The organism is Camelimonas fluminis, from assembly GCF_014656355.1.
Classification (GTDB): Bacteria; Pseudomonadota; Alphaproteobacteria; order Rhizobiales; family Beijerinckiaceae; genus Camelimonas; species Camelimonas fluminis.
The window spans coordinates 97180-153271 of record NZ_BNCG01000006.1 but is presented as its reverse complement, the minus strand read 5'-3'; the positions used below and the strand labels follow the sequence as shown (position 1 = coordinate 153271).

Annotated in this window: 55 protein-coding genes, 1 other RNA gene and 1 pseudogene (1 of these 57 cut by a window edge); 24 read left to right on the top strand and 33 right to left on the bottom strand. The window is 67.2% G+C overall.

What is annotated here, in order from left to right; genetic code table 11:
• From glmM to IE243_RS09775, 11 genes are all read right to left on the bottom strand, one after another.
• A protein-coding gene (gene glmM / locus IE243_RS09825) for a phosphoglucosamine mutase (protein WP_191319164.1) crosses the window boundary here: on the bottom strand, nt 1–298 show its start. The gene continues 1055 nt to the left of window position 1, outside the view; only the first 298 of its 1353 coding nucleotides appear in the window; it begins with the start codon at nt 296–298; its stop codon lies off the left edge, out of view.
• Nucleotides 299–685: 387 nt separating this feature from the next.
• Nucleotides 686–2608 carry an ATP-dependent zinc metalloprotease FtsH gene (gene ftsH, locus IE243_RS09820; RefSeq protein ID WP_191319163.1) on the bottom strand — a complete coding sequence of 641 codons (1923 nt, stop codon included), beginning with the start codon at nt 2606–2608 and terminating at the stop codon, nt 686–688.
• 275 nt (nt 2609–2883) lie between these two features.
• Nucleotides 2884–3972 (bottom strand): tRNA lysidine(34) synthetase TilS, encoded by a 1089-nt coding sequence (gene tilS / locus IE243_RS09815; RefSeq protein WP_191319162.1) that lies wholly within the window; start codon nt 3970–3972, stop codon nt 2884–2886.
• A gap of 43 nt (nt 3973–4015) precedes the next feature.
• Nucleotides 4016–4822 carry a tol-pal system protein YbgF gene (gene ybgF / locus IE243_RS09810; protein WP_244643029.1) on the bottom strand — a complete coding sequence of 269 codons (807 nt, stop codon included), beginning with the start codon at nt 4820–4822 and terminating at the stop codon, nt 4016–4018.
• Between the two features lie 82 nt (nt 4823–4904).
• The gene (gene pal / locus IE243_RS09805; RefSeq protein WP_191319215.1) at nt 4905–5414 is read right to left on the bottom strand and encodes a peptidoglycan-associated lipoprotein Pal; all 510 of its coding nucleotides are present in this window, start codon (nt 5412–5414) and stop codon (nt 4905–4907) included.
• 168 nt (nt 5415–5582) lie between these two features.
• On the bottom strand, nt 5583–7001 hold the full coding sequence (gene tolB / locus IE243_RS09800; protein ID WP_191319161.1) for a Tol-Pal system beta propeller repeat protein TolB: 1419 nt from the start codon (nt 6999–7001) through the stop codon (nt 5583–5585).
• Nucleotides 6991–7224 carry a hypothetical protein gene (locus IE243_RS09795; protein ID WP_191319160.1) on the bottom strand — a complete coding sequence of 78 codons (234 nt, stop codon included), beginning with the start codon at nt 7222–7224 and terminating at the stop codon, nt 6991–6993. The genes tolB and IE243_RS09795 overlap by 11 nt, the downstream gene beginning before the upstream one ends.
• A complete protein-coding gene (tolA, locus tag IE243_RS23760) occupies nt 7221–8375 on the bottom strand; it encodes a cell envelope integrity protein TolA (RefSeq protein ID WP_210319825.1) in 1155 nt (384 codons plus the stop codon). The genes IE243_RS09795 and tolA overlap by 4 nt, the downstream gene beginning before the upstream one ends.
• Before the next feature lie 9 nt (nt 8376–8384).
• A complete protein-coding gene (locus IE243_RS09785; RefSeq protein WP_373301637.1) occupies nt 8385–8837 on the bottom strand; it encodes an ExbD/TolR family protein in 453 nt (150 codons plus the stop codon).
• A gap of 25 nt (nt 8838–8862) precedes the next feature.
• The gene (gene tolQ, locus IE243_RS09780; protein WP_191319159.1) at nt 8863–9576 is read right to left on the bottom strand and encodes a protein TolQ; all 714 of its coding nucleotides are present in this window, start codon (nt 9574–9576) and stop codon (nt 8863–8865) included.
• Between the two features lie 429 nt (nt 9577–10005).
• A complete protein-coding gene (locus tag IE243_RS09775; RefSeq protein ID WP_244643028.1) occupies nt 10006–11211 on the bottom strand; it encodes an ABC transporter substrate-binding protein in 1206 nt (401 codons plus the stop codon).
• A 294-nt stretch (nt 11212–11505) separates the two neighbouring features.
• Here IE243_RS09775 and IE243_RS09770 point away from each other — a divergent pair, with 294 nt between their 5' ends.
• The gene (locus IE243_RS09770) at nt 11506–11739 is read left to right on the top strand and encodes a hypothetical protein (protein ID WP_191319158.1); all 234 of its coding nucleotides are present in this window, start codon (nt 11506–11508) and stop codon (nt 11737–11739) included.
• A gap of 105 nt (nt 11740–11844) precedes the next feature.
• On the opposite strand, the gene ybgC is transcribed toward IE243_RS09770, so the two are convergent.
• The 5 genes from ybgC to IE243_RS09745 form a co-directional block, all read right to left on the bottom strand.
• Nucleotides 11845–12294, bottom strand: coding sequence for a tol-pal system-associated acyl-CoA thioesterase (gene ybgC / locus IE243_RS09765; protein WP_191319157.1), 450 nt, complete (start codon nt 12292–12294; stop codon nt 11845–11847).
• A 4-nt stretch (nt 12295–12298) separates the two neighbouring features.
• On the bottom strand, nt 12299–13453 hold the full coding sequence (gene ruvB, locus IE243_RS09760) for a Holliday junction branch migration DNA helicase RuvB (RefSeq protein ID WP_191319156.1): 1155 nt from the start codon (nt 13451–13453) through the stop codon (nt 12299–12301).
• Nucleotides 13454–13569: 116 nt separating this feature from the next.
• Nucleotides 13570–14193, bottom strand: coding sequence for a Holliday junction branch migration protein RuvA (gene ruvA / locus IE243_RS09755; RefSeq protein WP_191319155.1), 624 nt, complete (start codon nt 14191–14193; stop codon nt 13570–13572).
• Nucleotides 14190–14720, bottom strand: coding sequence for a crossover junction endodeoxyribonuclease RuvC (ruvC, locus tag IE243_RS09750; RefSeq protein ID WP_191319154.1), 531 nt, complete (start codon nt 14718–14720; stop codon nt 14190–14192). Before ruvC ends, ruvA begins: the two co-directional genes overlap by 4 nt.
• A gap of 103 nt (nt 14721–14823) precedes the next feature.
• Complete coding sequence (locus IE243_RS09745; RefSeq protein ID WP_191319153.1) at nt 14824–15576, bottom strand: YebC/PmpR family DNA-binding transcriptional regulator; 753 nt, start codon at nt 15574–15576, stop codon at nt 14824–14826.
• Between the two features lie 613 nt (nt 15577–16189).
• On the opposite strand from IE243_RS09745, the gene IE243_RS09740 reads away from it, so the two are divergent.
• Complete coding sequence (locus IE243_RS09740; protein ID WP_191319152.1) at nt 16190–16831, top strand: Dps family protein; 642 nt, start codon at nt 16190–16192, stop codon at nt 16829–16831.
• Nucleotides 16832–17082: 251 nt separating this feature from the next.
• On the opposite strand, the gene IE243_RS09735 is transcribed toward IE243_RS09740, so the two are convergent.
• From IE243_RS09735 to IE243_RS09715, 5 genes are all read right to left on the bottom strand, one after another.
• Entirely contained in the window at nt 17083–17907 is an 825-nt protein-coding gene (locus IE243_RS09735; RefSeq protein ID WP_191319151.1) for a TIGR00282 family metallophosphoesterase, read from the bottom strand.
• Nucleotides 17908–18086: 179 nt separating this feature from the next.
• Nucleotides 18087–18701 (bottom strand): 5-formyltetrahydrofolate cyclo-ligase, encoded by a 615-nt coding sequence (locus tag IE243_RS09730; protein ID WP_191319150.1) that lies wholly within the window; start codon nt 18699–18701, stop codon nt 18087–18089.
• 58 nt (nt 18702–18759) lie between these two features.
• Nucleotides 18760–18912: non-coding RNA, 6S RNA (gene ssrS / locus IE243_RS09725), on the bottom strand.
• Between the two features lie 110 nt (nt 18913–19022).
• On the bottom strand, nt 19023–19442 hold the full coding sequence (locus IE243_RS09720) for a cell division protein ZapA (protein WP_191319149.1): 420 nt from the start codon (nt 19440–19442) through the stop codon (nt 19023–19025).
• 2 nt (nt 19443–19444) lie between these two features.
• Nucleotides 19445–19723: a DUF4164 family protein gene (locus IE243_RS09715; RefSeq protein WP_191319148.1), complete on the bottom strand. Its 279-nt coding sequence runs from the start codon at nt 19721–19723 to the stop codon at nt 19445–19447.
• 313 nt (nt 19724–20036) lie between these two features.
• Between IE243_RS09715 and tkt the strand changes: the two genes are divergently transcribed.
• The 5 genes from tkt (at nt 20037) to IE243_RS09690 (ending at nt 26366) form a co-directional block, all read left to right on the top strand.
• A complete protein-coding gene (tkt, locus tag IE243_RS09710; RefSeq protein ID WP_280514587.1) occupies nt 20037–22052 on the top strand; it encodes a transketolase in 2016 nt (671 codons plus the stop codon).
• A gap of 262 nt (nt 22053–22314) precedes the next feature.
• Nucleotides 22315–23322 (top strand): type I glyceraldehyde-3-phosphate dehydrogenase, encoded by a 1008-nt coding sequence (gap, locus tag IE243_RS09705; protein ID WP_191319146.1) that lies wholly within the window; start codon nt 22315–22317, stop codon nt 23320–23322.
• Between the two features lie 278 nt (nt 23323–23600).
• Nucleotides 23601–23990, top strand: coding sequence for a hypothetical protein (locus IE243_RS09700; protein WP_191319145.1), 390 nt, complete (start codon nt 23601–23603; stop codon nt 23988–23990).
• Between the two features lie 5 nt (nt 23991–23995).
• Complete coding sequence (locus IE243_RS09695) at nt 23996–25189, top strand: phosphoglycerate kinase (protein WP_191319144.1); 1194 nt, start codon at nt 23996–23998, stop codon at nt 25187–25189.
• Nucleotides 25190–25349: 160 nt separating this feature from the next.
• On the top strand, nt 25350–26366 hold the full coding sequence (locus tag IE243_RS09690; protein ID WP_191319143.1) for a class I fructose-bisphosphate aldolase: 1017 nt from the start codon (nt 25350–25352) through the stop codon (nt 26364–26366).
• 178 nt (nt 26367–26544) lie between these two features.
• Here IE243_RS09690 and IE243_RS09685 read toward each other — a convergent pair whose 3' ends face one another.
• Nucleotides 26545–26928, bottom strand: a complete 384-nt coding sequence (locus IE243_RS09685) for a hypothetical protein (protein WP_191319142.1) — start codon at nt 26926–26928, stop codon at nt 26545–26547.
• Nucleotides 26929–27255: 327 nt separating this feature from the next.
• Between IE243_RS09685 and IE243_RS09680 the strand changes: the two genes are divergently transcribed.
• The 5 genes from IE243_RS09680 to IE243_RS09660 all read left to right on the top strand — a co-directional run bounded on the left by IE243_RS09680 (nt 27256) and on the right by IE243_RS09660 (nt 32605).
• Nucleotides 27256–27882, top strand: coding sequence for a thiamine phosphate synthase (locus IE243_RS09680; protein ID WP_191319141.1), 627 nt, complete (start codon nt 27256–27258; stop codon nt 27880–27882).
• Nucleotides 27879–29069 carry a tetratricopeptide repeat protein gene (locus tag IE243_RS09675; RefSeq protein WP_191319140.1) on the top strand — a complete coding sequence of 397 codons (1191 nt, stop codon included), beginning with the start codon at nt 27879–27881 and terminating at the stop codon, nt 29067–29069. The genes IE243_RS09680 and IE243_RS09675 overlap by 4 nt, the downstream gene beginning before the upstream one ends.
• Nucleotides 29070–29362: 293 nt before the next feature.
• A complete protein-coding gene (locus IE243_RS09670) occupies nt 29363–30178 on the top strand; it encodes an inositol monophosphatase family protein (protein WP_191319139.1) in 816 nt (271 codons plus the stop codon).
• 313 nt (nt 30179–30491) lie between these two features.
• Entirely contained in the window at nt 30492–31583 is a 1092-nt protein-coding gene (locus IE243_RS09665; protein ID WP_191319137.1) for a flagellar motor protein MotA, read from the top strand.
• Nucleotides 31583–32605, top strand: a complete 1023-nt coding sequence (locus IE243_RS09660; protein WP_191319212.1) for a peptidoglycan -binding protein — start codon at nt 31583–31585, stop codon at nt 32603–32605. The genes IE243_RS09665 and IE243_RS09660 overlap by 1 nt, the downstream gene beginning before the upstream one ends.
• 82 nt (nt 32606–32687) lie before the next feature.
• On the opposite strand, the gene IE243_RS09655 is transcribed toward IE243_RS09660, so the two are convergent.
• Entirely contained in the window at nt 32688–34499 is a 1812-nt protein-coding gene (locus tag IE243_RS09655) for an ABC transporter transmembrane domain-containing protein (protein ID WP_244643026.1), read from the bottom strand.
• A gap of 356 nt (nt 34500–34855) precedes the next feature.
• On the opposite strand from IE243_RS09655, the gene rpmE reads away from it, so the two are divergent.
• Entirely contained in the window at nt 34856–35086 is a 231-nt protein-coding gene (gene rpmE / locus IE243_RS09650; RefSeq protein WP_191319135.1) for a 50S ribosomal protein L31, read from the top strand.
• 164 nt (nt 35087–35250) lie between these two features.
• Here the strand turns inward: rpmE and IE243_RS09645 are convergent, their stop codons facing one another.
• The 7 genes from IE243_RS09645 to IE243_RS09615 all read right to left on the bottom strand — a co-directional run bounded on the left by IE243_RS09645 (nt 35251) and on the right by IE243_RS09615 (nt 41618).
• A complete protein-coding gene (locus IE243_RS09645; RefSeq protein WP_210319824.1) occupies nt 35251–35838 on the bottom strand; it encodes a DUF1465 family protein in 588 nt (195 codons plus the stop codon).
• A 634-nt stretch (nt 35839–36472) separates the two neighbouring features.
• Nucleotides 36473–36802, bottom strand: coding sequence for a lipopolysaccharide assembly protein LapA domain-containing protein (locus IE243_RS09640; protein WP_191319134.1), 330 nt, complete (start codon nt 36800–36802; stop codon nt 36473–36475).
• 129 nt (nt 36803–36931) lie between these two features.
• Complete coding sequence (gene ihfB / locus IE243_RS09635) at nt 36932–37255, bottom strand: integration host factor subunit beta (protein WP_191319133.1); 324 nt, start codon at nt 37253–37255, stop codon at nt 36932–36934.
• 117 nt (nt 37256–37372) lie between these two features.
• Nucleotides 37373–38332 (bottom strand): signal peptide peptidase SppA, encoded by a 960-nt coding sequence (sppA, locus tag IE243_RS09630; protein WP_191319132.1) that lies wholly within the window; start codon nt 38330–38332, stop codon nt 37373–37375.
• A 261-nt stretch (nt 38333–38593) separates the two neighbouring features.
• Nucleotides 38594–40300 carry a 30S ribosomal protein S1 gene (gene rpsA / locus IE243_RS09625; protein WP_191319131.1) on the bottom strand — a complete coding sequence of 569 codons (1707 nt, stop codon included), beginning with the start codon at nt 40298–40300 and terminating at the stop codon, nt 38594–38596.
• A gap of 311 nt (nt 40301–40611) precedes the next feature.
• Nucleotides 40612–41406, bottom strand: coding sequence for a 2-hydroxychromene-2-carboxylate isomerase (locus IE243_RS09620; RefSeq protein ID WP_191319130.1), 795 nt, complete (start codon nt 41404–41406; stop codon nt 40612–40614).
• Between the two features lie 8 nt (nt 41407–41414).
• Nucleotides 41415–41618, bottom strand: a complete 204-nt coding sequence (locus IE243_RS09615) for a DUF1192 domain-containing protein (protein WP_191319128.1) — start codon at nt 41616–41618, stop codon at nt 41415–41417.
• Nucleotides 41619–41765: 147 nt separating this feature from the next.
• Here IE243_RS09615 and IE243_RS09610 point away from each other — a divergent pair, with 147 nt between their 5' ends.
• From IE243_RS09610 to IE243_RS09590, 5 genes are all read left to right on the top strand, one after another.
• Complete coding sequence (locus tag IE243_RS09610) at nt 41766–42773, top strand: NAD(P)H-quinone oxidoreductase (protein WP_191319127.1); 1008 nt, start codon at nt 41766–41768, stop codon at nt 42771–42773.
• A gap of 228 nt (nt 42774–43001) precedes the next feature.
• A complete protein-coding gene (locus tag IE243_RS09605) occupies nt 43002–43733 on the top strand; it encodes a DUF1013 domain-containing protein (RefSeq protein WP_191319126.1) in 732 nt (243 codons plus the stop codon).
• Between the two features lie 289 nt (nt 43734–44022).
• Complete coding sequence (locus IE243_RS09600) at nt 44023–44466, top strand: RrF2 family transcriptional regulator (protein WP_191319125.1); 444 nt, start codon at nt 44023–44025, stop codon at nt 44464–44466.
• Between the two features lie 3 nt (nt 44467–44469).
• Complete coding sequence (locus tag IE243_RS09595; protein WP_191319124.1) at nt 44470–45363, top strand: NAD(P)/FAD-dependent oxidoreductase; 894 nt, start codon at nt 44470–44472, stop codon at nt 45361–45363.
• 168 nt (nt 45364–45531) lie between these two features.
• The gene (locus IE243_RS09590) at nt 45532–46482 is read left to right on the top strand and encodes an aldo/keto reductase (RefSeq protein WP_191319123.1); all 951 of its coding nucleotides are present in this window, start codon (nt 45532–45534) and stop codon (nt 46480–46482) included.
• Between the two features lie 110 nt (nt 46483–46592).
• Here the strand turns inward: IE243_RS09590 and IE243_RS09585 are convergent, their stop codons facing one another.
• The gene (locus IE243_RS09585) at nt 46593–48533 is read right to left on the bottom strand and encodes a propionyl-CoA synthetase (protein WP_244643024.1); all 1941 of its coding nucleotides are present in this window, start codon (nt 48531–48533) and stop codon (nt 46593–46595) included.
• 392 nt (nt 48534–48925) lie between these two features.
• Between IE243_RS09585 and IE243_RS09580 the strand changes: the two genes are divergently transcribed.
• Complete coding sequence (locus IE243_RS09580; RefSeq protein WP_191319121.1) at nt 48926–50554, top strand: acyl-CoA synthetase; 1629 nt, start codon at nt 48926–48928, stop codon at nt 50552–50554.
• A 247-nt stretch (nt 50555–50801) separates the two neighbouring features.
• On the opposite strand, the gene IE243_RS09575 is transcribed toward IE243_RS09580, so the two are convergent.
• A complete protein-coding gene (locus tag IE243_RS09575; protein WP_191319120.1) occupies nt 50802–51002 on the bottom strand; it encodes a YdcH family protein in 201 nt (66 codons plus the stop codon).
• 434 nt (nt 51003–51436) lie between these two features.
• On the opposite strand from IE243_RS09575, the gene IE243_RS09570 reads away from it, so the two are divergent.
• The 3 genes from IE243_RS09570 (at nt 51437) to IE243_RS09560 (ending at nt 53488) form a co-directional block, all read left to right on the top strand.
• Nucleotides 51437–51673: a YdcH family protein gene (locus IE243_RS09570; protein WP_244643038.1), complete on the top strand. Its 237-nt coding sequence runs from the start codon at nt 51437–51439 to the stop codon at nt 51671–51673.
• Between the two features lie 129 nt (nt 51674–51802).
• Nucleotides 51803–52330, top strand: coding sequence for a 5-(carboxyamino)imidazole ribonucleotide mutase (gene purE, locus IE243_RS09565; RefSeq protein ID WP_191319118.1), 528 nt, complete (start codon nt 51803–51805; stop codon nt 52328–52330).
• Nucleotides 52331–52420: 90 nt separating this feature from the next.
• Nucleotides 52421–53488, top strand: coding sequence for a 5-(carboxyamino)imidazole ribonucleotide synthase (locus tag IE243_RS09560; protein ID WP_191319210.1), 1068 nt, complete (start codon nt 52421–52423; stop codon nt 53486–53488).
• Between the two features lie 15 nt (nt 53489–53503).
• Here the strand turns inward: IE243_RS09560 and IE243_RS09555 are convergent, their stop codons facing one another.
• On the bottom strand, nt 53504–54040 hold the full coding sequence (locus IE243_RS09555; RefSeq protein ID WP_191319209.1) for a sugar O-acetyltransferase: 537 nt from the start codon (nt 54038–54040) through the stop codon (nt 53504–53506).
• A 272-nt stretch (nt 54041–54312) separates the two neighbouring features.
• Here IE243_RS09555 and rpsU point away from each other — a divergent pair.
• Nucleotides 54313–54531 (top strand): annotated as a pseudogene (gene rpsU, locus IE243_RS09550) (30S ribosomal protein S21); the annotation flags it as partial.
• Nucleotides 54532–55217: 686 nt separating this feature from the next.
• Nucleotides 55218–56051, top strand: a complete 834-nt coding sequence (locus tag IE243_RS09545; protein ID WP_191319117.1) for a tetratricopeptide repeat protein — start codon at nt 55218–55220, stop codon at nt 56049–56051.
• The last annotated feature ends 41 nt before the right edge of the window (nt 56052–56092 follow it).

The following is a 56092-nucleotide window of genomic DNA, read 5'->3' as shown; positions in this document are numbered from 1 at the left end:
CCGAGATCATCACGCCCATGTCGCAACGCATGGAACGCGTCAGCATCGCCACCGCCGGCGTCGGCATCGGGCCAAGCTGCAGGACGTCGATGCCAACGGAGGTGAAACCGGCGATCATCGCTGTTTCGATCATGTAGCCCGACAGCCGCGTGTCTTTACCGATGATCACCCGGTTGCGGTGATCGCCGCGGCGGAACACCAGGCCCGCCGCCTGCCCCACCTTCAACGCCAGTTCTGGCGTGATGACGGCGTTGGCGCGACCGCGAATACCATCCGTGCCGAAGTAGCTTCTTGTCATATGTCCTGTGCCTCAGGGCAGTTTCCGCAAAAAAACGACGACGCTTTATTTCACTGCGGCCAAAAAATTGCCGGACCTCCCGGCAAACGGGAAGCCGGCGCGACGGTGAAACGGCGCCGCAGCGCGCTGCGGGGGTCATGGGACGGCCCAGCCGGTCCCGCCCAGCCCAAATCACCTGTCACGCCGTATCCCATGCGCCGCGCGCGACGCCCCGTCAAGCAACCGCGCGGCATCATGTATTCACTATTCATAACATGATGTTACCGGCATCGGCGACGCGCCGCCCGGCGCCAGCAGCGGCGGGGCCAGAGGCCAGACGAAATTCGCCCCGGTTCTGGAGAACCGGGGCGAAATATCTGAAACAGGCGCTTTTGAAGGGCGTCAGCCTCAGGCCTGAGGCTGCGGCTCAAGCCCGGCGTCGGAGCCGCCGCGCGGCGTATGCCGGCCGGCGGACGGCACCAGCGTGCCGCGGCTGGGCGGCGGCTCGCTGCCCGCGTCGCGCACCGGCGGCTTGCCGTCGAGCAGGCCGCGGATCTCCTCGCCGGAGAGCGTCTCATACTCAAGCAGCCCGCGCGCCAGCGCCTCCAGATCGTCGTGGCGCTCGGTGAGGATGCGGCGGGCTTCAGACAGGCCTTCCTCCACCAGACGGCGGATTTCCGCGTCGATCTTCTGCGCCGTCGCCTCGGACAAGGTCTGCTGCTTGCCCATGGAGTAGCCGAGGAACACCTCGCCGCCCTCGTCGCCGTACATCACGGCGCCGAGCTCGTCGGAGAAGCCCCATTGCGTGACCATGGCCCGCGCCAGCTTGGTCGCCTGCTGGATATCAGAAGCGGCACCGGAGGTGACCTTGGCCGGCCCGAAGATCAGCTCCTCGGCCACGCGCCCGCCCATCATGATGGCGAGACGCGAGGTCATCTGCTCGTAGCTCATGGAGAGCTTGTCGCGCTCCGGCAACTGCATGACCATGCCGAGGGCGCGGCCGCGCGGAATGATGGTCGCCTTGTGCACCGGATCGGTGGCGGGGACATTGAGGGCGACGACGGCGTGACCCGCCTCGTGATAGGCCGTCAGACGCTTCTCGTCCTCGGTCATCACCAGGGTGCGGCGCTCGGCGCCCATCATCACCTTGTCCTTGGCGTCCTCAAATTCCTGCATGGTGACGATGCGCTTGCCGCGCCGCGCCGCCAGCAGCGCCGCCTCATTGACCAGATTCATCAGGTCGGCGCCGGAGAAGCCTGGGGTGCCGCGCGCCATGGTGCGCAGGTCGACGTCCGGCGCCAGCGGCACCTTGCGGACGTGGACGCGCAGGATGCGCTCGCGACCAACCACATCCGGGTTTGGCACGACGATCTGGCGGTCGAAACGGCCTGGACGCAACAGCGCCGGATCCAGCACGTCGGGGCGGTTGGTGGCGGCGATAATGATGACGCCTTCGTTCGCCTCGAAGCCATCCATCTCCACCAGCAGCTGGTTCAGGGTCTGCTCGCGCTCGTCATTGCCGCCGCCAAGTCCGGCGCCGCGATGACGGCCAACCGCGTCAATCTCGTCGATGAAGATGATGCACGGCGAGTTCTTCTTCGCCTGTTCGAACATGTCGCGCACGCGGCTGGCGCCGACGCCCACGAACATCTCAACGAAGTCCGAGCCGGAAATGGTGAAGAACGGCACGTTGGCCTCGCCGGCGACGGCGCGGGCGATCAGCGTCTTGCCGGTGCCGGGCGGGCCGACCAGCAGCACGCCGCGTGGAATGCGGCCGCCGAGGCGCTGGAATTTCTGCGGATCACGCAGGAACTCCACGATCTCCTGCAGGTCGTCCTTGGCTTCCTCAACGCCGGCCACGTCCTCGAAGGTGACGCGGCCATGCGCTTCCGTCAGCAGCTTGGCCTTCGACTTGCCGAAGCCCATGGCGCGCCCCGCGCCGCTCTGCATTTGCCGCGACAGGAAAATCCACGCGCCAATGAAGACGAGGATCGGCAACCAGTTGATCAGCAGCGCGATGAACCATGGCGTGTCGGACTGCGGCGGACGCGCGGAAATCTGCACGTTCTTCTGCTGCAGCTTGCTGACGAGACCCGGATCGTATGGCGCGTAAGTTTTGAAGGCGCGTCCGTCCGTATAGGTTCCGGTGATTTCCTGCCCGGAGATCAACACGCTGGTGACGCGGCCATTGTCGGCGTCCTGCAGCAGTTGCGAGTAAGGAATATCAGACGAACCGCCGCGCTGCCCGGGGCTCTGGAACAGGGAGACCAGCGCCAGCACCAGCAGAAAAATGATGACCCAGAGGGCGAAGTTCCTGAAATTGGGGTTCATCTTGAATTATATGTCCTGGTCCAGCGGGCTGCCGCGCGCCATAAGGATCTCAACCAGCCCCATATTTAGGCTTGAAGCGACCTGTTGCCAAGGTCGCGCCATCAATGGAGCCTGCCGGAAGTGGGGGGATGAATTGAGTTGCCGGCCTTGTAGACGCAAAAAACGCCCTGTTTGGGGCGGGCGAGGCGGTTATGCCGCAGGCCGGCGGCTTTCCTGACAGGGCCTGACGCCAATTCCGGCCGACGCCCCTGACCGGCGCGTCCTGCCCGCAGCGGTCAGGCGACGGGGCGCGTCCTCCGCGGCGGCTCCGCGCCGCCGCGACAGAGGCCGTGGCGGTCGAGCCGCAAGGCAAGCCCTCCCAGGGTCAGCGTTTCAGGACGGCCGGCGTCAGCGGCGGCGACCAGCCGCTCCGTCGCCCGCTCCAGACGCTCCAGGCGCAGCGGCGCGGCGTCCGCAGGCCGGGCGCCGGCCAGCAGCCGCCCCAGCGCCCGCACCGCGATCTCGGCCGGTTGTTCCGCCAGCCGGCGCATGTCGACGCTGAAATCCCCCCCGCTCGTCCGCACATCGGCGCCCGCCAGGGCCAGGTCCACCGCCTGTTCCAGCGCCGCGTCGGCGCGGGCGGCGCGGGCGCCAAGACGCAACAGCCGTTCACGGCTCAGCCCGAGCGCGGCCAGCTCGCTGGCAAGGCGACGCAGCCTGCCCCTGCCCTTGCGCGGATCGAGGTTGCCAGGATCGACGGCCCAATCCCATCCGGCGGCGACGCAGACAGCGACCAGACGGCTCTTGGTCAACGAAAGCAGCGGCCGCGCCAACCACAACCCCTCCCGCCGCGACAGGGCGGCGATGCCGGCGAGACCGCCGGGGCCGGAGCCAGCGCACAGACGCATCAGAATGGTTTCGGCCAGATCGTCGGCGTGATGGGCGGTCAGCACATGCGACGCGCCGACACGCCGGGCATGGGCGAACAGCAACTCATATCGCGCCGTCCGCGCCGCTTCCTGCACGCCGCTCGCCGGCTTGTCGCCGGCCCAGACCAGGATGGCGCCCGGCAGCCCCACATCGCGCGCGCGCATCATCACCATGCGGGCTTCGTCGGCGGCCTCCGGACGCAGACCATGGTCGACAACCGCGACGGACACCGGCGGGCGCGGTTCGCCGCGCGCCAGACCTTCCGCCCGCCAACCCGCCACAAGATGCAGCAGCGCCAGGGAATCGGGCCCGCCGGAAACCGCCAGCAGCAGGCCGGCGGCGTCAGCAAGGCCGGAAAACAAAAAATCCGCCTCGCCGGCGGTTACGGGGGCGTCGTCATGGACGCTTCGGGCGTTCGGGCCCGCGCTCTGGCGCTGGTCGTCATCCCCGTGCAAGGAACCCGCCTCCCACAATGGATCACCGCGCCTCATCGACAGTTCAGCATTTTGTGCGGCGCCGTTCGCGCTCCACGGCCGAACGCACGTCAACCGAAGCGTTGGGATATTTGCGCAGCACTTCCGACAGGGTGGCGCAGGCTTCCTGTTTGGCGTTGAGCCGCGACAGCGACATGCCCAGCTTCACCAGCGCATCCGGACCGCGCGCCGATTTGGCGTATTCGGTCGAGATCTTCAGGAACTGTTCGGCCGCCTCACTATATTGCTGGCGCTGGAAATAGCTTTCACCCAGCCAGTAGATGGCTTCCGGCGCGCGCCGGTCACGGGGATTGGCCTGAAGAAACTGCCGGAAGCCCATTTCAGCGGCCGCATACTGGCGCTGCTGGAACTGGCCGCGGGCATTCTCGAAAGCGTCGCCGCCGGCGGCGCCTCCCGCCCCGGTCTGGCCGGCGACCTGGGACGGGCCGCCGGGTGAAACGCCCGCGCCGGCGTCGCCGCGCCGCTCACGGCCTGGCGACGTCGATGGCGCCGGAGAGGCGCCGCCGCCTCCGCCGCCGGATTTTTCCTGCAGGCGGAACTCGATGTCCTGCTGGAATTTGCGAAGCTGTTCATTGAGCCGGCGGTTCTCGAACTGCAGTTGCTCGATGCGGCCGGACATGGTCCGCACCTGCTCCTCAAGCTGGCCCATGCGCACCACAATGTCGGCGGCGTCCTGGGCCCGCGCCAGCGAGGCCGGCAGCACGGCGAGCATCGCCGTCAGGGCCAGTCCGCCGAAGAGCGCGGCGACCCGTGAAGCAACGGCAAACTTTGGCAATGGCAATGTCATGTCGGCCTGTCGTTTCGCTGTCATGCGGGAGGGAATTGCGATCCCGGAGGCCGCGCCATTCCCTTCCGGATCAGGATCCGTTCAGGAGCGGCGCGTTCCCGGTCGCTCAGGAACCGGCGCCGTCCAGCACGATGACGCTGCGGCGGTTCTGCGACCAGCAGGAGATGTCGTTGCAGACCGCGACGGGGCGCTCCTTGCCATAGGAGATCGTGCGCATGCGCGAGGAAGCGACGCCGCGTGAGACCAGATAATCGCGCACCGACTGGGCGCGGCGGGCGCCGAGCGAATAGTTGTATTCACGCGTGCCGCGCTCGTCAGCGTGACCCTCGACAATGAAGGTGTAACGCGGATAGCGGGCCAGCCAGGCCGCCTGACGGTCAAGCGTGGCGACGGCCTGGGGCGTCAGGGACGTGCTGTCCACTTCGAAGAACACACGGTCGCCCACGTTGACCACGAAGTCCTGGGCGCTGCCCGGCGCGCCGGCGCCGCCCATGCCGTAGCGGCCGCCGGATCCGCCGGCGCCGCCATTGACGCCGTCCTGATTGTTCTTGGCGCAGGCGCCGAGAGACAACGCCGCAACCATCGCCACAACCGCGAACGCAGCGCGACGGCCCATCCGCCCGTCCGCCTTGCCCATAACTGCTGCCGACATCATCAATCCTTCCTGGAAGCTTTCGCCTCAACATGTCCGCGCCAGCCGCGCGCCGTCATATCAGCGTTCACAAAGCCAGCGATGTGGTAAAATTCCGATTAAAGGCCGCGAAAGCCGGCCTCAGGCTACGGATCAGCGCATCTCCGACAGCACCTGCGACCAGCCCGGGTCCGATGCGAAGCCGGAGGTGCGGATCGGCGCCTCGACGCGGCCCGTGATGTCCGTCATGTACAGCTTGCTGCCGCCTTCGCCGCCCGGATCACGGAAGAACATCAGGAACTGGCCGTTCGGCGCCCAGGTCGGCCCCTCATTGTGGAAGCCTTCCGTCAGGATGCGCTCGCCTGAGCCATCCGGCTTCATCACGCCGATGGCGAACATGCCGGCCTTCTGGCGGGTAAAGGCGATGAAATCACCGCGCGGGGACCACACCGGCTGGCTGTAGCGCCCCTCGCCGAACGAAATGCGCTGGGCGTCGCCGCCCGACGCCGGCATGACGTAGATCTGCTGGCCGCCGCCGCGATCGCTCTCGAAGGCGATGCGCGAACCGTCCGGCGAGAACGACGGCGAGGTGTCGATGGCGCTGGCGCTGGTCAGGCGCGTGGTGGTGCGCGAGCCAAGGTTCATCAGATAGATGTTGGCGTTGCCGCCCTGCTGCAGGCTCAGCACGATGCTCTGGCCGTTCGGCGAGAAGCGCGGGCTGGAGGTCATGTCGGGGAAGTTGCCGACCATCTGGCGCTGCCCGGTGTCGATGTTCAGCACCTGCACGCGCGGCTGCGAACCGCGCGCCTGGGACATGTAGGTCACATCGGCCGAATTGGGCGCGAACCGCGGCGTCACCACGCTCTCCTCGCCGCGCGTCAGAAAACGCATGTTGGCGCCGTCGGTGTCCATGAGGGCGAGGCGTTTGCGACGCTGGTCGCGCGGTCCGCTCTCGTCCACGTAAACGATGCGGGCGTCGAACATGCCCTTGAGGCCGGTAAGGCGCGACAGGATCGAATCGGCGATGATGTGGCCGACCCGGCGCCAGTTGTTGGCGTCGGTCACGAACTGCTGGCCGGTCATCTGCTGGCCGGCGCTGACGTCCCAAAGGCGATACGCGGTGCGCAGTCGGCCGCCGTCGCGGCTGACGCGGCCGGTGGCCAGGGCCTGGGCGTTGATGGCCTGCCAGGCCTGGAAGGCCGGCACCGCGTCAAACTCAATCGGCCCGGGCGGGAAGGCGCCGCGATCGAGAGGCGCGAAATAACCGCAACGCTTCAGGTCAGCGGCGACAACGCCGGCGATGCGCGCGCCCAGATCCGGATCGCCGCCGAAATCGGCGATGGCGATGGGCAGCGGCTGGAAATTGGCGCGATCGAGGGTAATGGAGATTTCGGCCCGCGCGGGCTGCGCCCACGTGGTGACGGCGCTCACCGCCGCAAGACCGCCAGCCGCGACGCCGCCCCTGAGCAGGGCGCGCCGGCCAGGATCAACAAGACCATCCCCGGCGCCGGCTGACGGCAGGACAAGGCCTGCGGATCTGGCGACGCGGCGAAACAGGTGATCAGTGGCCATGATGCTTCCGGCGTTCATTGAGGTGGTCATTATCGGACTTGTTTAATTCTTGCAGCCCGGCGCGGCGAACCTGAATATCCGTCATGGGCGTGACCGCCGCATGCGACGTCATCAGATCCACAAACCCCGCCAGTTCCCATACCGGGAAACTTTTGCCTGGCGCAGATGGCAAAACCATGTCGGTTGCAACGCTCCGCCCGAACATCATCGTTTCAGATCTCATCCCAGAAACTCCCGGGCGTCGAAGACAATCCGGAAATTGCGCCAGTCATTGTAGAATGGCGCGAACTGCTGCGGCACCCGGAACGGCGCGCACATGCGCACGGCGCGCACGGCGCTGTCCGCCATGGCGCGGAAGCCCGGATCGGAAGAACTGTTCGCCACCACCGGCTGGCCAATCACCGCGCCGTCTGGCCCCAGCACCACGCGCACGTCCGGCTTCAGGTCCGGATTGGAGCCCATCGGCGGCGACCAGCATTTGGCCAGTTGCTCCTTGAGCATGGCGCCCAACGCATCGCGCTGCGACATGGACAGCTTCGGTCCCGTGCCCGTCTGGGCGCCCGCCGTCGAGCGCTGGTTAAGCTCTGGCCCGGTGGAGGCGGTGCGCTGGTTGGCGTTGCGGCTGGCCAGCAGCTTGCGGATGTCCGTCGGATTGAAGTTCTCGCCATCCGGCGCCGGTTTGGCCGCCGGTTTTTGCGCCGGCTTCTCGGCCGGCCTGGGCGTTGGCTTGCTGTCTTCGATCAGCCTGGCGAGATCACGGCGCGCCGGGGCCTCCGGCTCTGGCCTGGGCCTGGGCTCCGGCCTGGGCTTGGGCTCCGGCTTCGGTTTGGGCTCAGGTTTCGGCTTTGGCTCTGGCTTTGGTTCTGGTTTCGGCTCGGGCTTGGGCTCCGGCCTCGGCTCAGGACGCTGCGGCGGCAATGGCGCGGGTTCCGGTTTGGGCTCCGGCTTTGGCTCCGGCTTGGGTTCGGGTCTTGGCTCAGGCTTTGGCTCGGGCTTCGGTTCAGGCCTGGGCTCCGGCTTCTCGGCGGCGGCCGGCGGCGGCGTGTTCTCCTCAGCCTGCGCCAGATCGCGCGGTCGTGACGGCGGGGCCGGCGCGTCCTGGCGGTCATTGGCCGAATCCGGCTTCACGTCGCGCACCTCAGCCTGCTTTTCCGCGCGCAGGGTCGGCTTTTCCGAAACGTCCTTCGACGTTTTTTCGCCACGCGTCATGGCGCGCAGTTGGCTATCCGTGATCACCTCGACAGGCACCGCCTCCATCTGCTCCTCGAAGCGCGGCGCTGAGGCGAGCGCAATCAGCGCCGCGACCAGCAGGCCGGCGTGACCGAGCGCCGAAAGCAGCAGCCCTGGTTCCTGTCTGGACCAACGGAAATTCATCAGCCCCGCTCAGCCCTTCTGGTCCGGCTCGGTGACAAGCGCGACCTTCTTGAAGCCGCCAGCGGTGATCAGTCCCATCACCTGGGCGATGCGGCCGTAGTCCACTTTCTTCGAGCCCCGCAGATAGATGCGCTCTTCCGGGCCGGACTTCGCCGCCTCGCGCAGGGCTGGAACCAGCGTGTCGTCGGACAACTGCCGGTCCTCGATGAAGATGCGTCCCTGGTCGTCGACCGACACGGTCACCGGCTTCTGCTCCATGTTGAGCGGCGCGGCGGAGCTTTGCGGCAGATCCAGCGGCACGCCGGTCGCCATCATCGGTGCGGCGACCATGAAGACGATCAGCAGCACCAGCACCACGTCGATGAACGGCGTCATGTTGATGTCGGCGAAACCGGCGCTTTTGCGCGCCCCGCGACGACGCCGCGCGCCGCCGCCCGTTCCGCCAGCCATGCCCATACCCATGCCTGTCTCCTTCCGGCTGCGGCGATCAGGCCGCGTGCCGCTCGTCGATCTGCCGCGACAGGATGGATGAGAACTCGTCGGCGAAGCCCTCCAGGCGCGTCTGCGCCCTTGCCGCCTCCGCCTGGTAGCGGTTGTAGGCGATCACCGCCGGAATGGCGGCGATCAGGCCGATGGCGGTGGCGAACAGCGCCTCGGCGATGCCAGGCGCCACCACGGCAAGCGAGGTGTTCTTGGAAGCGGCGATCGAGCGGAACGACGTCATGATGCCCCACACCGTGCCGAACAGGCCGATGAACGGCGCCGACGAACCGATGGTGGCCAGCACCAGCAACCGCGATTCCAGCCGCTCCATCTCGCGCTGGATCGATACGTCCATCACCTTGTCGATGCGCTGCGGCAGCGAGGCGATGGAGCGTCCCGCGCCCTCGAACGAGCGCTTCCACTCGCGCATGGCGGCGACGAACACCGCGGCCATGCCGGTCGGCGTCCCGTGCGCTTCGGCGCGGTACAATTCCTCAAGCGACTGGCCGGACCAGAAATTGTCCTCGAAGGCGTTCATTTCCTCGCGGGTGCGACGGAACAGCAACGCCTTGTCGATGATGATCGCCCAGCACCAGACCGATGCGCCAGCCAGCCCCAGCATCACCAGCTTGACCACGAAGTGGGCCTGCCAGAACATGTGCCAGAGCGACACTTCCGTTACCGGCGCGGCGACCTGGGCTACGTCGACGGGGTTCATAAATCTTCCTTCCGGCCTGAAACGTGTTCCGCGCGGGATTGCCGATGCCGCGAAGACGAAAAGGCGTCACATCAATCAGACAGGCAAACCCCCGTCCTGCCAGGGATCGCCCGGCGGTGGATGCGCCGGCGGCCAGCTCCGCCAGACGGATGCACGACCTGTCCAGTTGCGGCGCCGGTCGCTTCACGGCGCTTTGTCCACCCTGTGTCCTCACCCCGGATTCTGTCGAAAGCTTGGCCACATATGGGAGTTGCCATGACAGAGCCGACTGCGACGCGAGCTGTGGCGATGTTGGCGCCATCAAATCCGAACATGGTTAAGACAGGTTGAACGGCGCCGGGCCAGGCGGGATGGACCAGGCAAAAAAAAGCCTGCCCCGATGTGGGACAGGCTTCGCGGAGAACCGGCCGGCAGGAAGCGGCGCCGGGTTTACTCGGCGGTCATCTCTTCGAGGACCACCCAGTCGTTGCCCTTGAACTGCTGCAGTTCCAGCCGCTTGAACGGCACGTAATCTTCCGGCGTGGTGTTGTAAGCGCTGCCTGGCAGCAGCGCCGGGCCATGCACCTTCTTCAGATTGGTGGCGACGCGCAGGATATTCTCACGGGTCAGGTTGTCGCCGGCCTCGCGCAGGATGTGGGCCATGACGTGGGCGAACGAATAGGTGACGAAACCAATCTCGTTGGTCTTGTCCTCGTTCGGCAGATACTTCGCGAGGAACTCCTTGTAGGCGATGACGTCCGGATCGTTGGCCCAGCGCGGGCTGGTCATCTGCTTGTAGGCGGTGGCGCCGATGATGCCCTGCACCGTGTCGAGGCCGGCGGCTTCAAGGAAAACGCGGCCGGTGGACGGGCTGACCACCAGATGCATCGGCTGCCAGTTCAGTTCGTGCACCTTCTTGAAAATCTGCGGCGTCGCCTTGCCCAGACTGACGTTGAAAAACACGTCGGCGCCGGAATTCTTCGCCGCCAGCACCTGACTGTCCATGGTCGGGTCGGTCAGCTCGTAGGTCACTTCCTTGATGATGTTCTTCGCCTTGTCGCCGAGGCCCTTCCTGAAGCCGGCGACGTAGTCTTTTCCGAAGTCATCGTTCTGGTAAAGGATGGCGATCTTGCCCTCGGGCTTCGTCTTGGCGACGTAGCGGCCGAAAATCTCGCCCTCGGTGCCATAGAGGAAGAACGCGGGCGTGCTCCACGGGAACGCCTTCGGCTGGTTCCATTTGTTGGCGCCGGTGGAAACCAGCAACTGCGGGATCTTCTTGCTGTTAAGGTATTTCTGCACGGCCGACTGGGCGGCGGTGCCGCTGGAGCCGAACAGGGCGAGCACGCCGTCCTGCTCCACAAGCTTGCGGGTCTGCTCCACGGTCTTCGGCGGCGAGAACGAATCGTCCAGCGAGATCAGATTGACCTTGCGGCCATTAATGCCGCCCTGCTCTTCATTGAGCTTGCGGAAATAGGCGACCTCGGTGCGGCCCTGGATGCCATGGGCGGACAGGGGACCGCTGTAGGGCATGGTCTGGCCAAGGCGGATTTCCGTATCCGTGGCGCCCTGATCGTATTTCTTCTCGGCGGCGATAGCGAAAGCCGGCGCACAGGCCAGGGCCGCCGCAACCAGCGTGCGGGTCAAATAACGCGTCACAGTTTCTCTCCCTTACCGACGCTCTGGAGAGCCGCGCCAGCCAGGGGGGACGCCCCGACCGCATCGCTTCCGACGTCTGCTGGAAAAACTCATAACGCGTTCGATCATTTCCGCAAGCCGGCGCGGACGGTCCAGATCGGCGGCCACGCCAGCATGCTGCATGGCGGCGACAATTTGCGCCAGCCTGGGGGGGGTGGGCGCCCTGGAACAGCCAGGCATGCCATGAACATGGCGCAGCCCCTGACGCGGCGGACGTCACAATGCGTGACCTCCTGATTCCCGCACAGGACCAACATGCCCAGCTCGGGCCGCGCCCCTTCCCGCACGCGCCAGAACCTGCTTCAGGCCGCCACCGCCACGCTGGCGATCACGCTCGCCGCTGCCACCGCCAGCGCCCGCCACAGCGGCGTCTACGCCAAGGCCTGTCGGAGGCGCATCGCGACGGCGCCCTGGCGGCGGGCGGCTACGCCACCGGCGGCCTCGACCGTCAATCACGCCGTCAACCTCAGCTTGAACTACGCTTTCTGACAGGCAGAACCGTTCGGGCCGGCGCAGGACTGTTCACCCGCGTCAGCCTGAACGTCGACGCCCCATGCTGCGGCGACCCCACGCCGCCAGTCCGGACTGCATGCGTCAGTCGCCGCCGAGCAGCGTGCGGATTTCGTCAGGAATGCGCGCCGGTCTGCCGCCGACGATGGCGGCGACGCGCACCTCGGCGGTGAGAATCTCGACGCCGTCGCGCAGGATGCGCTGGTCGATAATCATCGAAGCGCCGCGCATCTCACGGGTGCGGGTTTCGATGGTCAGCACATCGTCCATCAACGCCGGCAGCTTCCAGTCGATGGTCATGCGGCGCACGGCGAAGAACAGGCCGCCCGCCGCCAGCATCACCGACTGGTTGGCGCCAATGGCGCGCAACGACTCCGTGCGCCCGCGCTCCAGGAACCTGAGATAGTTGGCGTGGTAAACGATGCCGGAAAAGTCGGTGTCCTCATAATAAACCCGCACCGTCAGCAGATGCCTGCCATCGACGACCACGCCGCACGCCGGCTCCAGCCCGCTGTTTTCTGCAGCCGAATTCATCGGTTCACGCCTCTTCTTCCGATTGATCCCGAAACAGCGCGTATTGGGCGGCGCCGGGGGCCGGTTCCGCAAGCCCCAGATGCCGGAAAGCATGCGGCGTCAACAGGCGACCACGCGGCGTGCGCTGCACGAAGCCCTGCTGGATCAGGTAGGGTTCGATGATTTCCTCGATGGCGTCGCGTGGCTCCGACAGGGCCGCGGCGATGGTTTCCACGCCCACCGGCCCGCCGCCAAACGACAGGGCGATCATCCGGAGATATTTGCGGTCCATCAGGTCGAGGCCAATGGAGTCGACGTCAAGCAGGCTGAGCGCCCGATCGGCGATCTCCCGCGTCACCTTGTCAGCGCCGCCAACCACGGCGAAATCCCGCACCCGCCGCAACAGCCGCCCTGCGATGCGCGGCGTGCCCCGGGCGCGACGGGCGATCTCATTGGCGCCGTCGTCGCTCATGCCAACGCCAATCACCCGGGCGCCGCGTTTCACGATCAGCTCCAGCTCCTGCACGGTGTAGAACTGCAACCGGATCGGAATGCCGAAACGGTCGCGCAGCGGCGTCGTCAGCAGACCCTGCCGCGTCGTGGCGCCCACCAGGGTGAACTTCGGCAGATCGATCTTGACCGAACGCGCCGACGGTCCTTCGCCAATGATCAGGTCGAGCTGGTAGTCCTCCATCGCCGGGTAGAGAATTTCCTCCACCGCCGGATTGAGCCGGTGGATCTCATCGATGAACAGCACGTCGCGTTCTTCAAGATTTGTCAGTTGCGCCGCCAGATCGCCGGCGCGGGCGATCACCGGGCCCGAGGTGGAGCGGAAATTGACCCCCAGTTCGCGCGCGACGATCTGGGCGAGCGTGGTCTTGCCGAGCCCGGGCGGGCCGACGAACAGCACGTGGTCCAGCGCGTCGTTGCGGGTGCGGGCGGCGCGGATGAACACGTCGAGATTGGCCCGGGCCTGGGCCTGGCCGATAAATTCCTCCAGCGCCAGCGGCCGGATCGAGCCCTCGCTGTCTTCATCGCGCGCCTCGGCCGAAACCAGCCGTTCAGGCGCATCCTGGAGGCCGACGTCACGCGCGGCGCCTTTACCTGATGCGCCTTTGCCCCTGGGAGCCCCTGCTCCGCGTGGCGCGCCCCTGCCGCTCCCGCCGCCCGTTCCACTCATTGCTTTTCCACTTCACGGCCGTCGTCCCGCCAGCGCATTCCCGGACGGGTCAACAGTCGCCCCTCACGAAAATGCGTCGCGTCAAACAGGCGTCGTCCCCGGCCAGACAGGACCGGTCAGGCGCCTTGCGCCAGTTGCTTCAGGCCGAGGCGGATCAGCGTGCGCGCCTCCGCCTCCTCTCCGGCGTCACGCATGGCGGCCGCCACCGCGGTCGCCGCCTGGGGCTGGGCATAACCCAGATTGACCAGCGCCGAAACCGCGTCCGCCGCGGCCCCGCGAGCGGCGCCTTCCGTCACATCGGCCGCCAGCCGCGCCGCGCCAGGGTCCACATGGCCAAAGACAGGCGCCTTGTCCTTCAGCTCCGCGACGATGCGCGCAGCCAGCTTGGGACCGACGCCGGGCGCACGGCCAACCGACGCCCTGTCTCCCATGGCCACCGCCGTGGTCAGCGCCGCCGGCTCCAGCACGGAAAGCACGCCGAGCGCCACGCGGGCGCCGACGCCCTGCACGTTCTGCAGCAGACGGAACCACTCCCGCTCCTGATCGGAGCGGAAACCATAGAGGCGGATCATGTCCTCGCGCACATGGGTTTCGATGGAGAGGGTCGCCGCCTCCCCGACCCGCGGCATGGTCTGCAGGGTGCGGGCGGAACAATGCGCCACATAGCCGACGCCCTGCACATCGAGAATGACATGGTCCTCGCCAAAACTGTCGACGACGCCTTTCAGCTTGCCAATCATCGCGCGCTCCCGGCCAGCAGGGCAAAGCGCGCCACCCGTTCCGCCGCGCCGCGGTGCTGGGCGTGGGTGATCGCCACCGCCAGCGCGTCGGCGGCGTCGGCGGTCTCCGGCGTCGCCTTCGGCAACAGCACCCGCACCATGGCCTCCACCTGTTGCTTTTCGGCGTGGCCGACGCCCACAACCGTTTTCTTGACCTTGTTGGCCGAATATTCCGACACCGGCGCGCCATAAAGCGCCGGCGCCAGCAGGGCGACGCCGCGAGCCTGGCCGAGCTTGAGCGTCGACTGGGGATCCTTGTTCACGAAAGTCTCCTCCACCGCCACCTCATCCGGCTCCCACGTGGCCAGCACGTCGGCGAGGCCATCGTGCAGTTCGCGCAGCCGCAACGCCAGCCCGGCGCTGTCGGTGGTGCGCACGCAGCCGCAGGCGACAAAGCTCAAACGCGTGCCGACGGAGGCAATCACGCCCCAGCCGGTGCGGCGCAGGCCTGGATCAATGCCAAGTATGCGAATCGGTGCAGTAGCCATGATCCATTTAGACCGAACAAACTATGAACATCCAGTCAACGCGCAAAAAAGGGCGGCCCTGGCGGACCACCCTTTCATGTCGCCGCTGGCGCCGGCGGACCGGTCAGTCCTCGCCGGAAATCTTCGCGATCAGCGCGTCGGACAGTTCGAAATTGCCATAGACGTTTTGCACGTCGTCATGACCATCGAGATTGTCGATCAGCCTGAGGATCTTCTCGCCGGCGTCATCGTCCACCGCGACCGTGTTCTGCGGCCGCCAGGTCAGCGCCGCCTTGCGGGCGTCGCCGAATGACGCCTCAAGCGCCTTGGCCACCTCATGCAGGCTCTCCTGCGAGGTGATGATCTCGTGGCCGTCGTCAGAAGACGCCACGTCGTCGGCGCCGGCCTCGATGGCGGCCTCCAGCACGGCGTCGGCGTCGCCAACGCCGGCGTCAAACTCGATGACGCCGACGCGGTCGAACATGAAGGACACGGCGCCGGTCTCGGCCAAGCTGCCGCCCGCCTTGGTGAAGATCGAACGGACGTCGGACGCGGTGCGGTTGCGGTTGTCGGTCAGCGCCTCGACGATGACGGCGACGCCGCCCGGAGCGTAGCCCTCGTAGCGGATCTCTTCATAGTTCTCGGAGTCGCCGCCCTGCGCCTTCTTGATGGCGCGCTCGATATTGTCCTTGGGCATGTTCTCGGCGCGGGCGGCCAGCATCGCGGCGCGCAGGCGCGGGTTCATCGCCGGGTCGGGCATGCCGAGCTTGGCGGAAACGGTGATTTCGCGCGCCAGCTTGGAGAACAGCTTGGAGCGCGCCGCATCCGCCTTGCCCTTGCGGTGCATGATGTTTTTGAACTGCGAATGTCCGGCCATGTGACCTCATCATCCCTTCCGGGCCCGGCGCCGCCGGCGGCCCACCTGTCAGCAATACCGTCAGGCGAAGCTGGCGTCGCCAGGCCTGACAAAACCCGTCGAAAACAAAACATTGGCGCAAAACGCCGGCCTGTGACCTGACCGTCTTTCGCTCTCCGGCCTGTCCGGCGGAGGCGGCTTCGTGACCGGATCCGGCCCTGGCGCGGACCACCCGCCGGCAGGCCACAAATACACGATGGCGCCGCCGCAATAGCGGCGCGCCTGATGGCGTCCTTATAAGACCAGGCGACGCCCGATGAAAAGCGCCCTGTGACGCCCATCGCGCGATCAGCCTGGCGGCGCGCCGTTTCTGCCTCAGGCGAACCCCGCCGCGATGCGCGGAAATTTGAACATCAGATGATGGAACAACCGGTGGCTCAGGCACTTATGCATGTCAGTATCGCCAAGTCTGGACGGCGTCAGCGGCGCGGTTCCCGATGGCTGCGCCAATACTGCAGCCGCACGGACGGGCTCCCAGGTCTGGAAAGCCCGACCTGAAAGGCGCCGCATGGACATTCCGGCCTGGAAACTGGCGATAGCTGAATTGGCAGGACGAGAGGGAGAAGGAAGCGACATGGCCAGAACCGCAACCCCGCGCAGCACCGCGAAGTCCGGCTCACGAGTCACCAGGTCCAGCCCGGTTGCTTCCGGCAAGGCAGCGGCCAAATCAGCCGCGCCATCGAAAGCGTCGTCATTGCCGGCCAGGGACGCGGGCTCCAACCGCCTCGACACCCCATCCGACTTCGCGCCAGAAGCCGTGCTGGCCATCAGCGACGCGCTCAAGGTGGCGTTGGCCGACACCTTCGCGCTCTATGTAAAGACCAAAAATTTCCACTGGCACATGAGCGGCTCGCATTTCCGCGACTACCACCTCATGCTCGACGAGCAGTCGGAACAAATTTACGCCAGCACCGATGAACTGGCCGAGCGCGCCCGCAAGATCGGCGGAACCACCCTGCGCTCCATCGGCCACATCGCCCGCCTGTCCGCCATCAAGGACAATGACGCCGAATATGTCGCGCCCGAGGACATGCTGCGCGAACTGGTCAATGACAACAAGACGCTGATCCGCTCGCTGCGCAAGGCGCATGCGGTCGCTGACGAACACGACGACTGCGCCACCACAAGTCTGCTTGAGAACTTCATTGACACCGCCGAACGCCGCACCTGGTTCCTGTTCGAGGCGGCGCGCACGCCCGATCGCGACGGTCGCTAGAGCGCTTCCGGTGAAAACCAGTTCGCCTGAAATGCTCCATCGCTTTGATTTGACGCATTTTCCTCACGAAAAGCGGGCTCCACTTTTCTCGAAAATGCACGCGCGAAAATGCTCCGGCAAAGTCGGCGCAACGCACGTTGTCCGGCGCGACGCACGTTGCGCCGTCTGGAGCCGTTTCCGGTCGGCCAGATGACCCAGTCCGGCCGGAAGGCGCTCCAACCTGGCCGCACAACGGCCCGGCTGGTTCTGGCTCACGGCTCCCAGAACGCCGGAACCGCCTCCTCCAGATGCGGCCCCAGCCGCACCGGCGCGACGCGGATCGCCAGGCCGGTCCGCTCATCGGTCTCGACGGCAAGGCCACACAGGGTCGCCTCGCCCTCGGCCGGCTCGAATCGGCTGCCTGGCGTTTTCTGCAGGAAGCGGCGCACCGGCTCTTCTTTTTGCATGCCGATGACGCTGTCATAGTCGCCACACATGCCGGCGTCCGACAGATAGGCGGTGCCGCCTGACAGGATGCGGTGATCGGCGGTCGGCGTATGGGTGTGGGTGCCCACCACCAGCGTGGCGCGGCCGTCGACGAAATAGCCGAAAGCCTGCTTCTCGCTTGTCGCCTCGGCGTGGAAGTCGATGATGATGGCGTCGCAGGCCTCGCCCAGCGGGCAGGACGCCAGCTCCCGCTCCGCCACGGCGAACGGATCGTCCAGCGCATCCATGAAGATGCGACCCATCAGGTTCATCACCATGACGCGGTGACCGGAACCGGTTTCGATCATGGTGGCGCCCCGGCCAGGCGTGCCAGACGGGAAATTGGCCGGGCGCACCATGCGCGGCTGCCGCTCGGCGAACACCAGCGCTTCACGGTTGTCGAAGGCGTGATTCCCCAGGGTCACCACATCGGCGCCGGCGTCGAGCAGGCCGTCGCAGATGGCCTCGGTGATGCCGAAGCCGCCGGCGGAATTTTCGCCATTGATCACCACACAGTCCAGCGACCAGCGCGACCGCAGGCCCGGCAGACGATCAGCCACAACCTGTCGGCCCGTCCGGCCGCAGACATCGCCCAGAAACAGCAAACGCATGACGTCTCCACACCCCTGTTGCATCTGGCCGGAAGTCGCGACAGCGACGCCAGACGCCAGATACCGCCTCTCGTCATGAAGGCGGAACATGCTGCGCGCCTCCATTCCATAACATGCGCGCGCCCCCGGAAAACCCGGCGGATGCGACAACGCCAGGACCAGCCAGCTTCAGGTTCAGATCAGACCCGCGTCGGCCGGATCAGTTCGCGCTCGGTGACAATCGCGTCCAGCGGCTGGTCGTGGGCCTCGCTGAAGGCGCTGGCGACTTCCTGGGCGGCGAAGGCCAGGGCGACGGCCCGCACGGGGCCCGTGGCGCGCAACCGCTCCAGCGCCCGGTCGAAATGCCCCGCGCCATAGCCCAGCCGCCCGCCGGCCCGATCGAACGCCAGGCAGGGCACCAGCGCCAGCGCGGGGGCGCATTCCGGCGCTTCCCCACTGGGGCCGCGCGTGCCGAAGCCGGCGTCGACGAGCGGATCGCCCGGACGCCAGATCCGGAAAACCAGGGTGGGATGAGCAACGACCGGCAGGCTGGTGGCGAAGCCGGCGGCGGCCAGCGCTTGCAACAGCGGCAGCGGATCGATTTCGCTGCGGATGGGCCAGTAAGCGGAAACGACGCCGTCGACGTGGAAATCGCGCGCGTGGGCCATGAAGCGCGCGGCGATGGCGCGCGAGGCGGCGGCGCGTTCGGCTGGGGAGATGGCGTCGCGGATCACCCGCGCCCGTTCGCGCAGCAGCGCCTTCTGCGTGCTGGCGGCGTCCGGGAGCGCTGCGGGTTTTGCTGACTGCTGCGTCATGTGCCTGCGGTCAACCGCCGCGCCGGAACCGGAGCCAGAACGGACGCGCGGAAAAATGTGCGGAGCCACAATGGCCGATGGAGTGCGATCCCGGGAAACCTACAAAGTAGGTGGGCGCCGTATGCCCAGGTCCACGGACCTGGGCAGGTACAGCTCCCTTGGGATCGTTAAGGCCCCGGGGAAATGCTCCTGTCGGGCCTCACAGCCCCGCAACAGCAAAATAGGCCGCGCCCACCGCTTTTTCCAGAGCGTCGCCCCGCCGGCGCCCACAATTCTGCTGACTGCGGCGTCATGGCCCGAAGCGCACGCCCGGTCGTTGGCTCAATCGCCAGGCGGCGTCACCGCAAAAGCCGGGGTCGCCGCCCCCGCGCCGCCGGACACCGACATGGGGTTGAGATCCCGCGCCAGGCTTTCGATTCGCTCACTGACCCGGATCAGCGCCGCCGCTGCCTGGCCTTCCGCGTCGGCGACGCGCTGGTCGCCGCCCGCCAAGGCGGAGCGCACGGCCCGCATTTCCGCATCATGTTCGGAAAGACGCTTGCGAACTTCCTGCAGTTCGTCGAGCACGGTCAGCGCCGCCATCACATGCAGGCGCAAATCGCCGATCTGGCCGAACGCCTGCTGCATGTCGCTGACGCGACGGTCGAATTCCGCCGCCAGCCCGGCGAGGTGATCCTCCTCGCCGTCAGCGCAGGCCATGCGGTAGATCTTGCCGGCGATGGAAACATTAAGTTGCGCCATGATCAGGCCTCCCCGCGTTCATCGGCGGCCAGAACCGCCGTCACCACGCCGATCGCCCTCTCCACCCGCTCTTCCACCTCCGAGGCGGCTGCCTGCAGGCGGGCCAGCCGCGCCATGGCCCCGTCCAGATCAACAGCCAGCCGCGCCCTGTCGTCCTGCATCAGCGACAGTTCGGTCTCGATGTCGATGGTGCGCCGGTCCGCTTCGGCGCGACGGGCAGCCGCCGCTTCCAGCGCCGTCAGCGCCGCATCCAGTCGTTTCAGGGCCTCGTTGAGATTCATGGTCTCCGCGCTTTGCTTCGCCTGCCGCCCGTTTATATCCCCTGAGCCGGCGCGGATGCAAAAGGGATGCGCGGGCGCGCTGCAAATACATTGGCGTCGGCGGCGGGAACCGCCGCCGCCCAATCCGTCCGCCAGGCGGAAACCCGCCCCTGCCGGCGGTCGCGCCTGGTTTTCGCCATGTCCTTGCGTCATGTAGCCAGGAACGCCTGCTTTGCGCGTGATTGATCGGCGCTTACATTGACTCGCGTCCAGCAGGTGCTATCTAGCCCGCGCGCGTCCTGTACGGTTTTCCGCAGGCGGCGCGTCCAGCCAGATCCAGCCGCAACCGGACGTCCAGATGACCCATTCCGTTGAACACCGTCGCCTCGCGAACGCGATCCGCGCGCTCGCCATGGACGCCGTCGACAAGGCGAATTCCGGCCACCCCGGCCTGCCCATGGGCGCCGCCGACATCGCCACGGTGCTGTTCACGCGCTACCTGAAATTTGATCCGAAGGCTCCAAACTGGTCGGATCGCGACCGGTTCGTCCTGTCGGCCGGCCACGGCTCCATGCTGCTGTACGCGCTGCTGTATCTGACCGGCTACGACAGTGTCTCGCTTGAGGACATCAAGAAGTTCCGCCAGCTGCATTCGACGACCCCGGGCCACCCGGAAAACTTCGTCACCGCCGGCGTCGAGACCACCACCGGCCCGCTCGGTCAGGGCATCGCCACCTCGGTCGGCATGGCGCTGGCCGAACGCATGCTGGCCGCCGAGTATGGCGACGACCTCGTCAGCCACCATACCTATGTGCTGGCCTCCGACGGCGACCTCATGGAAGGCGTCAGCCAGGAAGCCATCGCCCTCGCCGGCCATCTCAAGCTGTCGAAGCTGATCGTTTTCCACGACGACAACGGCATCTCCATCGATGGTCCGCTGTCGCTGGCCGATTCCGTCGACCAGGTGAAGCGCTTCGAGGCGGCTGGCTGGAACGCCATGCGCATCGACGGCCACGATCCGGAGGCCATCGCCGCCGCCATCGACCAGGCGCAGAAATCGGACCGCCCCACCCTGATCGCCTGCCGCACGGTGATCGGCTTTGGTTCCCCAAACCGCGCCGGCACCTCAAAGGCCCATGGCGAGCCGCTGGGCGCCGCGGAGCTGGCCGCCGCCAAGGCGCAGCTCGGCTGGGAATACGGCCCGTTCGAGGTTCCCGATGACATCCTGAACGCCTGGCGCGCCGCCGGCGCCCGCAACAGCGCCGTGCACCAGGCCTGGACCGCCCGCTTCGCCGCCCAGCCGGAGACGCGTCGCGCCGAGTTCGAGCGTCGCGTCAACCACATCGTCCCGGCCGGTTTCGACACCGCCATCGACGGGCTGAAGCGCAGCCTCATCGCCAATCCGCAGACGGTCGCCACCCGCAAGGCCAGCGAGATCGCGCTTGAGGCGATCACGGTCGCGGTTCCCGAGCTGATCCTCGGCTCGGCCGACCTGACGCCGTCCAACAACACCAAGACGAAGAACCTGAAGGAAATCAGCCCCGGCGATTTCGCCGGCCGCTATATCCACTATGGCATCCGCGAGCACGGCATGGCCGCGGCCATGAACGGCATGGCCCTGCACGGCGGCTTCCGCCCGGCCGGCGCCACCTTCTTCGTCTTCACCGACTATTGCCGGCCGTCGATCCGCATCGCCGCCCTGGCGGAAATCCCGGCGATCTACGTCATGACCCATGATTCGATCGGTCTCGGCGAGGACGGCCCGACCCACCAGCCGGTGGAGCACCTGGCTTCGCTGCGGGCCATGCCGAACCTGGCCGTGTTCCGCCCGGCGGATACGGTCGAAACGGCGGAAGCCTGGCAGATCGCCGTCAAGCGCACCAGCGGCCCGACCCTGCTGGCGCTCTCGCGTCAGAACCTGCCGCAGGTGCGTCACGATCACGTGCAGGAAAACCTCTCCGAAGCCGGCGCCTATGAGCTGGCTCCGGCGGAAGGCGGCAAGGCCGAGGCCAGCATCTTCGCTTCCGGCTCGGAAGTCGAACTGGCGATGGCCGCCCGCGAGCAGCTCAAGGCCCAGGGCGTCGCCGCGCGCGTCGTCTCCGTGCCTTCGCTCGACGTCTTCCTTGAGCAGCCTGAGGACGTCCGCAAGGCGGTGATCGGCGACGCGCCGGTGCGCGTGGCGATTGAAGCCGGCGTACGCTTCGGCTGGGACGCCGTGATCGGCGAAAACGGCGGCTTCGTCGGCATGTCGAGCTTCGGCGCCAGCGCGCCTTACAAGGACGTCTACAAAAACTTCGGCATCACCGCTGAAGCCGTCGTTGACGCCGTGCTGAAGCGCCGCAACGCCTGATCTGACCCGAACGGCCGCTATCTGGCGGCCGTTCTGCTTCCGGCGCCGCCTTTTGAAGGCGTTGTCCGCCGGACGTTCAGGCAAGAGATTCCGCGATGGCGCCCTCCACGGCGCCGCGCAGGCAAGGCATTTTCGGGCAGTCAGCCTCAAGAAAATGCATAAAATCAAAGGGATATAGCGAAATCCGGCAGATTGTCCCGGATTTTGCGCCGATCCGCCCGGAGCGCCGCTCCGGAGCGCCCAGAGGACGAGGAGTTTCAAGATGACGGTTCGGGTTGCCATCAACGGGTTCGGACGCATTGGCCGCAACGTGCTGCGCGCCATCGTCGAGTCCGGCCGCACTGACGTCGAGGTCGTGGCCATCAACGACCTGGGCCCGGTTGAGACCAACGCTCACCTGCTGCGCTATGACTCGGTGCACGGCCGCTTCCCGGCTGACGTGAAGGTCGAGGGCGACGCCATCGTCATCAACGGCAAGGCCATCAAGGTCACCGCCGTGCGCGATCCGGCCGAGCTGCCGCACGCCGCCCTCAACGTCGACATCGCCTTCGAGTGCACCGGCATTTTCACCTCGAAGGACAAGGCCTCGGCTCACCTCAAGGCCGGCGCCAAGCGCGTGCTGGTGTCGGCTCCGGCCGACAACGCCGACCTGACCGTGGTTTACGGCGTCAATCACGACAAGCTGACGAAGGACCACATCGTGGTCTCGAACGCCTCGTGCACCACCAACTGCCTGGCTCCGGTCGCCAAGGTTCTCAATGACCTCGTTGGCATTGAGAAGGGCTTCATGACCACGATCCACGCCTACACCAACGACCAGCCGTCGCTGGACCAGATGCACAAGGACCTGTACCGCGCCCGCGCGGCGGCCCTGTCGATGATCCCGACCTCCACCGGCGCCGCCAAGGCCGTCGGCCTGGTGCTGCCGGAGCTGAACGGCAAGCTGGACGGCACCTCGGTGCGCGTGCCGACCCCGAACGTTTCGGTCGTCGACTTCAAGTTCATCGCGAAGAAGGCCACCTCGGTCGCCGAGATCAACGACGCCATCAAGGCCGCCGCCAACGGCGCCCTGAAGGGCGTGCTGGCCTACACCGATGAGCCTAACGTTTCCATCGACTTCAACCACCATCCGGCCTCGTCGATCTTCCACCTCGACCAGACCAAGGTGCTGGAAGGCAACCTGGTGCGCGTGATGTCCTGGTACGACAACGAGTGGGGCTTCTCCAACCGCATGTCCGACACCGCTGTCGCCATGGCGAAGCTGATCTGACCAACGTCAAAGCAGTCTGGCGCGACCCCCGGGTTGCGCCAGATGTCTTTCGGGGACGCCGGTTTTTCGCCCGCGATGCGTGAAGCGGTCCGGCGTGGGGGTAACAGCAAGATCGCCAGGAAGCCAGGCACCCAGGTCCCACCGGCCCAGCCTGACCTGCGAAGGCGCTATCTTTTTGAAGCGACGCATTTTCCGGACGCCGGGCGATCCGCTCCGCTGGAAGACGCCTCAACTGGCGCGATCTGATCCGCCGCCGCAAGGAACCCAGGAGACAACCCATGAGCGCCAGTTCCTCCAGCCGCGTTGAACCGGAGGCTCCCTCCTTCCCCGCTTCCGTCACGCCCGCGTCGAAGCCGGAAGCTTCCGCGCAACCAGCCGGCGACGCCGCCGCCCCTTCCGCTGACCAGCTGGCCCGGCTTGAGGACAAGCTCGCCCGCATCGAGGAAAAGCTGGCCCGTTCCGAGGCGCAGGTCCTGCGCATGGAAGACCGCATCGAGCACAACACCGGCGTCACCGGCGTGCTGGCCAGCCAGGAATCGGTCGATCGGGTTTATTCCCGCCTGCGCATGCTGCCCGGCTTCCCTTCGCTGATCGTCGCCGCCATTCTGGCTGGCGTGATCGCCGCGGCCCTCATCGCCCTTGTCCAGCGCTTTGGACTGACAGGATAAGCTCCATGACATTTCGCACGCTCGATGACGCGGACCTCGCCGGAAAGCGCGTTCTGCTGCGCGTCGACCTGAATGTTCCGGTCGAGAACGGCCGCGTCACCGACGCCACCCGCATTGAGCGGATCCTGCCCACGATCCAGGAAATCGTGAAGGCTGGCGGCAAGGTCATCCTGCTCGCGCATTTCGGCCGTCCCAAGGGCCAGCGCAGCGACAAGGACAGCCTGAAGCCGATCGCCGCCGCCCTCGCCAGCCATCTCGGCCAGGACGTCGCCTTCGCTGACGACTGCATCGGCTCCGCCGCGGCTGACGCCGTGGCCCGGCTGGGCGACGGCCAGGTGCTCCTGCTGGAGAACACCCGTTTCCACGCCGGCGAAGAGAAGAACGATCCGGAGTTCGTCAAGGCGCTCGCCGCCAATGGCGACGTTTACGTGAACGACGCGTTTTCCGCCGCCCACCGCGCCCACGCCTCCACCGAGGGCCTTGCCCGCGTGCTGCCCGCCTACGCCGGCCGCACCATGCAGGCCGAACTGGACGCGCTGACAAAGGCGCTTGAGAAGCCGGTTCACCCCATCGTCGCCGTGGTCGGCGGCGCCAAGGTGTCGAGCAAGATTGACCTGCTGGAGAACCTCGTCGGCAAGGTCGACGCGCTGATTATCGGCGGCGGCATGGCCAACACGTTCCTGCTGGCCCAGGGCCTGGCTGTCGGCAAGTCGCTGGCGGAGAAGGATCTGGCCGACACCGCCCTGCGCATTCTCGCCGCGGCGCAGAAAAGCAATTGCGCCATCGTGCTGCCCGTCGACGCCGTGGTGGCGAAGGAATTCGCAGCGGGCGCCCCGTCGCAGACCTATGGCGTTGACGCCATCCCGGCCGACGGCATGATCCTGGACGTCGGCGAGTTGTCCATTGATCGCGTGCGCGCGGTAATCGACGACGCGGCCACCCTGGTGTGGAACGGCCCGTTTGGCGCTTTCGAAATCGCGCCGTTCGATCGCGGCACCGTCGCGGCGGCCCAGCATGCGGCGGCGCGCACCAGGGCCGGCAAGCTGATGTCGGTGGCGGGCGGCGGCGACACCGTCGCGGCGCTCAATCACGCCGGCGTGGCGGACGACTTCAGCTATGTCTCGACGGCCGGAGGGGCCTTCCTGGAATGGCTGGAAGGCAAGGCGCTGCCTGGCGTCGAGGCCCTGCGCAAGGCCTGAATTTCTTCGCCGGCGCGCGCATGGGCGAAGCCCCGCGCTCCCGGCGCCGTAAACCGCATCAACCGGACGCGCCAGGGGGCTGGCGCTTCCGCACCATGACCGGGACGCCCGCACGCCGGCAGGCGATGGCGGGGCCCCCGATCCATCCGGAGGACACACAATGAATCTTGCTGAACTGAACAAGGTCGCTGAAGCGATGGTCGCGCCCGGCAAGGGCATCCTGGCCGCCGACGAGAGCTCCGGCACCATCAAGAAGCGCTTTGACGCCATCAATGTGGAATCGACGGAAGAGAACCGCCGCGACTACCGCGAGCTGATGTTCCGCGCCACCGACGCGATGACCAACAACATCTCCGGCGTCATCCTCTATGACGAGACCCTGCGCCAGAACGCCAGGGACGGCACGCCGCTTGCCCGCGTCATCGAGCAGGCCGGCTCGATCCCGGGCATCAAGGTCGACGCTGGCGCCAAGCCGCTGCCGTTCAGCCCCGGCGAGACCGTCACCGAAGGCCTCGACGGCCTGCGCGAGCGCCTGGCCGAGTACTACAAGCTCGGCGCACGCTTCGCCAAATGGCGCGCGGTGATCGACATCGCCCCGGGCATCCCGAGCTGGAACTGCATCAACGCCAACGCCCAGGCCCTGGCCCGCTACGCCGCCCTGTGCCAGGAAGCGCAGATCGTCCCGATCGTCGAGCCGGAAGTGCTGATGGACGGCGACCACACCATCGAGCGTTGCGCCGAAGTCACCGAGTGGGCGCTGAAGGAAGTCTTCCAGCAGCTGTTCTACGCCCGCGTGGCGCTGGAAGGCATCGTGCTGAAGCCGAACATGATCATCTCCGGCAAGAAGTGCCCGCAGCAGGCTTCGGTCGCGCAGGTCGCCGAGGAGACCATCAAGGTCCTGAAGCGCACCGTGCCGTCCGCCGTGCCGGGCATCGCCTATCTGTCGGGCGGCCAGAGCGACGTCGACGCCACCGCGCACCTCGACGCCATGAACAAGCTCGGCGGCTTCCCCTGGAAGATGACCTTCAGCTATGGCCGCGCCCTGCAGGCTGCCCCGCAGAAGGCCTGGGCCGGCAAGCAGGAGAACGTCGCTGCGGCCCAGCAGGCTTTCGCTCACCGCGCCCGCATGAACGGCCTCGCCTCGAAGGGCGAATGGAACAAGGGCCTGGAAGGCTGATTCCAGGACCGCCAGATCCGGCGGCGCGTTATCGCGCCGTCATGGCCATCAGAACCCGCGCTCCGGCGCGGGTTTTTCTTTGCACCGTCAGAGATGGCGAATGCTTCCAGCGGCGCGCAATCTGGCGATGTTCTCCGCCGCGAGGCCATCCATCGGGATAATGTTGAACTGGGCCGGGTCAGTGAACATCATCAGATAGCCCGGACGCCGCCATACCCGGCGTCGCCGTCCACGCCAGCACGCCGGAGCCGGGTCCGGACACAATGCCGATTCCCCCGTCACCGATTGCGATCCGCGCAGTCGGGCTCCGGCATCCGTTGGAACCGCCCCACCGTATTGCTGATAATGCGCCAGCCAGATCAGCGCCGTCAGCGCCAGCGGCATGCACGCCGGCGCCCCCCGCGACGCCGACGATCCAGTCGCGCTCGCCGCGCCAGACATCCAGCCGGCCAATCCGGTCAGCCGCAATGCCGCCAGCCAGAACTTTTTGCCCCAGCACGCCCCGTCGCCATACGAATGGCCGCACCGCGTCCTGCACTATGGCAAGAGTGCAGGTAGCCATACGGGCTCCACCGTCCGTCATCTGTCTCCCGGAACGGCATCTTCCCGCGCCAGCCTGTCCGGCGACAACGCTTGTCGCCGGCGCCGCCCGCCTGTCTGCGATCGACCGGCGCCATTTCCGCCTTGTTTGACGTCCATGGAGCAGACCTGCATCCCCCCGCCAGTTCGCCAGGGTCTCCCGCTGGCGGATGCATCCGGCGGGCGAAGAATGCTATCAGGGTTGAACCGGCCGGACCGGAATTTGCCCTGGCTCCTGAAATGAAGCATTTCCAGCGAAACGACGCCGCCCTGGCCCGCCTCGCCGGCAAATGCTTCTGGAACATGATCGATGACAGACACCGCCCGCCTCTATCTCGTCACTCCGGTGGTCAACGACGCCGCGACCTTTGCGCCTGCGCTCGAAGCCGCATGCGGCGCCGGCGAGACAGCCGCCCTGCTGTTGCGCCTCGCCCCGGCGGACGACCGCGCCCAGATCAACCGCATCAAGCAGCTGGCGCCCGTCGCCCAGCAGCACGGCGCAGCGGTGCTGGTTGACGCCTCCCCGCAGGCGGCGGTTCGCGGCGGCGCCGACGGCGTCCACCTCACCGCGCCCGATCAGGAAACCCTGGAGCAGGCGCTGGAGACATTGCAGCCGGATCGCGTGGTCGGCGTCAGCGTTGCAGGCGCCGAAATGCGCCACAACGCCATGATCGCCGGCGAGGCCAATGTGGACTATCTGATGTTCGGCGGTCCGGATCAGGACAGCGACGCCACGCTGGAGCAGGCCGAATGGTGGGCCGGCGTCTTCGCCACGCCCTGCGTCGCCTACGCCAGCTCCATGGATCAGGTTGGCCCCCTCGCCGCCACAGGCGCGGAGTTCGTCGCCCTCGGCCCCTGGGCGTTCGAAGGCGACGTGGCGGCCGCTGTGCGGCAGGCGGCGCAAATTCTGGCAAGCACGGAGGTCGCGACCGCATGACAGCGCCCAAACTTTCCCGCGCGGCCATCTCGCTGGCGCTGGCGCTCGGCGCCGCCGCTCCCGCCACCGCCCAGAGAGCCTTCGAAGCGCCATCTGGCGCCCAGGTGCCGGTGTTGCCGCAGGACGGCGTCGCCATGCCCCGCCCATCCCTGCAGCCGGGCAAGCCGGGCGCGCCTTCATTCACCCAGCCGGCCCCGCCGCCGGCGCCCGTGACGGGCGAACGGCTGGTCAACGGCCCGCAACTGCCCAACGCCATCGACGCCGGCCTTGCCGACGCCGGCCTGTCAGAGCCAGGTCAGGCCAAGGCCAAGGCGCAACCGAAGCTGAAACCGCCGCCGGGCGCGGACGCAGCCTACGGCGCCTATCAGCGCGGCTATTACGCGACAGCGATGAAGGAAGCCGAGGCGCGGCTGAAGGCCAACCCGCGCGACGCTTCGGCCGCGACCCTGCTCGGCCTGCTGTATGAGCGTGGCCTCGGCGCGCCGCTCGACCTGGCCAAGGCGGCGCACTGGTATGCTCAAGCTGACAAGGCCGGCTCGGCCGCAGCGACGTTTTCCCTCGCCATGATGACCCTGCAAGGTCGCGGCGTTGACAAAAACGATGCCGAAGGCAAGCGGTTGCTGGAGAAGGCCGCCGCCGCGGGCGACGCCTCCGCCTGCTACAATCTGGCCCTGGTCCGCCTGTCCGCTGGCTCCCCCGAGGCTGACCGCGAGGCCGTGAAACTGCTGCAGCGCGCCGCCGAGGCCGAGACGCCGGAAGCACAGTACATGCTCGCCACGCTTTACCGGAAAGGGCGCGGCGCCGCGGCGGACGACATCCGCGCCACGCAATTGTTGCGTCAGGCGGCGGAGAACCGGCTGCTGGCGGCGGAGGTGGAGTATGCAATCGCCCTGTTCAACGGCAACGGCGTGCACAAGAACGAAACCGGCGCCGCGCGCCTGTTCCTGAAGGCGGCTCTGGACGGCAACGCGGTGGCCCAGAACCGCATCGCCCGTCTGCTCACCGTCGGCCGCGGGGTGCAACGCAACTTGATCGAGGCCGCCGGCTGGCATCTGCTCGCCTCCAGTCAGGGGCTGGACGACGCCTGGCTCGATGAAGCGCTGAAGGGCCTGACTCCGGCCGAGCGCAGCAAGGCCGAAGCCTTCGCCGCGAAGCACCGGGAGCCTCTGGTCGGCGCCACCCAGTAGTTCCGGCGCTTGACGCCCCGCCGCGCGCGGGGCACATGGTTCACAATCTGTCGTCCCCAACATATTCCGGTCCGCGCCGGATTCCTCTGGACGGGCTTTCGCCACGCCGTCCGGAGGCATCCTGTGTTTTGGCCGGTCCATCAAAGCGTCTCCGGCGAAGGTGGCTTCCACCGTTCGCCTGGACGATGCGCCAACCCATCGATAAGGCGTTCCGCCGTGAGCCTGTTTCACTGGAACGCCCTGGCAATGCGGCGCCCCTCACTCGCGGCGCCTGACCTGAACGAGCCCGCACCATGATCCGTTCCCCCCTGATGACCGTCATGACCGACGCCGTAACCAAGGCGGCCCGTTCGCTGAAGCGTGATTTCGGCGAGGTCGAGCAGTTGCAGGTGTCGCGCAAGGGTCCCGGCGATTTCGTCTCGGCGGCCGACCGCAAGGCCGAGGACATCCTGCGCGCCGCTCTGGAGAAGGCTCGTCCCGGCTACGGTTTCGTGCTGGAGGAAGGCGGCGTCATCGAAGGCTCCGACGCCACCCACCGCTGGCACGTCGACCCGCTCGACGGCACCACCAACTTCCTGCACGGCCTGCCGCACTTCGCCATTTCGGTGGGGCTGGAGCGCGACGGCCAGCCGGTGGCCGGCGTGGTTTACAACCCCATCAGCGATGAATGGTTCATTGCTGAAAAGGGCAAGGGCGCCTTCCTGAACAACCGTCGCCTGCGCGTCGCCGGCCGCCAGTCGCTGGATCAGGCCGTGCTGCTGTGCGGCATTCCGCACATCGGCCGCGGCGATCATGAGCGTTTCCTGCGCGAGCTGTCGCACATGATGGTGAACTTCGCTGGCATCCGCCGCCAGGGCTCGGCGGCGCTCGACCTGTGCTATGTCGCCGCCGGCCGCGCCGACGCCTATTGGGAGCGCAATCTCAAGTCGTGGGACATGATGGCCGGCCTGTGCATCCTGCGCGAGGCGGGCGGCTTCGCCTCCGATCCGGAAGGCGGCGATGATCCGGCCAGGGTCGGCGCCGTCGCCTGCGGCAACGAATATATCCATCGCGAACTGCTAAAGATCATCCGTCGCGCCAATCCGGCCTCGGCCGCGAAGGGCGCATGAGCGCCGGTCAGGTTTGCGATGATCTGAACGACCAGCCTTCCGGCCGCGCCGGAGGGCTTTTTGTTGCGCCTGCCAGAAGTCAACCAGCCCATCCGGACACCGCCCTGCCCGGATGGCCGAGGCGCATTCGCCGCCATGTCTCCTGTAGCAACGTCTCAGCTGGCAGCCGCGACAGGGGCGGAGCGTGCAGCGCGCACCTCACGAAAAATTCCGGTGAGTTCGCCCGCGACGGGTCGCGCATCACAGCCGGGCGTGATTACATCGGCCAGCGCCGTAGCGGGCGGCGCGGCGGAAACATGGAGACGGGGGCGGAATGGACGGGACCGAGCAGACCATAGTCCGGACGCCGCGCATCCACCTCGTGCGCATGGCGGTGTTCCTGATCCTCGTCGGCTTCCTGACCTGGATCCTGCAACAGCCGGTGCGCGCGGCGTTCCTCAACAATCCGGGCCTGAACGGCCTCATTGGCGTCTGTCTCACCGTTGGCATTGTGCTGGCGCTCGCCCAGGTCGCCCGGCTGTTCATCGCCGCCGGCTGGATCAACGCCCATTGGGCCAGCCGCCGCCCTGGCGAGCAACTGCGCGCCAGCCGCAATCCGCCGTCGCTGGTCAGGCCCGTCGCCGCCATGCTGGCCGACGAGAAAACCCCGCTCAACGCCACGCTGATGCGGGCGATTCTCGATTCCATCGCCTTCCGCCTCGATGACGCCCGCGACATCCTGCGTTATCTCGCCGGCCTGCTGGTGTTCCTCGGCCTGCTCGGCACCTTCTGGGGTCTGCTGGAAACAGTGAGTTCGGTCGGCGGCGTCATCAAGGCCATGCGCGGTGGCGGCGAAGCCGGCGTGTTGCTGGAGGAACTGAAGGCCGGCCTCGCGGCGCCGCTCTCCGGCATGGGCATTTCGTTCTCATCGTCGCTGTTCGGCCTCGCTGGCTCACTGGTGCTGGGCTTTCTCGACCTGCAGCTCGGCCAGGCCCAGGGACGGTTCTACAACGGTCTGGAGGAATGGCTGGCCCATGGCCTCGCCTCATCGCCGATCGATGAAAACGGCGCGCCGTCGGGGGCGCTGCTGGGCGAGCTGGGCCAGCTCAACGAGAACATCACCGCCGCCAGCGCCGCCCTCGTCAACGCCACTCACAGCCTTTCCAGCCATGGACGCGCGGCGCAGGAAGCCGCCAGGCAGGCGGCCGATGCGCTGGCCGCACGCCGTGAGCCTGGACTGCCCGCCGTCGCCCCCCAGCCAGATCCGGCCATTGGCCGTCTCGCCGACGGCATCACCGATCTGGTGCAAAACATGCGCCGTGAGCAGCAGCTGATCCGCGACTGGGTGGAATCCCAGGCCGAGCAGCAGCGCCGCATCCAGGCCTCGCTCGACCACCTGCTCCGCCTGCGCTCCGGAGCCGAATGATGGCCCAGCTGGCGCGCGGCCGCCGCGAGCGGCGCTCTCTCGATTACTGGCCCGGCTTCGTTGACGCCCTGTCGACGCTGGTGCTGGCCGTGGTGTTCATGCTGTCGATCTTCGCCATGCTCCAGTACTACCTGGGGCAGGAGATCAGCGGCAAGGATTCGGCCCTGACCCGGCTCAACCGGCAGATTTCGGAGCTGACCGAACTGCTGGCGCTGGAGAAGTCCCGTGGCCGCAGCCAGATGCTGGAGCTGGACCGGTTGCGCAGCTCCCTCGCCGCGCTCGACGCTGAAAAAGCGCGTCTGCAGGGCCTGGCTGACGGCGCCGCCGGCGCGACCGGCCGCCTTGGCGCGGTGACCGGCGAGCTGGACGCGCAGAAGCAGATTTCCGCCAACGCCCTGTCGCAGGTTGAATTGCTGAACCAGCAGATGGCGGCGCTGCGCAGCCAGCTGGCGGCGCTGGAGCAGGCGCTGTCCGCCTCGGAGGCGCGCGACAAGGAAAGCCAGGCCCGCATCGCCGACCTCGGAAGCCGGCTCAATGTGGCGCTGGCCCAGCGCGTGCAGGAGCTGGCGCGCTACCGTTCGGACTTCTTCGGCCGCCTGCGCCAGATTCTCGGCGAGCGCGACGACATCCGCATTGTCGGCGACCGTTTCGTCTTCCAGTCAGAGGTGCTGTTCGACACCGGATCGGCCACGCTCAGCCCGCGCGGCCACGCGGAGCTCGACAAGATCGCCAGCGCCATCACCGGGCTGACCCGCACCATTCCCGCCGACATCCCCTGGGTGCTGCGCGTCGATGGCCACACCGACGACCGGCCGTTGTCCGGCGCGGGCCAGTTCAGGAGCAACTGGGAACTGTCCGCCGCCCGCGCCATCGCCGTGGTGCAATACCTGGCCAGCAAGGGCGTGCCGCCGCAACGCCTGCTGGCCGCCGGTTTCGGCGAATATCAGCCGCTGGAGCTGGGCGACAGCGACCAGGCCCGCGCCCGCAACCGCCGCATCGAGATGAAACTGACGGAGCGCTGAGGCGGTTTCTGGAAACCCGCCGCCACCTGCCGTGAACGCCTCGTGGCGTTCACTTTGCGGGAGCGCGGGATGAGGCTGTTGCTCAGGCCGCGTCGCTCCGGCCGCCGAACTGCAACCGCGCCAGCCGGGCGTAGAGACCGCCGGCTGCCGTGAGCTCCGCGTGCGTCCCCTGCTCCGCCAGCACGCCGCCGTCCATGACGAGGATGCGATCGGCCGAGAGCACGGTCGCCAGGCGGTGCGCCACCACCAGCGTGGTGCGGGCGACCATCAGCCGGTCGAACGCGTCCTGCACCAGCCGTTCGCTTTCCGCGTCGAGAGCCGAGGTCGCCTCGTCAAGCAGCAGGATTGGCGCGTCCTTCAGCACGGCGCGGGCAATGGCGATGCGCTGGCGCTGGCCGCCGGAGAGGGTGACGCCGCGCTCGCCGAGCCCGGTGGCGTAGCCGTCCGGCAGAGCCGAAATGAAGCCGTCGGCGGCGGCGAAGCGGGCGGCCTCGCGCACCTGCGCGTCGCTGGCGTCCGGCCGGCCATAGCGGATGTTGTCGGCGACGCTGGCTCCAAAAATCACCGGGTCCTGCGCCACCAGCGCAAAGCTGGCGCGCCAGTCGGCGGGGTCGGCGGCGCGGGCGTCGACGCCATCGACGCGGATCGCCCCCCTGGCCGGATCATAAAACCGCAGCGCAAGCTGGATGATGGTGGTTTTTCCGGCGCCAGAGGGGCCGACGATGGCGATGCGCTCCCCTGGCGCGGCGGTGAAGCTGACGCCGCGCAGGGCCCTGTCGTCCGGCCGGCCGGGATAGGAGAAGCTGACATCGTCAAAGGTGAGCTCGCCGCGCGCCGGCGACGGCATCGCGACAGGCGTCGCCGGCGCGGCGATGGTCGCCCGCGTCGCCAGCAGTTCGCCCAGCCGCCCCGCAGCGCCAGCAGCCTGGGCGATCTCGCTCCATACCTCGCTCAGTTGCCCCAGCGCGCTGGCGGCCAACACCGCGAACAACAGGAACTGCGACAGCCGGCCAGCGCTCATGCCGCCCGTCAACACGTCGTGGGCGCCATACCACAGCACGCCCACCACGCTGGCGCTGATCAGGAAGATGGCGAAGCCGGTGAGCAGGGCGCGCGCGCCAATCGCGTCACGGGCCGCGCCAAAGGCAAACTCGGAAGCCGCGCCGAAGCGCCGCGCCGTCGCCTGCTCTGCGCCAAAGGCCTGCATGGTCCGCGCGGCGCCGATGGCCTCCACCGCATAGGCGGAGGCGTCGGCCAGCCGGTCCTGCGCCGCGCGCGAGCGGCGGCTGACGCCGCGACCGGAAAAGATCAGCGGCAGCACGATCAGCGGGATCGCCCCCAGCACCAGCAGCGACAGGCGCGGGCTGGTCACCACCATCATCACGGCGGCGCCAAGGAACATGAACAGATTGCGCAACAGCACCGAGGCGCTGGCGCCGAAGGTCGCCTTGATCTGCGTGGTGTCGGCCGTCAGCCGCGACACCACCTCGCCGCTCTTCACGCTGTCGAAAAACGCCGCGTCGAGACCGGTGAGATGGCGGAACACCGCCGCCCGGACGTCGGCCACAACGCGCTCGCCCAGCGTCATGACCAGGTAGTACCGGGCGGCGCTGGCGATCGCCAGCACCAGCGCGACGCCGCCGAGGCCAAGAAAATAGGAATTGAAATTGCCCTGCCGGGGATCGAAGCCGAAGTCCACCAGACGCCGCACCGCCACTGGCAACGCCAGCGTCGCCGCCGCCGCGACGATCAGCGCGACCAGCGCGGCGAGCATGCGGCCACGATAGGCGACGGCGAACGGCCAGATGGCGCGCAAGGCCGAGAAATCTGCGCGGCGGCTCTTTCGCCCCGCTTCTGCCGGCGACGGCGCTGCGCCCACGGTGTCGTTGCTCATGATCCACCCTGCCGGAAGCCGGTCATTTGCTGCCATGCGCGTCAATGCGGCGCGCATGCGGGGCCACGCCGGGCGCACGACCGGTTCGTCGCCGCCTCTCCGGCGCCGCCGGAATTACCGGCCCCGTATACACCCGAACCCCAACGCGTGCGCAATCAGCGACAACGTGTCCAGCGACAGGGCGCGCGGCGGCGGCGGATCTGCGGCGCTGTGACAAATCCGCGTTCTGTGCAGCCGGCAAGGGCGTCAACGCCTTGTCATGGGCCGTTCGCCAGGCTATACGAGCCGGCAATTCGGATATTTTCCAGACACGTATTCGCCTGCCCCGTTGTCGGGCGGGGCATGAGGATGTGGTTATGAAGCCTGACACCCACCCCCAGTACCACACCATCAAGGTCACGATGACCAATGGCACGGAATTCGTCACCCGCTCCACCTGGGGCAAGGAAGGCGACACCATGAACCTCGACATCGACCCGTCTTCGCACCCGGCGTGGACTGGCGGTTCGCAGCAGCTGATGGACCGTGGCGGCCGCGTGTCGCGCTTCACCAACAAGTTCGGCGGCCTGAGCTTCGGCAAGAAGTAAGCTCCTGCTCCGGACTGGATGAAAAACCCCGGCCTCGCCGGGGTTTTTTTGTGCCTGCATCGCTCGGAAGCATCTGCCAGCCGGGGAAGCAGGCAGGCCGGGCCGGAAACGAAAAAAGCGCCGGACAACGCCAGCGCTCCCTGCAGGATCAGGATCAAACGGCCTCAGGCCCCCATCATCTGCCCCGAGCCATAGTCGCCATTGGCGTTCACCGCCGGGGGCGCCACGAGGCCGCGCGACGCCTTGCGCGCCGGCGCCTGGGGCTGGCCGCTGAAGGCGGCGCGCAGCAAACTGAGCTCCCGTCGCACCGGCGAGGGGCGCGGCGCATCGAGCGCCTCGCTGGCGTCGATATGAAGAATGCGCAGTTCCAGACGGGCGGCGGCGCCGATCAGCGCCCCAAGGGTCTCCGGCAGGATGGCGATGGTTTCCAGGGTCGGGGTCGGCTCCACGAAGCCCATGCTCTTGCGTCGCTCAACGTCGGCCTCCTCCGGCGTCATGTCGCCGTCGGCCACCGCCCGCCGCAGGATCAGCCAGCTCATCAGCCGCATCAGCCGCGTGGTCAGGCGCATGCCTTCCTGGGCGTAGGCGTGGGCCGCGCCCGCTTCGAGCAGCGCCGCGTCCTGACGCCCCGCCCCGTCGAGGTAGGCCGCAGTCTCCTCCACCAGGCTGTTGGCTTCGCTGAACAGGGCCACAAACCCCGACGTGGTGGCGTAGCGCGCGCCGAACGGCACAGGCGTGGCGACAGCTGACATGGTTGACGTCATCCCCGGCAAGAACATTCCGCCGCGCTCCGCCTGTCCACGCGCGTGGAAGCCGCGAAAGCGCCGTTAAGGAGACTTTAACCAGGCAGGACCGCCGGGCCAGCTTTACCGGCCATTAAGTTTAACGCACGCTTTCTCTGGATGGCGCCTGAAACCGCTTGCCAGGGGGAACCATCAGAGGAGGCGGGCGTGGGCCGGGCGCAGGACCGGTCGCCGATGCGGCCCCATGAAGCCATGAAAAGCCCGCAAGTCCTGCGGCGGACGCAACGATGCGCGAGATGCAGCGCCGGGCGCTCCGCGCGAACACCGGTGAAACGGGAGGAGGCTGCGCCCGACCGTGACATGGGGCGCCGGCCTGGCCGATCGGAAAAGCGCCCTGGCGCATGTCGGGAAAAAACGTACGGACAGCCGCCAGATACGCCTGGCCCGAAGCACAGGGCCTTTCCGGCAACCATATCGCCAGCTGCGTTCCGCTGGCCCGCCGTCGACATTCACACTCCCCGCGCAGGGTAGCGGGGCGAAATACGGGAGCAAAAAAGTTATAAATTATTGATTTTAAAACCAAACCATGAATCTGGCGTTCGTCCGCCGCATGAAGGGGGATGCAGACGCCGCCTTCATTCCGCTAGCGCGCCAGCCGCCCCTGCCCGCTCTGGCCGGTCTGCGCCCGCAGACGGGCTGCCTCTGCTTCCAGCCGCTCCACCTGCTTGCGGTTGGCGCGGGCGGCGCGACGATGGCGTCCCTGAACCAGCCAGGAGGCGAAGCCGCCGAGCGCCACGCCGATGGCGACGGCGCCCAGCACGATCACATAGAGCGGCGCTGAGAAGCCGACGCTTGGAGCGCCGGACGCGAACGGATCCAGTGAGAACGTCACCGGCGCCCGGTTGGCGACGGCCACCAGCGCCAGAATGACGATCAGCGGCGCCAGCACCAGATATTTCACGAAAGTAGCCAAGCTGCCCTCCGAACAGGCGCTCCATTGCGGACGCCACCATACCAGATGCTGGTCATATAATCAGGCGGGGCCATGATCCCCGCCATCCCGGCCAGTTCCATGGCGCCGCCGCCCGGACACGACCAGGTTTCAGCCCTGCGCGACGGCCTTGACCTTGCCCTTGCCAGTGACCGGCGACTGGTTCAGGCGCACGCGCATTTCCTTGCCGGTCTTGAAGACAGGCACCGCCTTCTGGTCGACCTCAACCGACTCGCCCGTGCGCGGGTTGCGGCCGACGCGGGCGTCGCGGGTCTTCACGGAGAAGGCTCCGAAACCGCGCAGCTCCACCCGGTCGCCGCGCGACAGCGCCTGGGTGATCTCATCGAGAATGGCGCTCACGATGTTCTCGACGTCGCGCTGGTAAAGGTGCGGATTGTACTCCGCGATGCGCTGGACGAGTTCTGACTTGATCATGGACACACCCCCTGTATCGCCTGCGCCCTGGGGACGGCTCGCCATCCCGACTTGCGCCCTTGCGTGTTTGCATCATCAGACGCACAGATCGTTCTCGACCGCGCGTCCCGGAAAATCTCAATGACCGGCAGAGCCGGTCCACACGGCCAGCAGACCTTCCATCTGCGCGCCGTCCAGTTGGCCACTGCGCTCCAGCGTCGTCGCCAGGCTACCGAAGCCGACGGCGCGGGCGACGCCAGCGCTGACGCCGATGAGGCTGAATCCCCGATCCTGGCGGCGTCGCCACTCCCGCACCGGCAGGTCCTTCGCCAGGCCGCGGTTGGCCTCCAGCCATGTCACCGCGTCCTTTTCATCGCCAGTCTGGTCGATCAGGCGCAGTTGCAAGGCCTGGCGGCCGGTGAAGATGCGCCCATCGGCCACCTCGCCAAGCGCCGGCCCCTCCAGCCTGCGACGCGCCTGCACCAGGCCGCGGAACCAGGCGTAGGAATCACCAACGACGGCCGCCATGGCCTCCTTCGCGGCCGGCGACGCCGGCTCGAAGGGATTCGGCGCCGCCTTCAGCGGGCTGGACTTGATCTCGTCCACCTTCACGCCAACGCGGTCAAGCAGGCCGGCGAAGTTGGGAAACTGCATGATGACGCCGATGGAGCCAACCAGCGACGTCTGCCGGGCGACGATGCGATCGGCGCCCATGGCGGCGATGTAGGCGCCGGATGCGCCAAGCGTATTGATCACCGCCACCGTGGGCTTCTTCGCTGCCAGGGCGCGGATGGCGTTGTAGACGTCTTCCGAACCGGCGACCGTGCCGCCAGGGCTGTCGATGGAGATCACCACGGCCTGGACATTGCTGCTCTCGCCCACCTGCTTCAGCAGGTCGAGCGTCGCCCGCGCACCGGTGATCATGCCGCTGAGGCTGACCCGCGCCACATGCCGGCCGCCAGGCAACCGGTCGCGGGCCGCCGACAGGCCAACCGCCACCACCGCGACAATGGCGGCCAGGATGGCGAGCGCCCGCCAGCCGGTCAGGCGCCGGCGCAGGGCGCGCCGGTCGGTGAGCAGTTCGGCGTTGGACAGCATTTTGCCAGGACTCCCCGCGTCTTTCGCTCCAGCGCGAACCGGAGCGCATGCCTCATTTGCCCGTCCCGGCGCGATCTGTCACCCCAAAAAACACATAAATTACAGCGGGGGGAGGTTTTTCCTCGCTCACAATCGCGGCCGCGGCGGCGGCCTGCGGATGGAACGACCGCCAACGCCCCAAACGCGAACGGCCAGGCTGCGGGAGCCTGGCCGTCTGCGCGATCATGTCGCGACGGCCCCGAAGGCCGTCGCGGCGATGTCTTACTTCTTCTCGTTGGCGCGACGCAGCGCGGCGCCGAGAATGTCGCCGAGCGAAGCGCCCGAGTCGGACGAACCGTAGTTGGCGATCGCTTCCTTCTCCTCGGCCACTTCCAGCGCCTTGATCGACAGCTGGATGCGGCGGGCCTTGCGGTCGAACTGGACGACGCGGGCGTCGACCTTCTCGCCGGCGGCGAAGCGCTCGGGGCGCTGGTCGGCGCGGTCGCGAGCCAGTTCAGCGCGCTTGATGAAGGAGGTCAGGTCGCTGTCGGTGATCTTCACCTCAAGACCGCCGTCCTTGACCTCAAGCACCTCACAGGTGACCACCTGGCCGCGACGCAGTTCGCCCGCGTCAACGAAGGGGTCGCCGGCAAGCTGCTTGATGCCGAGCGAGATGCGCTCCTTGTCAACGTCGACGTCAAGAACCTGGGCGCGCACGACGTCGCCCTTCTTGAACTCTTCGATGACCTGCTCGCCAGGACGGTTCCAGTCGAGATCCGACAGGTGAACCATGCCGTCGACTTCGCCGTCGAGACCAATGAACAGACCGAACTCGGTCTTGTTCTTGACCTCGCCCTCGACCTCGGAGCCAACCGGGTGCGCTTCCGCGAAAGCTTCCCACGGGTTCTGCAGGGTCTGCTTGAGGCCCAGCGAGATGCGGCGCTTGACCGGATCGACCTCGAGGATCTGAACGTCGACTTCCTGGCTGGTCGAAACGATCTTGCCGGGGTGAACGTTCTTCTTGGTCCACGACATCTCGGAGACGTGGATCAGGCCTTCGATGCCCGGCTCCAGTTCAACGAACGCGCCGTAGTCGGTGATGTTGGTCACGCGACCGGTGAGACGCGACTCAACCGGATAACGCTGGGCGATGCCCTCCCACGGATCGGCCAGCAGCTGCTTGATGCCAAGCGAGATGCGGTGCGTCTCGTGGTTGATCTTGATGATCTTGACCTGGACGTTCTGGCCGATGGTCACCACCTCGGACGGATGGTTGACGCGGCGCCACGCCATGTCGGTGACGTGCAGCAGGCCGTCGATGCCGCCGAGGTCGACGAACGCGCCGTACTCGGTGATGTTCTTGACGACGCCTTCGATGACCTGACCTTCTTCAAGGTTGGCCACCAGCTCGGAACGGGCCTCGGCGCGCGTCTCTTCCAGCACCGTGCGGCGGGAAACGACGATGTTGCCGCGACGGCGGTCCATCTTGAGGATCTGGAACGGCTGCGGCACGCCCATCAGCGGGGTGACGTCGCGAACCGGACGGATGTCAACCTGCGAACGCGGCAGGAAGGCGACGGCGCCGTCCAGATCAACGGTGTAACCGCCCTTGACCTGGTTGAAGATGACGCCCTGCACCTTCTCGTTGCCCTCGAAAGCGCGCTCGAGCTTGATCCAGCTCTCTTCGCGACGCGCCTTGTCGCGGCTGATGACGGCCTCGCCGAGCGCATTCTCGATGCGCTCCAGGTAAACCTCGACCTCGTCGCCAACGGCGAGCGGCTGGTCGCGGCCAGGGCCATTGAATTCCTTGAGCGCCACACGGCCTTCGGTCTTCAGACCGATGTCGATAACGGCGACGTCCTTCTCGATCGCGACGACCGTGCCCTTGATGACCGAGCCTTCCTGGGCTTCGGAACGGCCGAAGGATTCTTCGAGCAGCGCCGCGAAATCTTCATGCGACGGCTGGTAGGCGGAGGAAACTGAAGACATGCATGCTCCTGGAGCCCCTTGGGGCCCATGCGTCGACGGCTGGCGTTGGGTTCCGTTCCACCTGCGGCGATGCGGCCTGGAGGGCCGGATCTTCTGCCTTGCGGCAGGCCGACGCAATCAATTGAACCGCTGGCGGAAACGCACTGGCGAAATGGCGAAACCAGCGCATCCCCCAAGGAACGCGCCCATACATCGCCGCCATCGTGCCAGATGGGCGCTGATATAAGGCAAAACGCCCCAATCCACAAGCATCTGGCCGCCAGTCCGTCGCGCGGCGCGGCTTTTTCCGATTCGCACGTCGCTGCCTGACGTCAGCGTCCGGCCAGGGCCAGCTCCCACGCCAGCGCCTGCTCAAGCCGGTCATTCCCCCAGAACAGCTCGCCGTCGCTGGCGATGAAAGCCGGCGCGCCAAAAATGCCCGCGGCGACAGCTGCTTCCGTCTGCGCCCGCAAGGCCTGTTTCACCGCGTCGGAGCCCGCCGCGGCCAGCACCGCCGCAATATTCAGGCCCGCCGCCTGCGGCTCCTCCAGGCTCGCGCCGGGGCCCGCCAGCAAACCGCTTGTCCCTGCGCTGGCGGTCGCCAGCAAACTGCTTGTCTCTGCGCTGGCGGTCGCCAGCAAACTGCTTATCTCTGCGCTGGCGGTCGCCAGCGCCTGGCGCAACGCGACTTCCGAGAGACCAAGGCCCTGCTCGAATTCCGCCGCGAACAACGCCACTGTGAAGGCCGGCAACGCAGCGTCCGGCAACGCGAGGGCGACGCGCGCCGCCTGCAGGGAGTTTTGCGGAAACGGCTCCGGGCGCGTCAGGGCGAGCCCCAGTCCATCGGCCAGCCGGGCCACATCGCGCCAGGCATAGGCCCCCTTGGCGGGATAGACGTTGAACGGAGAATCGTTCCAGCCACTGGCGGCGAAAATCGGCCCGAGCAGAAACGGCTTCCATTGCAGCGCCACGCCCGCATCCCGCGCCGCCGCCTGGGCGCGCCGGGCGGCGATCCAGGAATAATTGCTGGCGAAATCATACCAGAATTGCAGGCGGGGCTGATGCTCGCGCCGCGCTTCCGGGCGCGGCGATTTCGCCCCGGATTTTGCCTCCAGCGGCTGGCTCATCTCCACCCTCAGAACCTGAACGCGGAAGCGGCGGCGTCGCGCGAGGCGGCCTTGCCGGCCCGCGCCTGCTCAAGCCGGGCGATCTCGGCGCGGAGCAATACAATGCGCTCGTCAAGTTCATGCAGCGACAACGTCGACAGGTCCTGACCGATCTGGTGCTCCAGCTGCTGGCCAGGCCGGCTGCGGGGCTCATCCCCAAACGGATCGCTCATCTCGCCCTCCACAACATGCTCCAGACATGGCCGCCATTGTCCAGCGGCGGCGTTTGCAACAAGGTAGCCGCAGCCCGAGGCCGGGTCGACGGTTGATTCCGCCGGCTCCTGACGACCTCCCCGCCGCAGCATTACGGAGCCTTCCGCATGTCAACGCCTGACGCCCTGCCGAAAACCATGAACGCTGTCGAAATCACCACGCCGGGCGGTCCGGACGTGCTGAAGCCGACGCAGCGGCCGGTTCCCGCCCCTGGCGCCGGCGAAATCCTGATCCGGGTGACGGCGGCGGGCGTCAACCGGCCGGACGTGCTGCAGCGTGCAGGCGGCTATCCGCCGCCGCCCGGCGCCTCCGATCTGCCGGGCCTGGAGATCGCTGGCGAGGTTGTCGCTTCGGGCGACGGCGCCAGCCGTTTTCCCGTTGGCGCCCGGGTCTGCGCCCTTGTCGCCGGCGGCGGCTACGCGGAATACGCCGTCGTGCACGAGAGCAACGCCCTGCCGGTCCCCGCCGGCTTCAGCGACGTGGAGGCGGCGGCGCTGCCGGAAACCTTCTTCACGGTCTGGACCAATGTGTTCGAGCGCGGCGGCCTTGTCGCCGGCGAGACCCTGCTGGTGCATGGCGGAACATCCGGCATCGGCACCACGGCCATCATGCTGGCGAAAGCCTTCGGGGCGAAGGTGTTCGCCACCGCCGGAACCGATGAGAAATGCGCGGAGTGCCTGCGCCTCGGCGCTGATCTCGCCATCAACTATCGCACCCAGGATTTCGCGAAGGAGGTAAAGTCGGCCACCGGCGGCGCCGGCGTCGAGGTCATTCTGGACATGGTCGGCGGCGACTACATCCAGAAGAATTACGAAGCCGCCGCCATGGACGGGCGCATCGTCCAGATCGCGTTCCTCAACGGTCCAAAAGCCACGGTGGACTTCACGCGGCTGATGATGAAGCGGCTTACCCACACCGGCTCCACCCTGCGCGCCCGTCCGGTGGCGGCCAAGGCGTCGATCGCCCGGGCGCTGGAGGAAAAGGCGTGGCCGCTGCTGGCTTCCGGGGCGATCCGCCCGGTGATCCACGCGCAGTTTCCGCTGGCGCAGGCCGCCGCGGCCCACGCGTTGATGGAATCCAGCGCCCACATCGGCAAGATCGTGCTGATCCCCTGATCCGCGGCCGGCCGCGCCCTGCGCCGCCGACAACGACGGAACGGGGCGCGAACGTCATTGCGCTCCGGCCCGCCGGGGTTTATATCTGTCACGTTCCCCTCCAGTTCTGATTTTCGTATCCGCAGGATACGCGCTCCGGCCGAAAGCCGGGTCGGAGCACAGGAGGAGTTTGCTTTTTCCGTTCTCCGCGCCGGGGCGCGTCGAGAACCCATCGGAGGAATTGATCGCATGTCCGCCGGACCGCTGATGCCGAAAGCCACCGCCATCTGGCTGGTGGACAACACCTCCCTGACGTTCGAGCAGATCGGCGATTTCTGCAAGCTGCACCCGCTTGAGGTGAAGGGCATCGCCGACGGCGAAGTCGCCGCCGGCATCAAGGGCCTCGATCCGGTCACGGGCGGTCAGCTCGCCCGCGAGGAAATCGAAAAAGGCCAGAAGAACCCCGACTACCGCCTCAAGCTGCAGGAATCGCGCGTGCGCCTGCCAGAGGTCAAGCGGTCGCGCGGCCCGCGCTACACGCCGGTGTCGCGTCGCCATGATCGTCCCAACGCCATCCTGTGGCTGCTTCGCAACCATCCGGAGCTGAAGGACGCCCAGATCATGCGTCTGGTCGGCACCACCAAGAACACCATCCAGCAGATCCGCGAGCGGACCCACTGGAACATGGCCTCGCTCAGCCCGATGGACCCGGTGACCCTCGGCCTCGCCTCGCAGATCGACCTCGATCTGGAAGTGAGCAAGGCCGCCAAGGACCGGCCGCCATCCATGGACGAAGGCGGCCAGACCCTGCTGCCGGCGGAAGTCACCACCGCCGAGCCGGAAAGCCCGTTTGGCGGCAATCCGTTCGGCGAGATCAAGCCGCCGCGCCGCGAAGAAGAGAAGATCGACGTCGGCTCGGTGTTCTCGAAGCTCGGCGGCGCCTCGAAGCGCGGCCACGACGAGGACGACGACGACTTCTGAGACGCGCGTCTTCAGCGGGATATGCGAACCAATGGCCGGGCCCTGCGCCCGGCCATTGTCTTTTGGGGCGCATGCGCAGGAACACAACAATGCGGCAGTCGCGCCCCCTTGCCGGGTTCACCCCGGCAGGCCCTGACGTTCCGTAGATGCTGATCAGCTTCTGACCCAGCGCTCCGGGATCTGATGCTCCAGGGCCCAATGCTTCAGGGCCTCACGCTGCAAACCTGGCCGCGACACCAGCGGCGGGCGGAGCTTGCGTTGCGCCCTTATTCGTAATAATTGAAGTTACATGAAACGCGACAGCCGACTTTCTTCCGTGCTTCACGCCCTGCTCCACATGGCTGAGCGCGATGGCCCCATGACGTCCGGAGAGCTCGCCAGGTGCCTGCACGCCAACCCTGTCGTGGTCCGTCGCACCATGGCCTTCCTCCGCAAGGCCGGCATGGTCGGATCCACGCCGGGTCACGCCGGCGGCTGGATTCTCACGGCTGATCTCGGCGCCATCAGCCTGCGCCAGTTGCATGAGGCGCTGGGCGAGCCGGCGATCTTCGCCATCGGCAATCGCAACGAGACGCCGGTCTGCCTCGTCGAACAGTCGGTCAACGCCGTTCTCGACACGGCGTTCGCCGAGGCGGAAGCCCTGCTCATGCAGCGGTTTGAACACATATCGCTCGCCGATCTGGCGGCGGATTTCGCGCGCCGGCTTCCCCACGCCGCCGCAGGAGAGGACTGATCCATGCGCCATGATGTGATTGTAATCGGGGGCGGCTACGCTGGCATGGCCGCCGCGCTGCAACTACTGCGGGCCCGCCGCCAGGTGCTGGTGATCGACGCCGGCCAGCGCCGCAACCGTTTCGCGCGCACGTCGCACGGCTTTCTGGGGCAGGATGGCGCCGCGCCAGACGCCATCGCCGCGACCGCCCGCCAGCAACTCGCACGCTACGCCACGCTCAGTTGGGTCGACGGACAGGTTACGCAAGCGGGCGGAGTCAACGACGCATTCAGCGTCAGCATGGGGGATGGCGTGGTCCATGAGGGGCGACGGCTGCTGTTCGCAACCGGTGTCGCCGATCTGTTGCCAGACGTCGCCGGCCTCCAGGAACGCTGGGGCGTCTCGGTATTCCATTGCCCCTATTGCCATGGCTTTGAGCTGGAGCGCGGCCGCATTGGCTGCATCGCCACGGGGGCGATGTCGGCGCACCAGGCCATGCTGCTGACCGAATGGGGCGACGTAACCCTGTTCACCAATGGCGTGCTGGAGCCCGACGCCGGCGCCCTGGCGGAGCTGAACCGGCGCGGCGTCGCCATCGAGACCACGCGGGTGTCCGCCATTACCCGGCAGGCGACGGTTCAACTGGCCGATGGCCGGACGGCCGATTTCGCCGGCCTGTTCGTCGCGCCCCGCAATCTTCCCGCTTCTCCCCTGGCGGAGCAGCTGGGATGCGCGCTTGAGGATACGCCGCTTGGCCGGCAAATCCGCACGGACGCCACCAGGGAAACCTCGGTTCCAGGCGCATTTGCCTGTGGCGACGTCGCGCGCGCGCCGCATTCGGTTTCGCTCGCCGTGGGCGACGGCGCATGGGCGGGCGGCCAGGTTCACCGCTCGCTGGTCTTCGACCACGCCGCATAACTGCATTCCCGGGTTGCACGCCGCCTCCGCGCCGTCCAACCTGTCATCGCCGCTCACGGAACGCCCCGGCTTCCGCCCCCTGGCATGGGGGGCGTGCAGGCCTCAGAAACGGGCCCCGGATGCGACGGCGCAGATGGCGGCGCGGATCAACGGGCAGGGAGTCGTTTCATGGAAAAGCGGGAACTGGGTCGTTCGGGCATTCTGGTTCCACCGCTGTGCTTCGGCGGCAACGTCTTTGGCTGGACGGCGGATGCGACCACCTCCTTCGCCCTGCTCGACGGGCTGCGCGAGGCCGGCCTCAATTTCATCGACACGGCCGACGTCTATTCGGTCTGGGCCCCGGGCCATGTGGGCGGGGAATCGGAAACAGTGATCGGCGACTGGCTGGCGGCGCGCGGCGGTCGCGACAAAATGATCATCGCCACGAAGGTCGGCGCGGAACTGGCGCCGGACCGGAAAGGATTGAAGCGGGCGTGGATTGAAAAGGCCGTCGAGGATTCGCTACGGCGCCTGCGCACCGACTACATCGATCTCTACCAGTCGCATTTTGATGACCTGGATACACCGGTGGAGGAACCGCTGGAGGCTTACGCCGCGCTGATCAAGGCCGGCAAGGTGCGGGCCATCGGCGCCTCCAATTTTTCGGCGGAGCGCCTGGCGGCGGCGCTGGCCGCCAGCGGCAGGGGACTGCCCCGCTACGAGACCTTCCAGCCGGAATACAATCTCTACGCCCGCGGCAGTTATGAAGGCCCGCTGCAGACGCTGTGCGCCGCCGAGGGCCTCGGCGTCATTCCCTATTTTGCCCTCGCCGCCGGCTTTCTCACCGGCAAATACCGCTCGGAAGCGGATTTCGGCAAAAGCGCCCGCGGGGCGCGGTCAATCCAGAAATATCTCAATCCGCGCGGCTTCAGGATACTCGAGGCGCTCGACGCGGTCGCCGCCCGTCATGACGCGACGCCAGCCCGCATCGCCCTGGCCTGGTTGATGGCCCAGGAAACCATCACCGCGCCGATCGCCAGCGCCACCAGCCTGAGCCAGCTGCAGGAACTGGTCGCCGCCTCGCAGTTGCGACTCACCGACATCGATCTGCGCGACCTCAACGCCGCCAGCGCCGGCTGACCAGTTGCGCGATAATCACCAGGTCGCGAAACCGCTGACGCACCCGCGACCTGAAAAGCCCGGATCAGCGTAACGCCTTCCTGCGGGAAAGGCGTTACGCCGTTCTGGCCTCAGCCGCGCGGCTTGCCGAGGGCGTCGGCCACTTCGTCGAGCACCGTCGCGTCCTCAATGGTCGCCGGCATGGTCCACGTCTCGTCGTCGGCGATTTTCTTCATCGTGCCGCGCAGGATCTTGCCGGAGCGCGTCTTCGGCAGCCGCCCGACCGTCACCACGGTCTTGAACGCCGCGACCGGGCCAATTTTCTCGCGCACCAGCGCCACCACTTCCTTCTCGATATCGATGGGGCTCTGGCTGACGCCGCTTTTCAGCACGATGAAGCCGCAAGGGATTTCACCCTTGATGGCGTCCTTGACGCCAATCACCGCGCATTCGGCCACCGCCGGATGCATGGCGATGACCTCTTCCATGCCGCCGGTGGACAGACGGTGGCCGGCGACATTGATGATGTCGTCGGTGCGGCCCATGACGAAGATATAGCCGTCCGCGTCGATAAACCCGGCGTCGCCGGTGCGGTAGTAGCCAGGGAAATCCTCCAGATAGCTGGAGCGGAAACGCGCTTCGTCATGCCACAGGTTTGGCAGGCACCCCGGCGCCAGCGGCAGCCTGATCGCCACCGAACCCATGGTTCCCGCCGGAACCTGCTTGCCGGCATCATCGAGAATCTGCACGTCATAGCCCGGCATCGGCACGCCGGTTGATCCATATTTCACCGGCAGCTGGCCAAGCCCCACCGGATTGCCGGCGATGGCCCAGCCGGTTTCCGTCTGCCACCAGTGGTCGATCACCGGAACCTTCAGAACTTTTTCCGCCCACTGGATGGTTTCCGGATCAGCGCGTTCGCCAGCAAGAAACAGGGTGCGGAAGCCCTTGAGATCGTATTTGGCGATCAGCTTCCCTTCAGGGTCTTCCTTGCGGATGGCGCGCAGCGCCGTCGGCGCGGTGAACAGCGCCTTCACCCCATGCTCGGCGATCACCCGCCAGAACGCCCCGGCGTCCGGCGTTCCCACCGGCTTGCCCTCATACAGCACGCTGGTCGCGCCATAGACGAGCGGCGCATAGACGATATAGCTGTGACCGACGACCCAGCCCACGTCAGAGGCGGTCCAGAACACCTCGCCGGGTTCGATGCCATAGAGCCCCTTCATCGACCAGTTGAGAGCGACCAGATAGCCGCCGGTGTCGCGCACCACGCCCTTCGGCTTCCCGGTCGTGCCGGATGTGTAGAGCACGTAAAGCGGCGCCGTGGCGTCCACCGCGACGCAGTCCACCGACTTGCCGGCGATCCGGGCCTTGTCCACCAGCGCCGCCCAGTCATGGTCGCGGCCCCTGCACAATTTCGCTTCAGCCTGCGGGCGCTGCAGGATGACGCAGGCGGCGGGCTTCGCCTCCGACATCTCCAGCGCATCATCGAGCAGCGGCTTGTAGGGCACGACGCGCGCGCCCTCGACGCCGCACGACGCCGCCAGCACCACCTTGGGTTTGGCGTCGGCGATGCGCGTCGCCAGCTCGCGGGCGGAGAACCCGCCGAACACCACGGAATGGATGGCGCCGAGCCGGGCGCAGGCCAGCATGGCGAACGCCGCCTCGGGAACCATCGGCATGTAGATGACGACCCTGTCGCCCTTGCCGACGCCCAGATCATGCAGCACGGCGGCGAGCAACGTCACCTCGGCCAGCAGGCCATTGTAGGAAATCACCCGCTTCGCGCCGGTCACCGGGCTGTCGTAGATGATCGCCGGCTGGGAGCCGCGCCCGCGCTCGACGTGACGGTCCACCGCATTGTAGCAGGCGTTCAGCCGGCCGCCCTCGAACCAGCGGCCGTAGACGCCCGCGGCCGGGTCAAAGATCCTCGTCGGCCGCCGCATCCAGTCGATGCCCTGCGCCGCTTCCTTCCAGAACTCCTCCGGATGGCGCGTGGCGCGTTCCCGGACGTTGAAATAGCTGCTGGCGTTCGCTGGTTGCGCGCCCGCGGCTCCCGACTTCTGGACCACGTTGTTCCTCAGGGTTGGAGCGCGCCAACGCAGCGCGCCCTGGGTAACGATGCGCCAGCGCCAGGGGCAGGACATGAAAGCCCGTGTCTGAAACCCCGGACCAGCCGCACGGTCGCCCGCGACGGCGGCGTGCCTGCGTCGCCTGGAAGCCGGCGGCGTCCGGGCGTGTCCAGGCGTCGCCGCTGGCGCGAACCACCCTGATCATATCGCCAGCCGTGCGCCAGCGCACCCTCAACCTGTGCATGAGGCCCCCTGGCCGGCCGGAGTACGCCAGCCAGCCCGCGCCCCCTTGCCCGGAAAACATTTTTGCGTTTCAACCTTCGCCGGATTGCCAGCGCGCGCGGAAACGTGTCCATTCCGCCAGAAAGCGCCGTTCTCCGGAGACCTGCCCCATGACGTCGATGTACGCCCGCGATCTTGACCGCGTCCCGGCGAATTTCCAGCCACTGACGCCGCTGAGCTATCTGGCGCGGGCAGCCGCGACGTTCCCGGACCACGTCGCCGTCATCCATGGCGGCCTGCGCCGCAGCTATCGCGAGCTTTACGCCCGCAGCCGCCGCCTTGCCTCAGCCCTGCGCCAGGCCGGCGTCGGGCGTCTCGACACCGTCTCGGCGATGCTGACCAACACGCCCGAGATGGTGGAGTGCCACTACGGCGTTCCCATGTGCGGCGCGGTGCTCAACACGCTCAACACCCGCCTCGACGCGGCCATTCTCGCCTTCACGCTGGATCACGCCGAAACGAAGGTGCTGATCACCGACCGCGAATTTTCCGCCGTCGTGAAGGAAGCGCTGCAGCTGGCGAAGGTCTCGCCGCTGGTTATCGACGTCGACGACCCGGAATTCGACGGGCGCGGCGACCGCCTTGGCTCCCGGGACTATGAGGCGCTCATCGCCGCTGGCGATCCGGAGTTCGACTGGGCGCACCCGGACGACGAGTGGGACGCCATCTCGCTCAACTACACCTCCGGCACCACCGGCGACCCCAAGGGCGTGGTCTATCACCATCGCGGCGCGGCGCTGCTGGCGATGGGCAATGTCATCAGTTGCGGCATGCAGAAGCATCCGGTGTATCTGTGGACGCTGCCGATGTTCCATTGCAACGGCTGGTGCTTCCCGTGGACGGTGTCGGTCGTCGCCGGAACCCATGTCTGCCTGCGCCAGGTGCGCGCCAGCGCCATTTACGCGGCCATCGCCGACCACGGCGTCACCCATCTGTGCGGCGCGCCGATCGTCATGGCCACCCTGCTCAACGCGCCCGACGACGAAAAGCGCGCCTTCAGCCACAAGGTCGCCTTCACCACCGCCGCAGCGCCCCCGCCCGAGGCGGTGCTGGCGGGCATGGCCGCCGCCGGCTTCGAAGTCACCCACGTCTACGGCCTCACCGAAAGCTATGGCCCCGCCGTCGTCAATGAATGGCATGCGGAATGGAATGCGTTGCCGGCGGCCGAGCAGGCCACGAAGAAGGCGCGCCAGGGCGTGCCCTATCCGGTGCTCGACGGCCTCGCCGTGCTGCATCCCGACACCATGGAGCCAATGCCCGCCGACGGCGAAAGCCTTGGCGAGGTAATGATGCGCGGCAACGTCATCATGAAGGGCTATCTCAAGAACCCCAGCGCCACGCAGAAGGCCTTCGCTGGCGGCTGGTTCCACACCGGCGACCTCGGCGTCATGCACCCCGACGGCTACATCCAGCTCAAGGACCGCTCGAAGGACATCATCATCTCCGGCGGCGAAAATATTTCGTCGATCGAGGTGGAGGACGCGCTTTACAAGCACCCGGCCGTCGCCAGCGTCGCCGTCGTGGCCAAGCCCGACGACAAATGGGGCGAAACGCCCTGCGCCTTCGTCGAGCTGAAGCCAGGAAAAACGGCGACGGCGGAGGAACTGCTGGACTGGTGCCGCCAGAATCTCGCCCGCTACAAGGTGCCCCGCGCCATCGTCTTCGCCGAGATCCCCAAAACCTCGACCGGCAAGCTGCAAAAATTCCAGCTGCGCGAGAAAGCCCGCAACCTGCCGTAGGGCCAGCGGCGAAACGGACGGCGACAGCGACTGTCCGGGATCATCGGAACCGGGCCTGCGGGATGCGCCAGCCCGGCGTCCAGACGCCGCCTCTCCCCAACGATGGCAATAAAAAAGGGCGCGGCGTGAAGCGCCGAACCCCAGATTTGAAAGATCAGTCAAAAATCACATGCCGGGTTCACCGGCGCTGCTGACTCACCTGGACCCACTTGCGAACCGGCCGCGACAGCGGCGGGACGGATAACGGTCAGTGCAGGGAAGCCGCCGCAAGCGGAACATCCACCTGCTGGCGCAAGCGCGTGATCTCGTCCTTGAGCTGCAGCTTTTTACGCTTGAGTTCACTCAAGGCGATATCGGGCGTTGCCGGCTGCCTCCGTGCGACTTCCAGTTCCCGTTCAACAGCGCGATGACGCTTTTCCAGTTCGGACAGATGGGACTGCACGCTCATGGCGTATCCTTTCGTCGTTTCGGACAACGGAAGTGTGACATGCCGAAGATGGCCATTGGAAGGCCCCCATCCGGGCGCCGATGACAGCCTTGCGACGTCGATTTTTGCTGCGCCCACCACGTTCCGACGCGCCATTCCGGCAGGTTTCCAGTGATTCACGCCCCCCGTCCGCGCGATGGCGGGAACCGTCTTCGGGGACGGCCAAAGCGTCACATCACGAAATTGTGATGTCTTGCCCTGAATGACGCCTGACCGCATAATCCGGCGAGAAAACCTGCAAGAGAAACCTGCCCGGCGACAGCCTGAAAACTGCCTGCCGCGGGCCGGTGCTTGCCTGTCAGGCTCCTGCGGAACGATCCGCGCCAGATGACCTGCAGCAACGACCTGGATGCATGATGATCGAGTCCAATGAGCCAGGCGCCGAACCAGCAACGATCGCCTTTGCCGCCAGGGCCGCAACCGCCGCAACGGAGGACGCCGCCGACCGGCTTGGGGCCGAACTGGCGCGCCTTCGTCAGGAGCACCGCGACCTCGACGCCGCCATTGTCGCCCTGGGCGAAGCCGGCAGCGTCGACCTGTTGCAGCTGCAGCGGCTGAAGAAGCGCAAGCTGCTGCTCAAGGACCGCATCAGGCGCCTGCAGGATGAGCTTACGCCGGACATCATCGCCTGACGGTTTCGCCAGTCTCCCCGCCCTGCGGGCAAGATCCCTGGCCACGAAAAGACCTGCCCCTTCGCCCGAAAAGGCTTGCGCGCTGTCCAGGCTACCGATAACAGCGCTTTTTCTGCGTGAGAGATCTTAATGGCCAGAAGCACGGGCGACAGATCCCGAAAGGGCGCTGACGCGGCGGTTCCCGTCGCGATCATCATGGGCAGCCAGTCCGACTGGGCGACCATGCGACACGCCTCGGACACGCTGGCGGCGCTCGGCGTTGGCCACGAAAGCCGCATCGTCTCGGCCCACCGCACGCCGGAGCGGCTGTACGACTTCGCCCGCGGCGCCCGTGACGCCGGTTTCAAAGTCATCATCGCCGGCGCTGGCGGCGCAGCCCACCTGCCCGGCATGGCCGCGGCGCTGACGCCGCTGCCCGTGTTTGGCGTGCCGGTCGAATCGAAGGCGTTGTCGGGCAAGGACAGCCTGCTCTCCATCGTGCAGATGCCGGGCGGCGTGCCGGTTGGCACCCTGGCCATCGGCAAGGCCGGCGCCATCAACGCCGCGCTGCTCGCCGCCTCCGTGCTCGCGCTGAACGACGCCGGCCTCGCCGCCCGCCTTGACGCGTGGCGCGCCAGCCAGACCGCGAGCGTCGCCGAATTCCCCACCGACGATTGACGCAGGCCGGCCCGGACGCCTGGGCAACGCGGCCCGCCGGTCAGGCGCCGGAAGGACGTCGGTCGTGATCCCGGAGAGACTTGGAACGTGATGCTGCAACCAGGCGCAACCATCGGCATTCTCGGCGGCGGCCAGCTCGGCCGGATGATGGCCATCGCCGCCGCAGGCTATGGACTGAAGGCCTGCGTCTATTGCCCCGACGCCGGCAGCCCGGCTTTTGAGGTGGCGGCCAGCCACATCCAGGCGACCTGGGACGACGAGGCGGCGCTGGCGGATTTCTGCGCCCGCGTCGACGTCATCACCTATGAGTTCGAGAACATTCCGGCCGCCACCGTCGCCTTCCTGATGGCGCGCAAGCCCATGGCCCCGGGCCTGAAAGCCCTGGAAACCTCCCAGGACCGGCTGACGGAAAAGACCTTCGTCGCCAGCCTTGGCGTCGGCGTGGCGCCGTTCGCCCAGGTCGATTCGGTCGCTGATCTCGAATCGGCGCTGCGCCGGCTGGGTCGCCCGGCCATCCTGAAGACCCGCCGCTTCGGCTATGACGGCAAGGGCCAGGTTCGCATCAACGACGGCGACAGCGCTGCGGCGGCCTTCGCCGCCATTGGCGGGGCCCCGGCGATTCTCGAGGGGTTCGTGCCGTTCGAACGCGAGATTTCGGTGATCGCGGCGCGTGGCGCGGCTGGTGAATTCGCCGCCTTCGACGTCTGCGAGAACGTTCACCGCCATCATATTCTCGACGTCACCAGCGTCCCGGCCAGCATTTCCGGATCCGTGCAGGAAAAAGCCATCGCCGCGGCGCGCGCCATCGCCGACGCCCTCGATTACGTGGGCGTGCTGACCGTCGAAATGTTCGTGCTGGCTGACGGTGAAACGCTGCTGGTCAACGAAACCGCGCCGCGGGTGCACAATTCCGGCCACTGGACCATCGAAGGCGCCCGCACCTCGCAGTTCCAGCAGCACGTCCGCGCCGTCTGCGGCTGGCCGTTGGGCGACACGACGCGGCTTGGCCGGGCGACCATGACCAATCTGATTGGCGACGATATCGACGCCTGGCGGACCATTCTCGCCGAACCCGGCGCCAGCCTGCACCTCTATGGCAAGGCTGAAGCCCGCGCCGGCCGCAAAATGGGCCACGTCACCCGGATTCTCCCGGAATAGTTCACGCAGAACAATTCACGCCGATGGCCTGACAGGCCGCGCCGGATTGCCAGCCACCGTGGCGCCGGCGGCGACGTCGCGCGTCACCACCGCCCCCGCCCCGATGATCGCCCCGTCACCCACGGTGACGCCAGGCGTGATGATCGCCCCGCCGCCGATCCAGACATCGGCGCCGATGCGCACCGGCTTGCCGAATTCGATTCCCCTGGCCCGGCTTGCCGCGTCACGGGGATGATCCGCCGCATAAATCTGCACCATGGGGCCGATTTGCGTGCGCGCGCCGATCGCAACGGCGCAGACATCGAGAATGACGCAGTTGAAGTTGAGGAAGACGCCGTCTGCCAGCGTGATGTTGAAGCCATAGTCGCAGTGAAACGGCGGCCGCACCACGGCCCCGGCGCCCACCCCGCCCAGCCGCCCGGCCAGCAGCGCCCGGCGCTCATCCGGCGACGCCGCCAGGGCGGCGTTGTAGCGCGCCAGCCAGGCGAAGGTTGCCTGGGCCTCGGCCTGCAATTCGGCGTCGCCTGGATCGTAAGGCTCGCCGGCCAGCATTTTCTGTTTCTCGCTGCGCTGCGTCACGGCCCATTCCCCTTTTCATCCGCCTGCTCCGGCCATAAACAGGGGGCGCGGCGATTTCGTGTCGGCCCATTCCAGCCATGAGACGCTGATTCAGCGATCGCGCCGAACTGGCTCCAGAAGCTCGCAAACACATCATGCTCTATGGACACGATGGCGGTTATCTGGTACCGCAAGCCTAACGGCGCCATGTATCGTTCGCTCCGAACGGTAGCCTTTTTTCAATTCAAACCTTGGGACGAATTCGCGTGCAGGTACTTGTCCGTGACAACAACGTCGACCAGGCCCTCCGGGCCCTGAAGAAGAAGCTGCAGCGGGAAGGCGTTTTCCGCGAGATGAAGCTTCGCGACCACTACGAGAAGCCCTCCGAGAAGCGTGCTCGCGAAAAGGCTGAGGCCGTCCGCCGCGCCCGCAAGCTGGCCCGCAAGAAGCTGCAGCGCGAAGGCCTGCTGCCGATGAAGGCGCGCGCCAGCCGCTAAGGTCCGCCAGCTGCAGCCATGATGCGTTGCAGCCATGCGTGTCTGCGCCGGTTTGCCAGGATAGCCTGGCGGGGACGAGCTGGCGGGTCAACCGCCGGTCCGGTGTTACATCGCAGACGCGTCTGACGGCCCCACGGGGCCGTTTGTCGTTTCTGGGGCGACGCCCCGCGCGTCGGGCGGGGATGGCGGAACAGGGGGTTCCGGTCCAGTCCGGACGATCTGCGGATAATCCGGGTCGCGCAGCCCCGGTTCGCCGGCGCAATGGCCGCATCGCCCTGGCGCAAGGCAACGACGCCGTTGCTCCAGACGCCAGGCCTTTTTCAAAAATGGCAGCCGGCGAAATAGCCAGGCGCTTCCGGCCTCGGCCCCATGCGCGCCAGCAGCCAGGGGGCGTGCATCTGCGACGCATGCCGCGCCTCAACAACCGCTCCGCCGTCCTGCAGCCCCGGCGCCGTTTGTTAACCAGGTTCCGCCATATGCTGGGAGAAATCTGCCCGGCCAGCATGCGACGCGGTCACGCCGCGTCACAAAACGCGCCTGCCGGGCGGCTGGTTCAGCGTCCGCCACATGCTCGCCCAGATTGGCTGCATGGACAATGAACCCACATTCAGTTTGATCGCCGGCTGGAACAAGCCTCCTGCCGTATCTGTCGAGGGATCGCCGTGCCACTGCCCATGTCCAGACCAGCCGCCGCGGCCCTGTCCGCCGTTGCGCTCGCTCTCGCCCTCGCGGCCTGCGGCGAAACCGTCAATCCGCAACGTTCGACCAACATCGCCGAAGTGGTGAACCAGGACCCGGCGGTGACCGGCGCCAACATCGGCTCGCTGAGCGAGGCGATTCGCGCCAACCCCAACGATGCCCGCGCCTACAATACGCGTGGGACGGCCTATGCCCGCACCGGCAACTACCGCAAGGCGATGGACGACTTCAACCAGGCCATCCGCCTCGATCCGAATGACGCGGCCGCCTACAACAATCGCGGCCTCGCCCATCGCCAGACCGGCAACAGCCAGGCGGCGGCCCAGGACTTCTCCAGCGCCATCACCGCCAACCCCAACTATGCACCGGCCTACATCGCCCGCGCCAATCTGCGTCGCGCCCAGAACGACCTCACCGGCGCCCTGTCCGATCTCGACAACGCCATCCGCCTGAACCCTGAGTCGGCCGAGGCGCGACATTCGCGCGGTCTGGTTTACCAGCGGCAGGGCAGCCACGCCCAGGCGGTGCAGGATTTCAGCTCCGCCGTCGACCGCAACCCGTTCGTCGCGGCCCCCTACGCGGCGCGCGGCCAGAGCGAGCTGGCGCTGGGTCACAATGACAAGGCGCTTGAGGATTTCAACGCCGCGCTGAACGTCAACAACAAGCTGGCGGACGCCTGGGCCGGCCGTGGCCTCGCCCAGGAAAAGCTCGGCAACGTCCAGGAAGCGCGCGGCTCGTTCAACAGCGCCCTCGGCATTGATCCGAACAATGAGGTCGCGCGCACCGCCCTGCGCCGCCTCGGCAGCTGAACCCCGAATCCGGCGCAGCCCGTGTAGAGCCCCGCACGGGG

Bases quoted from the DNA above. Each gene is read 5' to 3' on its own strand.
- IE243_RS09685 (WP_191319142.1), bottom strand. From the start codon at position 26,928: ATGGCTACCTGCACTCTTGCCATAGTGCAGGACGCGGTGCGGCCATTC.
- IE243_RS09715 (WP_191319148.1), bottom strand. From the start codon at position 19,723: ATGAATCTCAACGAGGCCCTGAAACGACTGGATGCGGCGCTGACGGCG.
- IE243_RS09655 (WP_244643026.1), bottom strand. From the start codon at position 34,499: ATGAGCAACGACACCGTGGGCGCAGCGCCGTCGCCGGCAGAAGCGGGG.
- IE243_RS09600 (WP_191319125.1), top strand. From the start codon at position 44,023: ATGAAACGCGACAGCCGACTTTCTTCCGTGCTTCACGCCCTGCTCCAC.
- IE243_RS09700 (WP_191319145.1), top strand. From the start codon at position 23,601: ATGAGCGCCAGTTCCTCCAGCCGCGTTGAACCGGAGGCTCCCTCCTTC.
- ybgF (WP_244643029.1), bottom strand. From the start codon at position 4,822: ATGACAGCGAAACGACAGGCCGACATGACATTGCCATTGCCAAAGTTT.
- IE243_RS09615 (WP_191319128.1), bottom strand. From the start codon at position 41,618: ATGAGCGATCCGTTTGGGGATGAGCCCCGCAGCCGGCCTGGCCAGCAG.
- rpsA (WP_191319131.1), bottom strand. From the start codon at position 40,300: ATGTCTTCAGTTTCCTCCGCCTACCAGCCGTCGCATGAAGATTTCGCG.
- IE243_RS09575 (WP_191319120.1), bottom strand. From the start codon at position 51,002: ATGAGCGTGCAGTCCCATCTGTCCGAACTGGAAAAGCGTCATCGCGCT.
- sppA (WP_191319132.1), bottom strand. From the start codon at position 38,332: ATGCTGTCCAACGCCGAACTGCTCACCGACCGGCGCGCCCTGCGCCGG.
- IE243_RS09720 (WP_191319149.1), bottom strand. From the start codon at position 19,442: ATGGCGCAACTTAATGTTTCCATCGCCGGCAAGATCTACCGCATGGCC.
- IE243_RS09555 (WP_191319209.1), bottom strand. From the start codon at position 54,040: ATGCTGGCCGGCGAGCCTTACGATCCAGGCGACGCCGAATTGCAGGCC.
- tolA (WP_210319825.1), bottom strand. From the start codon at position 8,375: ATGAATTTCCGTTGGTCCAGACAGGAACCAGGGCTGCTGCTTTCGGCG.
- ihfB (WP_191319133.1), bottom strand. From the start codon at position 37,255: ATGATCAAGTCAGAACTCGTCCAGCGCATCGCGGAGTACAATCCGCAC.
- ybgC (WP_191319157.1), bottom strand. From the start codon at position 12,294: ATGAATTCGGCTGCAGAAAACAGCGGGCTGGAGCCGGCGTGCGGCGTG.
- purE (WP_191319118.1), top strand. From the start codon at position 51,803: ATGGCCAGAAGCACGGGCGACAGATCCCGAAAGGGCGCTGACGCGGCG.
- IE243_RS09610 (WP_191319127.1), top strand. From the start codon at position 41,766: ATGTCAACGCCTGACGCCCTGCCGAAAACCATGAACGCTGTCGAAATC.
- IE243_RS09580 (WP_191319121.1), top strand. From the start codon at position 48,926: ATGACGTCGATGTACGCCCGCGATCTTGACCGCGTCCCGGCGAATTTC.
- IE243_RS09795 (WP_191319160.1), bottom strand. From the start codon at position 7,224: ATGAGATCTGAAACGATGATGTTCGGGCGGAGCGTTGCAACCGACATG.
- ruvB (WP_191319156.1), bottom strand. From the start codon at position 13,453: ATGAGTGGAACGGGCGGCGGGAGCGGCAGGGGCGCGCCACGCGGAGCA.
- rpmE (WP_191319135.1), top strand. From the start codon at position 34,856: ATGAAGCCTGACACCCACCCCCAGTACCACACCATCAAGGTCACGATG.
- IE243_RS09745 (WP_191319153.1), bottom strand. From the start codon at position 15,576: ATGGCCGGACATTCGCAGTTCAAAAACATCATGCACCGCAAGGGCAAG.
- IE243_RS09665 (WP_191319137.1), top strand. From the start codon at position 30,492: ATGGACGGGACCGAGCAGACCATAGTCCGGACGCCGCGCATCCACCTC.
- IE243_RS09545 (WP_191319117.1), top strand. From the start codon at position 55,218: ATGTCCAGACCAGCCGCCGCGGCCCTGTCCGCCGTTGCGCTCGCTCTC.
- IE243_RS09770 (WP_191319158.1), top strand. From the start codon at position 11,506: ATGCCCAGCTCGGGCCGCGCCCCTTCCCGCACGCGCCAGAACCTGCTT.
- tolB (WP_191319161.1), bottom strand. From the start codon at position 7,001: ATGGCCACTGATCACCTGTTTCGCCGCGTCGCCAGATCCGCAGGCCTT.
- IE243_RS09605 (WP_191319126.1), top strand. From the start codon at position 43,002: ATGTCCGCCGGACCGCTGATGCCGAAAGCCACCGCCATCTGGCTGGTG.
- gap (WP_191319146.1), top strand. From the start codon at position 22,315: ATGACGGTTCGGGTTGCCATCAACGGGTTCGGACGCATTGGCCGCAAC.
- IE243_RS09690 (WP_191319143.1), top strand. From the start codon at position 25,350: ATGAATCTTGCTGAACTGAACAAGGTCGCTGAAGCGATGGTCGCGCCC.
- IE243_RS09670 (WP_191319139.1), top strand. From the start codon at position 29,363: ATGATCCGTTCCCCCCTGATGACCGTCATGACCGACGCCGTAACCAAG.
- IE243_RS09590 (WP_191319123.1), top strand. From the start codon at position 45,532: ATGGAAAAGCGGGAACTGGGTCGTTCGGGCATTCTGGTTCCACCGCTG.
- IE243_RS09730 (WP_191319150.1), bottom strand. From the start codon at position 18,701: ATGACGCAGCAGTCAGCAAAACCCGCAGCGCTCCCGGACGCCGCCAGC.
- ftsH (WP_191319163.1), bottom strand. From the start codon at position 2,608: ATGAACCCCAATTTCAGGAACTTCGCCCTCTGGGTCATCATTTTTCTG.
- IE243_RS09560 (WP_191319210.1), top strand. From the start codon at position 52,421: ATGCTGCAACCAGGCGCAACCATCGGCATTCTCGGCGGCGGCCAGCTC.
- ruvC (WP_191319154.1), bottom strand. From the start codon at position 14,720: ATGGCTACTGCACCGATTCGCATACTTGGCATTGATCCAGGCCTGCGC.
- ruvA (WP_191319155.1), bottom strand. From the start codon at position 14,193: ATGATTGGCAAGCTGAAAGGCGTCGTCGACAGTTTTGGCGAGGACCAT.
- IE243_RS09785 (WP_373301637.1), bottom strand. From the start codon at position 8,837: ATGGGTATGGGCATGGCTGGCGGAACGGGCGGCGGCGCGCGGCGTCGT.
- IE243_RS09660 (WP_191319212.1), top strand. From the start codon at position 31,583: ATGGCCCAGCTGGCGCGCGGCCGCCGCGAGCGGCGCTCTCTCGATTAC.
- IE243_RS09680 (WP_191319141.1), top strand. From the start codon at position 27,256: ATGACAGACACCGCCCGCCTCTATCTCGTCACTCCGGTGGTCAACGAC.
- IE243_RS09695 (WP_191319144.1), top strand. From the start codon at position 23,996: ATGACATTTCGCACGCTCGATGACGCGGACCTCGCCGGAAAGCGCGTT.
- IE243_RS09735 (WP_191319151.1), bottom strand. From the start codon at position 17,907: ATGCGTTTGCTGTTTCTGGGCGATGTCTGCGGCCGGACGGGCCGACAG.
- IE243_RS09675 (WP_191319140.1), top strand. From the start codon at position 27,879: ATGACAGCGCCCAAACTTTCCCGCGCGGCCATCTCGCTGGCGCTGGCG.
- tolQ (WP_191319159.1), bottom strand. From the start codon at position 9,576: ATGAACCCCGTCGACGTAGCCCAGGTCGCCGCGCCGGTAACGGAAGTG.
- IE243_RS09740 (WP_191319152.1), top strand. From the start codon at position 16,190: ATGGCCAGAACCGCAACCCCGCGCAGCACCGCGAAGTCCGGCTCACGA.
- pal (WP_191319215.1), bottom strand. From the start codon at position 5,414: ATGGGCCGTCGCGCTGCGTTCGCGGTTGTGGCGATGGTTGCGGCGTTG.
- IE243_RS09645 (WP_210319824.1), bottom strand. From the start codon at position 35,838: ATGTCAGCTGTCGCCACGCCTGTGCCGTTCGGCGCGCGCTACGCCACC.
- IE243_RS09620 (WP_191319130.1), bottom strand. From the start codon at position 41,406: ATGAGCCAGCCGCTGGAGGCAAAATCCGGGGCGAAATCGCCGCGCCCG.
- IE243_RS09595 (WP_191319124.1), top strand. From the start codon at position 44,470: ATGCGCCATGATGTGATTGTAATCGGGGGCGGCTACGCTGGCATGGCC.